Here is a 57,671-nt window from a genome sequence, read left to right as displayed (position 1 = left end):
TATTATTGATTATATTTTTTCAATGCCTGGTAATGTAAAGCAAAGTTTTAACAAGGAAAGACTTTATGAACTTACTAAATATTTAGAAGAGAGAATTGCTACAGAAGGTGGAATTTATATAACTAAGGATACTGGCTTTTTTAAGGGTCAGAGGGGTTTGTAATTTCAAAATTTATAAAAACTAAGCTTTTTTCTTTTGCTTCTTAATTGTAAGATTAAAGCTAGAAATAAATAAGATAATAATTATGGTTTACAATAAAATTAAATATGAAAGGTCGGATATATATGAAAATAAAGAATATTCCTTTCTCACCACCAGACATAACAGATGTAGAGAAAAAACTTGTAATGGAGGTTTTAGATTCAGGTTGGATTACAACGGGACCTAAGACTAAAGAGTTTGAAGATAAGATTGCTAACTATTGTGATGCAAATAATGCTGTAGCGCTTGCAAGTGCAAGTGCAGGTTTAGAACTTATATTAAAGGTTTATAACATTTGCGAGGGTGATGAGGTTATTACAACACCTTACACATACACAGCGACATCAAATGTAATACTTCATAGAGGAGTTAAACCAACATTTGTAGATGTTAAAGAAGATAGTTTTCTAATAGATGAGCAAAAATTAGCTATGGCAATTACACCTAAAACGAAAGCAATAATAACTGTAGATATCGCAGGAGTTCCTGTTGATTATGATGCTATAAGGGCAATTCTTAAGGCTAAAAATAGAGAAGATATTATATTTATATCAGATTCAGCTCACTCTTTCGGTGGAATATATAAGGGTAAAAAAGTTGGAGCACAAGCTGATTTTAATGTCTTTTCATTCCATGCAGTAAAAAATTTAATAACTGCAGAAGGTGGGGCAATTACTTTTAATGATAATAAATTTAAAGGTAATAAAGATTTAGTAAAAGAATTTAAAATAACTTCACTTCAAGGTCAGTCAAAAGATGCTTTGGCTAAGATGAAGGCAGGAGCTTGGAAATATGATATCATCACAGATGGTATGAAATGCAATATGACAGATATAAATGCAGCTATAGGTCTTGGACAACTTGGAAGATATGAAGGAATGATTACACGTCGTAAAGAAATCTTTGCGATATATACTAAAGCTCTTAGCACTAAAGATTGGGCAATTATTCCTTTTACAAAGGATGAAATTAGAGAGACTTCATACCATTTATATACATTAAGGTTAAAAGGATTTAAAGAAGCACAAAGAGATGAATTAATACAAAAGCTTGCAGATATTGGTATAGCTACAAATGTTCATTTTACTCCTTTACCAATGTTTACACTTTATAAAAATCTTGGTTATTCTATAGAGGATTATCCAAATGCATATAATCAGTATGCGAATGAAATAACCCTTCCAGTATACTCAACACTTAAATTAGAGGATGCAGAGTACGTGGTAAACAATGTAATAAAATGCGCAGAAGCAATAATAGCTAAATAATAAAGATTAAAATGGAGGCCATATTATGAAAGTTAAATTTTTTACACCGACAAGAGAATATCAAGAGAAAAAATCAGAATTCGACAATGCTGTTCTAGGATTTATGGAAAGAGGAGTATCAATGCTCGGTAAAGAGGTAACTGACTTTGAAGAATCAGTTAAAGAATTTACTGGAGCTAAATATGCAATTGGTGTTGCATCAGGTACAGATGCCTTGGTAATGGCATCTGACATACTTGGTTTTAAAGAGGGAAAGGAAGTAATAACTTCACCTTTTACTTTCTTAGCTTCTGCATCTTGCATAGCAAAAAATGGTGCAAAACCTGTATTTGTTGATATTGAAGAAGAAACTTTTGGTATAGATGCCAGCAAAATCGAGGAAAAAATAACAAAAGATACTGTAGGAATTCTTCCAATCCATTTGTTTTCACAAATGAGTGATATGGATAAAATTATGGATATAGCTAGTAGGCACAAGTTAAGAGTTCTTGAAGACTCAGCAGAATCTTTTGGTATGAGATGGAAAGGTAATGGAGCTGACTATAAACATGCAGGTACAATAGGCGATTTTGGCGTATTCTCATTTTTCCCAACAAAGACTTTAGGAGCATATGGCGATGCAGGGATGATAGTAACCAATGATGAAAACTTAGCAAACCTTGCTAAGATGTATAGAGTTCATGGAGCGTCTAAAAAATATCATTATGATTTTATTGGATATAATTCAAGACTAGATGCAATTCAAGCATCTATATTACAAGTTAAAATTAAGTATATAAAAGATGCAATTAAAAAAAGAGATCATATTGCAAAATTATATATGAAAAGGTTACAAGAATGCGAGTTTATTAAAATACCTAAAATAATAGGTAATCAGGAATCAGTTTATTATGCATTTAATATATTAGCTGACAAGCGAGATGAGCTTTCGGAATATTTGAAAGCAAATGAAATAGGAACTAGTATTTATTATCCAATCCCACTTCATCTTCAAAAATGTTTTGCGTACCTCGGATACAAAAAAGGAGATTTCCCAATAGCTGAAAAAACATGTGAGAGCATCATTGCACTTCCTATATATCCAGAAATAACTGAGGAAGAAGTAGAATTTGTTTGTCAAACTATTAAGGAATTCTATAAAAAATAAATTATAGTGATGTTAATGTTATGATAGTAGAACCTTTGTTAACATCATCTAAGATGGAAAGTCATAAGGAGAACATTATGGATAACGAAATAAAAGAAATGCTAATAGAAATGCAAAAGGATATTAAGGATATTAGCTTAAGGCTAAAAAATGTTGAAAATAATCAAGCAAATGTGGCAAATGCTGAACATAAAAATTGGCATATGTTAGCAGATAAGTTAGGACAATATGATTTAATATTACATAAAATTTATGGGAAAAAGACTTCTGATAAATAGAAATAGTAAATCATAAAACAATAAATAAAATAGTAGGGAGGACACTAAGAGGTGTCTTCCCTACTATTTTTCTTACATTAGTAAAGCCTATGTATTAATATGGAATAATGCAGGAAATTTAAAATAACAAATAATTATAAATATAATGAACTTTTTAGCGCATTTCTTCGTTAAATGATTGTTAGGGGTGATTATTATTTGAGTGAGGTAGAACTTATTAATAAAGCTAAGAATGGAAATAAGAGCGCATTAAATACCCTTTTAGAAGATAATCTTAATATTTTAAAAGGATATGTTATTAAAATGGTAGGAGACCCCTATTTAGCACAAGATATTATTCAGGATGCATTGCTCAAAGCTGTACTTAATATAAACAAGTTTGAGCCTAAGGCTAAATTTTCTACCTGGTTAATAAAAATAGCTACTAATGTTTACAGGGATTATTTAAGAAAAAACAAAAGGTTTAAGTTATCAGATGAGATTTTAGTTGATAATGGCATGCAATTGGAGGACATTGTAATACAAAATTATGAGTATAAAGAGATAATGAAAATAATCTTAGAGTTACCCTACGAGAAAAGAGTTGTATTTATTTTAAAACACTATTATGGTTATAAGTATGTTGAAATATCAGAAATTATAAACTGTCCCCTTGGGACAGTTCGGTCAAGACTTCATAATGCTGTCAAATATATAATAAAAGAAATTGAGAGAAAGGAGATAATATAAATGAAGGATTCGGGTGGTAATAAAAATTCTTTATCTGATAAGATTAAAAACTCTTTAATTAATGAATTGTACAATGAAGATCAGAAGAATGTAGATAAAGACATAAAGTATAGCGATGAAGCTTTAGAGTTTAAAAACAAGCTAAATTCTGCAGCTATAATAATGAATGTTCTAAATGAAGATATATTTGATTTTAATATAGATACATTAGGAATAATAGAGAAAGGAGAATCTATAAAAGAAAGCAGGAAGGCTAGTAAAGAATTTATTTTGTTTATATTATCATCTTTTATAATTGTTTCTTTATATGCAATAGCAATAATTAAAATCGATTATAGGATATTAATTATATCTCAAATTTTTATAGCAATCATTGCTCCTTGTATAATAATACCTATTTCAGTTACCAGAAGAAAAGAGAGTGAATTTTAGTGGGTATTTCAAAAATGAAATTAATTTTAGTACTAACGATAGCTATTCCTATTGTATTAATGGAAGGGGCTTGGGTATTTCGTGATGCAAGAAAACGTGGAGAGAAATACTATTGGTTTTGGGGAATTTTTGCATCTTTAAATACAAGTAATCTTTTTATTTATTTATTAATAACACGGGTAATATTAAAACATAATAAGGCAAAGCTATGAAATAAATGCTATAATCAAATGAATATGTATTTATTGGGGGCGGTATTTATGACAACTAGCATGTTAAAATTTATTGCATGTATATTAATGCTAATTGATCATATAGGGGCAGTGATTTTCCCAAAGGTTATAATCCTTAGAATGATAGGCAGATTATCATTTCCTATATTTGCTTATTTGATTGCTGTAGGGTATTCTAAAACAAACTCCTTTTATAGGTATTTATATAGGCTTTTGATATTTGCAGCAGCATCTCAATTGCCTTTTTCGGTAGCTTTTAGTGAACAAATTAAAATTAATAGTTTCTTTGACTTTTTAAGCTTCCTCACGGGTAGTCCATATCTGCATTTAAATATTTTCTTTACTTTAGCGATTGGGCTAATTGCAATCCGTATATGGGACAAAGGGGAGTCAAAGTTTTTCAAAATAATAAGTGTTTTAGCATTAGGCCTAATAGCTGAAACTTTTAATACAGATTATGGATTTTATGGAGTTGCTATTATATTATCTTTTTATATTTTTAGAGATAACAAAGTTAAAATACTTATATCGCAAGTTATTGTATACTTAGTATTTAACGCATCAGAAATTTTGCTATATGTGTTTGAAATTCAAGGTAAATCAATGAATCCTAGTTGGTTTATTCAAATATTATCAATTCTATCATTAATTTTTATATTTAAATATAATGGTAAGAAGGGTAAAGATTTAAAATATGCTTTTTATGTATTTTATCCAATGCATTTATTAATATTAGGTGTAATAAAAATAATGCTTGATCTTAATAAAAGCCTATAATACTGATAAATTGTTTAAATATAAATACTACAATTTAGTTTAATAAATTGTAGTATTTATAATCATTTAAAAAAATACATTATAGTACTAAAAAAATTAATTATATCACCATATGTGATAATTAATTTTTAATAGGCAATTCATCTAAGCTTTTTAATACGTAACCTTGCTTCTCCCACTGCGTTATCACATCATCTAATATTTCAGCATTGGTTTTTGATACTGCATGTAGTAACATAATTCCACCATTGTGGGTTCTTTGCATTATACGTTTTTTTGCATCTTCATGTGATGGCTGTTTACCTGCAAGCCAATCCATATAAGCAAAGCTCCAAAATATAGTTTTATATCCATAGTTTTTAGTATATAGGAGGGATAATTCACTATATTTACCCATAGGAGGTCTAAAATACTTGGACATTTTTTTGTGAGTAATACTTTCAAAAGCATCTTCTACATCAGTTAATTCTTTATCAAATTTTTCTTCATCTTTTATAGAGGCCATTGAAAGATGATGATTACTATGGTTACATACTAAGTGCCCTTCGGTTACCATTCGTTTGATTAGATCTGGACTTGAAGTGATATATGGCTTTACTACAAAAAATGCTGCTTTTACATTATGTTTTTTCAAAACATCTAGTATTGGAGCAGTATATCCAGCTTCATAACCTTCATCAAATGTTAGATATAATACTTTTTTTGATGTATCGCCTAAATGAAAACAATCATATTTAGATATAAGTTGACTAGTTTCTTTAGGACCGTCTGGTGGAGTATTATCGTTTTTAGGCTGAAAATACCAACTATATTCTTTAGTACTTACTCCATTATGGTTTTCAGTATTATTAAAGACATTATTAAATAAATTTACTATATCATGTGTTTTTGTATCAACAAATTTATTATATCCAATGGATTCGTTTTTTGCATTTTCACTTGAAATTTTTTTAAGACCTTTACTATAACAAACGCCTGTAAAACTATTAGCTACAATAGTTGAAGAAATAATAAGACTCATCATTTTTCCATTCATATAAATCACCTCTAATTTATTATATTTAGATAAGTTAATAATTTAATATATTACTTATTATGCTCAGTAAATGCGTAAAGATATTCATAAATCCAATGTTGTTATATTGGTAATTTTTCAAATTTTTTGACTAATTTATTTGAAGTTATATTTTATATATAAAGAAGTAAAATTGCAAAATTTTATAAATGAATCAATAAATTTTACTTTAAGGGGGATATTATTGTATAATATCATTATAGCGACAGTGGAGGTGATTAAATGGAACTAGGTTTAAAACAACATAGAATGATTCATAGCAAACCCTCAAGATATAGTTTAATTAGAGGTGCTAAAGGAACAGGTAAAACAACTGCAGCCATTTATAGAAGCCTCTATTTAAAAAATAACTATTGTTTATACGATGATGATAAAGTATTAATGCTTACATCTAATGAAGAGGATATAAATTCTATTAAAAATACATACATAGTAGCACAGGAAGAAACTAGATTCGAGTATTTAAGTATATTTTCTAATGAGAAAATAAAACCCCAAGTGCTTACATTAGAAAGTATTATGTACAAATATTTTTTGAAATACGAAGATAGATATAAATTAAAAAAAGAAATAATTATAGAGAATGATAAGAAAAATATTATGAAAGATTGTATATTGAAAGTTAAGGATAATTATCCAAGATTAAGAATACTACAGATCGATTATACTCAGTTTTTTATAGATGAGGTAAAGTGGGTTAAAAGTTGTAATTACTTGAAAGCCGATTTGTATCTACAAGTAAATAGAACAGGTAGAAAATGTGAAAAAGGCCAAGGTCCACAAAGAATTAATAAAAATTCTACTGCTAGAAAAGCGATATATGAACTTATGATTATGTATAATGAAAAGCTTAATTTGGAAAACTTCGTTGATGACGAAGATGTTAATATATATGCACTGAAAATGTTACAGTCTGTTTCAATGGGCAAGTATACTCATATTATAATTGACAAAAGTGATAATTTAACTAAGGTGCAATTGGAGTTTATTAATGCTCTTTATAAACAAAAATCTTATTCTACTATGACATTTCTTGTTGATATAGATGGGGAATATAATGCTAATTCATGGATGGTAAAAGGCAAAAGAGTTAATATTAGGCCTCTAGACGAAAAAGTAAAATCATATATATTTAAAAATAATTACGAATCTCAAGAAAAACCTATGGAAACCCATGAGGATATAATAGTTAACAATTTGAATGTTGATGATCTAGAGAATTTTCAATATTGTGATATAAGACATGGCAGAGCATATGACTTTATGAGGGATTACAGTAGAATATCTGATATTATAGTAAATGATGAAAAAGGTGACTATGAGTACATAAATGAGGAATTAGTGGAACTTCCTGTATACAGTGATATAGCAGCAGGGGAACCTATACAGATTAATTCCGAAATAGAAGGCAATTTCTACATCCCGAAGTATTGGTTAAAGGGAATTAAGAATCCTTTTATTTTAAAAGTTAAAGGTGATAGTATGATTGGAGCTAACATAGATGATGGGGATTATGTTGTTATAAGGCAGGAACAAGCAGCAAACAATAAGGATATTGTGGCAGTAGATATAGGTGGAAATGCTACTCTAAAGAGACTTTCCATAGGTCGTGATAGAATATTACTAATGCCTGAAAATGAAAAATATAAACCTATTGTTATTGATAGTGAAGATACATATATTATAGGTACAGCTATAGGAATTATAAAACATAAGAATTAATATCTTCGAAAGGGAGTTTTTTTAAGTGAAGACATTTTTTGTTTCAGATATACACGGCTCTTTGTTTTATTTAAAAAAGGCAATAAAAATAATACCCAAGGATATCCTAGGGTATTATTTTCATTAGGTTTGTTAAAAACATTTTATTTTCTAAGGAAAAAGCTAAATTTATCTTTATCTGTAGTATCAATAGATAAATTCCTTTTATGAAGTATATTACCAAATTCTTCGACTTGTCCATCACATATGTTAGCATAATCAGTCTTGCCTTCTTTTACCCAACCCATAAATATGTACGCATGAGAAGGTGTACCGACTTTGTCTGGCATATCTGTAGTGAAACATATATCACCCTTTTTCAACTGCGATACGTCGCGATTCTTTTTCCAATCCATAGATATTAAGGATGCCATCAATTGTTTAACAGTTGTTGTTTCTGCGGAAATAGCATAGGTATTAGATCTTAAAATTTCAGATAAGAGGTATACGTTGATTCCCTTTTTGCTTCCGTGATTTAACGTAATTGCTTTTTTTAAAAGCGAGGTTCTGTTAGCTTCGACATTTAAATATTCATAAACATTAGTAGGGGCAATAATAGGTTTAGTGGAGTCAGCCGCAGCAGTAGTATCAGAACTTTTTGTAACTGGTTTATTTACAACTACATCTGCTTTGGGTTTCATAAATGAAGTGTTCATTAAAATAGAAAATATAATTATAGACACTATAACTATTCCTAGCCCTATAACTACTACGTTATTTTTAAACTCATTTTTGTCTGCAATATCATGCATTTCTTTCATGTATCTTTTACTTTCCGTATCATCTTTCAACTTGTTTGATGCACCATACCCAGTTTTAGAGTTATAATTTTCGGATTTGTCATCATTCGAATACAATTTATTTATACTTTCACTATTATCCTTATTTTCTTCATTTTTTACGTCATCTTTATTCATATTTTTCTGCTCAGAAATATAGGTAGAAATCTTAGTGTTAACCTATATTTTTGCAGCACCTCCCTTTGTATTATATTAATTATATTAAAGCCTTAACTATAAATATTATTCATTTTAATTGATCTAATATATCATATTATTTATACCACCCACTTTTAACACTATAAGTATAACATATGGCGAGGTATTTGGGTGCTATTTGTAAAAGTTCAAAATAATTTAATAATTTATGTAATATATTACATTTTGTTATCCATTTATGTAATATTAGTGTGGTTTAATTTTTTTATATGCATTTTGAAAGATGTATTTGTAGTATAATATACTTAATATTTAATAAGCGAGGGATTGATTATGCCTATAAAAATAATAACAGATAGCACTTCATATATAAATGCTGACCTAAAAGAAAAATATGATATTTCTATAGTTTCGTTAAGTGTTATTTTTAAAAACGAGGAATTTAAAGAGATAAATATTGAAAATGAAACTTTTTATGAAAAACTAGGTAAAAACTTAAGTATTCCAACTTCATCGCAACCACCACTTGCTGAGATGTATAATATTTTAGAAAGCCAAATAAGTGATAATAATGAAGTGGTTTGTATTTTTATGTCATCGGATATGAGTGGAACTTATTCAAATGCATGCCTTGCAAAGAGCATGATTCTTGAAAAGTACCCAAATGCAGTGATAAAAATTATAGATTCGAGATCCAACTCAATGCAACTTGGATTTGCAGTATTGACAGCTGCGAGGGCAGTCTATGAGGAAAAGTCAATAGAGGAAGTAATTAATATAACGCAAGATAACATCAAAAGAAGTAAATTCATGTTTATCCCTGACACTTTAGAATATTTAAAAAAAGGAGGTAGAATAGGAGGTGCAAGTGCATTACTTGGAACTATCTTTCAAATAAAGCCTATTCTTACTGTAATAAATGGGAAAACAGAACTATTTGATAAAGTAAGGACTAAAAAACGTGCGATTCAAACTATGGTTGATAAATTTATTGAGGATATAACAAAACATGGACTAGGAGAGGTAATTATCCATCACATAAATGATGTTGAAGGAGCAATTGAATTTGCAAAAATAGTTGAAAAATGTATAGGAAAAAAAGTGGATATAGCTCCTATCGGACCAGTAATCGGAACTCACGTTGGACCTGGTGCGTTGGGTATTGTATACTATACTGAGTCTGATTTATAAAATTAATTACTTTAAATTAAAAATACATTATAATTATAACATCTAAACATGCATAAAATGGAGAAGAGTTACGTAAAACTCTTAGTATAATTATACATAGAAAAACCTAAATCACGGTTTTTCTATTTCGCATTTTTATTTTTAAAAAAACGTGCTAAATCCTTATTTATTCTATGATCAAAGTGCATTGAAGTGATCTATAAATAATAATAATTATAGCTATGTATTGTTGATATTGAATAAAGTTGCAATTAAATTTTATAATTATACATTGACAAATCGTAAAATTTACATTAAAATAAGAAGAAATTACAAATCAAACAAAGGTACACTTTTAAGTTAGCCCTGTGAGGCTAGGAAGGAGTATAGATAATTATGGCATGTGTTATTTATTCTGTCAATTTTAAATTTAATATTATTAAATATAATGCAGCTGCTGCTTTGTGCAATAAAACTGTAAGTATATTTTTTATTTCATTAATAAATGCGGTTACCATATTAGGAGAGATAACAGAGTGATTATTTTAATAGTTGCTTTGTTATCTTTATTAGTATACTTGGAAGAATATGTACTTTTATGCAATTTAAGGAGGATTTAATATGAAAGGTAAGTTGATTTTAGAAAACGGAATAATCTTTGAAGGTAATTTGTTTGGATATTTAGAGGAAAGTGTTGGAGAAGTGGTTTTTAATACAGGTATGACTGGATATGAAGAAATTTTAACGGATCCATCTTATTATGGCCAAATAGTAACTATGACTTATCCACTTATCGGGAATTACGGAATTAATTTAGAAGATGTAGAGTCAAAATCTCCTAAGGTGAAAGGGTTCATTGTCAGAGAAAAATGCGATTATCCTAGTAACTGGAGATGCGAAATGGATCTTGAAGGATATTTTAAACAAAATAAAATAATAGGACTTGAAGGTATTGATACAAGAGCATTAACAAAAATACTTAGAGAAAATGGAACTATGAAAGGAATCATAGCAACTACAGAACTTACAAAAGATGAAATAGATCAAAAACTTATGAATTTTAGCAATAGTAATGCAGTAATGACGGTTACAACAAAGAAGTGTTATACAATTGAGGGCAGTGGTCAACATGTAGCTATTGTAGATTTTGGAATAAAAGAGAACATACTTAGGTCGTTTAAAAAAAGAAATTGTAAACTAACAATTTTTCCAGCAGATACTATGGCAGAGCAAATATTAAACGTTAACCCGGATTTGGTGTTTTTATCAAATGGACCTGGCGACCCAAAAGATTTACAAGATGTTATTAAAATGATAAAAGAAATTATAGGTAAAAAGCCCATAGTTGGAATATGTCTAGGACATCAACTTCTAGCATTAGCCCTTGGTGGGGAAACGGGGAAACTTAAATTTGGTCATAGAGGATGCAATCATCCAGTTAAAGACATAGAAGAGAATAAGGTTTATATTACATCACAGAACCATGGTTATTATGTAAGCAAACTTCCTGAAAATATGAAAGTTACACACGTTAGTGTAAATGATGGAACCATAGAGGGAATGAGACATAAAACCCTTCCAATATTTAGCGTTCAGTTTCATCCAGAAGCCTGCCCTGGACCAAGGGATATAGATGTGATTTTTGATAAATTTCTTACATTTATATAGAATAATTTAAACAGCCATTTTTATAAGATAAAATACATAAAAAAAAGAGAATAACAGATTATACGGGAGGAATTCATATGCCATTAGATAAGAATATTAAAAAAGTATTAGTAGTTGGATCAGGTCCAATAATAATAGGTCAAGCTGCGGAGTTCGATTACTCTGGAACACAGGCTTGTCAAGCATTAGAAGAGGAAGGCGTAGAAGTTGTACTTGTAAACAGTAATCCAGCAACAATAATGACAGATAAAGAAATTGCTGGCATTGTTTATATAGAGCCTTTAACTATAGAATTTTTAGAAAAGGTTATTGCAAAGGAAAGACCAGATAGCTTACTTGCTGGTATGGGAGGTCAAACAGGATTAAATTTAGCTGTAGAATTAGCAGATAAAGGGATTTTGGATAAATATAATGTAAAAGTAATTGGAACCTCTATAGAAGCAATAAAAAAAGGTGAAGATAGAGAACTTTTTAGAGATTTGATGCAAGAAATTAATCAGCCGGTTGTAGAAAGTGAAATTGCTACAGATGTAGCCACTGGAGTAAAGTTTGCAAGCGAAATAGGTTATCCTGTAATTGTAAGACCTGCATATACTATGGGCGGTAGTGGAGGCGGAATTGCTGAAACTGAGGAGGAACTAATTGAAATTCTAGAGTTAGGATTACAATTAAGTTCTATAGGGCAAGTCCTTTTAGAAAAAAGTATTAAAGGCTGGAAAGAAATAGAGTATGAAGTTATGAGGGATAGCTTAGGTAATTGTATTACCATATGTAATATGGAAAATATAGATCCTGTTGGAATACATACTGGAGATAGTATTGTTGTAGCACCAAGTCAAACACTTTCTGATAAAGAGTACCAAATGCTTAGAAGTGCATCTATAGATATTATAAATAGTGTAGGTATTGAAGGCGGTTGTAATGTTCAACTTGCACTTGATCCAAAAAGCTTTGAGTATGCGGTCATAGAAATTAATCCAAGGGTAAGTAGATCTTCAGCACTAGCTTCAAAGGCTACAGGATATCCCATTGCAAAAGTAGCAACCAAAATAGCGTTAGGATATGCACTAGATGAAATTAAAAATGCGGTAACACAAAAAACTTACGCATGTTTTGAGCCATCACTCGATTATGTAGTTGTTAAAATTCCTAGGTGGCCTTTTGATAAATTTGATGAGGCAAATAGGGTGCTTGGTACAAAGATGATGGCAACTGGCGAAATAATGGCAATTGGGAGTAACTTTGAAGCCGCACTATTAAAAGGGATTAGATCTCTAGAAATTGGGCAATATTCAATGCAATATGATTCATTAGAAGAGAAAAGCTTAAAAGAATTAAAGAAAAGAGTAATGGCTGCTGATGATGAACGAATATTCTATTTAGCTGAGATGCTCCGTCGTGATTATAGAGCCGAAAAACTTTCGGAAATTACAGGAATAGATAATTTCTTTGTAAATAAAATCAAATGGATAGTAGATGAAGAAGAAAAGATAAAAAAATCTACACTAAAGGATATGAATAAAGAATGGTTATACCTACTAAAGAAAAAGGGATTTTCTGATAAAGGAATAGCAGATTTATTAGGCACATGCCCAAATGAAATTTATGAACTTAGAAACACATTGGATATTAAACCTGTATATAAGATGGTAGATACATGCGGTGGAGAATTTGAAGCCTTATCACCATATTATTTTTCAACTTATGATGAATATGATGAGGTTGAAGTGAGTAGTAGGAAAAAGGTTATGGTAATAGGATCAGGTCCTATAAGGATAGGCCAGGGCATTGAGTTCGATTATGCATCTGTTCATAGTGTAATTGCCCTCAAAAAACTGGGAATTGAAACGATTATAGTAAATAATAACCCAGAAACTGTAAGCACGGATTTTAATATTTCAGATAAATTATATTTCGAACCACTAACAGAGGAAGAAGTATTTAATATTGTTGAAAAAGAAAAACCAGATGGAGTTATACTTCAATTTGGAGGTCAAACAGCTATTAAACTTGCTCAGTTCTTAAGTGAAAAAAAGATACCTATATACGGAACTAAACCTGATCAAATAGATGCAGCAGAGGACAGAGAGAAATTTGATGCATTACTAGAAAAATTAAATATAAACAGACCCAAAGGAAAAGCAGTTTGGAATATAAAAGATGGATTATGTGAGGCTGAAAATATAGGATACCCTGTTTTAGTTAGGCCGTCTTATGTATTAGGTGGACAAGGAATGGAAATAACTTATGAGGAAAAGGAACTAAGACATTATTTAAAAAATGCATTTGAAAAGGATAAGAAAAATCCTGTTCTTATTGATAGGTATTTATTAGGTAGAGAAATAGAAGTTGATGCTATCTGTGATGGTGAAGAAATATTAATCCCAGGAATTATGGAACATCTAGAGAGAGCAGGGGTTCATTCTGGAGATAGTATTACAATATATCCAAGCCAAAATATATCAGATGATATAAAAGATAAAATATTAGAATATACAAAAAAAATAGCAATAGGCCTTGAAGTTATAGGTATGGTTAATATTCAATTTATAGAATTCAAAGATGAACTTTATATCATAGAGGTTAATCCAAGGGCTAGCCGTACAGTTCCATATATAAGTAAGGTTAGTAAGGTTCCAATAGTAGATCTTGCTACAAGAGTAATGCTAGGAGAAAAATTAAAGGATTTGGGATATGGATTCGGAATTTACAAGGAGCCTAAATTAGTGTCGGTTAAGGTACCTGTATTTTCGACTCAAAAACTTCCAGAGGTTGAGGTATGTCTTGGACCGGAAATGAGATCAACTGGAGAGGTTTTAGGAATAGGAAGAACTTTTGATGAGGCTTTATATAAAGGTTTTATTGCTTCTGGGATGAATGTAAAAAAAGAAAACGGTGTTATACTTGCAACAATAAACCCACTAGATTATGATGAATTCTTGTATATAGCTAAGGGATTTAGTGAACTTAATTATAAATTTATAGCGACGAAGGGTACAGCTAAGCTATTAAGAGATAATGGAATTGATACCATAGAGGTTAAAAAGATTTCAGATGGAACGCCTAATATAATTGATGTAATTAAAGGCAGGCATGTTGATTTAGTTATAAATACCCCTACAAAAGGAAATGATTCAAAAACAGATGGATTTAGAATTAGAAGAACAGCAATTGAAAGTTCTTTAGGTATATTAACATCTCTGGACACTGCAAAAGCATTAGTAGAGATTATGAAGAAAAATATTAGAAGTGAAGATTTAGAAGTATTCAATATGGCTGATTAACTGTTTTATAAAAAAATAAAAATGCCATTGGCTTATTATAAAGCTAATGGCATTTTTATTTTTTTGTCAAAATCATTAAATGGGCTAGTTTGAAAAAGTTTTCATGATATATCATGCATAATTATCACATATAATGAATAAATATTAGTAAAATACATTGCATTATTATTAAAAGTAATATATAATAAATAAAAGAAAGCCAGTTAAACCAATAAAATAAGTCGGCTGTCAGTAATCAAAGAAAATATAAATAGAATATTCAATATACAATTAAATGTATAAATATTCACAACGTTATTATATAATAAATGGGGGAATGCTAAATTGAAAAAATTCATGTCGATAATATTAATAGTTACTATGGCGAGTGTATTACTTGTCGGTTGTGGGCAGAAACAAGCAAAGGTTAATTCGTTAGAAGCAGTTAAGGCATCAGGTAAACTTACAGTAGGACTAGATGATTCTTATCCTCCAATGGAATTTAGAGATTCTAAAAATAAGTTAGTTGGTTTTGATGTGGATTTAGGAGATGCAGTAGGAAAGAAGTTAGGAGTAAAGACAGAATATATTACTAATGATTTTAATGGAATGGTTTTAGCTCTTGGATCATCAAAATTTAATGTTATAATTTCAGCTATGAGTATTACAGATGCTAGAAAAAAGAGTATAAACTTCTCAGACTCTTATGTGATGGGTGGTCAAGTTGCTATTGTAAAACAAGGAAATACGAAAATAACAAAAATAGATGATTTAAAAGGTAAAATAGTATCTTGTCAGTTAGGTTCTACAGGCGATACCGCAGCAACAGCGATGAAGGGACTTAAGGAAGTTAAAAGGTATGACAAAATTACGGATGCATACCAAGACTTATCAATTGGAAGAGTAGATGCAGTAGTTATGGATGCTCAAGTTGGCCAATATTATGTAGCCAAGAAGCCCGGCCAATTCAAAGTTCTAAATGAACAAATTAGTAAAGAACCTATTGGAATTGGATTTAAAAAACAAGATAAGGAATTACAAGCAGCTGTGCAAAAAGCACTTAATGAACTAAAAGCCGATGGGACCCTTTCTAAGATTTCTCAAAAATGGTTCGGATTTGACGCATATAAGAAATAGATATTAATAATTGTTATTTGCTTTAGGGAAATATTGGGAGGTCAAGAATGGATATAAGTATTTTAAAAGAAATGTTTCCTGTGTTATTACAAGGAAGTTTGCTTACAATAGAACTAACTATAATATCAGTAGTAATCGGAACTTTAATAGGGATAGTTACAGCATTAATGAAACTATCTAAAAATAAATTGCTGGCTTGTGTAGCAGGGTTTTACACCTGGATATTCAGGGGAACGCCTATGCTTCTTCAATTATTTGCTTTTTATTATGTATTACCATTTGTAGGTGTTCAGCTTTCACCCTTTCAAACGGCAATAATAGGACTTAGTTTAAATTCAGGAGCATATATGGCAGAAATAATAAGAGGTGGAATACTATCGGTAGATAAGGGGCAATTTGAAGCTTGCAGATCCTTAGGATTCACTTATATAGATACTATGAAAAGAGTGGTATTACCACAAACTTTCAAGATAATTATTCCATCAGTTGGTAATGAGTTTATAACAATGCTTAAAGATACGTCATTGGTGTCAACCATTACTATGTCGGAAGTTATGAGAAAAGCACAGATTTTATCTGCATCAACATTTAGACCAATGGAATCTTTCTTTATAGCAGGATGTTTGTATCTTTTAATGACAACAATTTTTACTACAGTATTTTCACATTACGAAAAAAAACTGTCAGTATATTAGCAGAGGTGATATAGGATGTATATGATTGAGACTAAAAACTTAACTAAAAAATTTGGTAAACTAACAGTGTTTGAAGGTCTAAATGTAACTGTTGAAAAAGGAGAAGTGTTAGTTATAATAGGTCCTTCTGGTTCAGGAAAAAGCACATTTTTAAGGTGTTTAAATCATCTTGAAGTACCCAATGATGGCGAGGTTTTTATTGAGGGAGAAAAGTTAGATGTTAAAAATAAAAAGCATATGAGAAATACCATTGAAAAAGTAGGTATGGTATTTCAAAACTTTAACTTATTTCATCATATGACTGTAATGCAAAATGTAATCGAAGCTCCAATTACAGTTAAACATGAAGAGAGAGAAGAAGTGCTAAAAAGAGCAAAAATAATTATTGAAAAGGTTGGCCTTAAAGAAAAGGTAGATGAATACCCATCCAAGTTATCAGGAGGTCAAAAACAAAGAGTAGCTATAGCAAGGTCACTCGCTATGAGACCTGACATAATGTTATTTGATGAACCAACATCTTCATTAGACCCAGAACTAGTTGGAGAGGTTCTAGGCGTAATGAAAGATCTTGCAAAAGAAGGCATGACAATGGTTGTTGTAACCCACGAAATGGGATTTGCAAAAGATGTTGCAGACAGAGTAATTTTCATGGACGGAGGAAAAATAGTAGAAGAGGGAACGCCAGAAGAATTGTTTATGGCTCCTAAAGAGCGGCGAACTAGAGAGTTTTTAAATAAAGTACTTTAGGGTAACGCTTATTATTCATAAAATTAATTACAAGTTAGTAAACATGATTATTCACCAAAATAATTAATAGGTTGATATTAGTACAAAATAAACAAAATTGAAAGGGGAAATTAAAATGAAAGAAAAAGTAGTTTTAGCATATTCAGGGGGATTAGATACTTCTATAATAATAGCTTGGCTCAAGGAAAACTATGATATGGATGTTGTAGCAGCATGTATTAATGTTGGACAAGAGGATGATATGAAAGCAATTGAGAAAAAAGCTATGAGTTCAGGAGCTGTGAAAATATATATTGAGAACTTAACAGCTCAGTTCATCAAAGAGTACGTGTTTAAAGGTGTTAAAGCAAATGCTACTTATGAAGGAAAGTATTTATTAGGTACAGCTTATGCAAGACCATTAATAGCTAAAAAACTTGTAGAAATTGCACATAAAGAAGGGGCAAAATATATATGTCACGGATGTACTGGTAAGGGAAATGATCAAGTTAGATTTGAAGTTGCAATAGCAGCTATAGATCCGTCTATTAAGATTATTGCTCCTTGGAGAATTTGGGATATAACGTCAAGAGAAGATGCTATCGATTATGCTAATGCTAGAGGTATAGAAATAAATGTTAGTAAGGAAAAAATATATTCAGTTGATCAAAACTTATGGCATGCAAGTCACGAAGGCGGAGATATTGAAGATTTTAAAAATGATCACAAAAGAGAAATGTACCTTATGGTTACACCTCCAGAACAAGCTCCAGATGAACCTACTCTTGTAGAAATATATTTTGAAAAGGGAATTGCTACAAAAGTTAACGGCGTCAAACTTGAACCAATAGATATCGTTAAGATATTAAATAAAATTGGTGGAGAAAATGGAATAGGTGTTGTAGATTTAGTAGAGAATAGACTTGTTGGAATGAAATCAAGAGGAATATATGAAACACCAGGTGGTACTGTTCTTTATGCAGCTCATAAAGAACTAGAGGAAATAACTATAGATAAAGATACTCTTCACTATAAATACCAAGTATCACAAAAATACGGAGAACTTGTTTATGATGGACTTTGGTTTACTACAATGAGAGAAGCTCTTGATGCATTTGTAGATAAAACTCAAGAAACTGTAACAGGATCTGTTACATTGAAACTTTATAAAGGAAATATTATGGTAGCAAGTAAAGAATCGCCTAATGCACTATACGATGCAAGTATATCTTCATTTGGAGCTAGCGTATTATATGATCATAAAGATGCAGAAGGATTTATTAACTTGTTCGCATTACCAAGTAAAATAAAAGCATATAAACATTTAAATAATTTTAAATAAAAATTACAAAATATACAAAAGGTAAAGTGGGTGACAATATGAAACTTTGGGGCGGAAGATTTTTGAGTAAAGAAAGTAAGCTTATGGAGGACTTTAATAGTTCTCTTAGCTTTGATAAAAAATTGTATTATGAAGATATTATTGGAAGTATTGCTCATGTTAAAATGCTTGCAAAATGCAACATTCTAACAAATGAGGAAAGTAAAACTATAGTTGACGGTTTAAATTCTATAATGTCTGACATCAAAGAAGGTAAATTAAAAATCGAAGGCGATTATGAGGATATTCATAGCTTTATGGAAATAAACCTTATTAAAACCATAGGTGAGGTAGGCAAAAAACTCCATACAGCAAGAAGCAGAAATGATCAAGTTGCAGTAGATATGAGATTATATTCAAAATATAAGGCCTTGGATGTTATTGATAATTTAGATATAATTTTAGAAACAATTAAAATATTAGGGAATGAAAATGCTGTTATAATGCCAGGTTATACACATATGCAAAGAGCTCAGGTAGTGACATTTAAGCAACATATAATGGCATATTACAGTATGCTTAGTCGAGATAAAAAAAGGCTTACTAGTGCTATTGAAATTATGGATGAAAATCCTCTTGGATGTTGTGCTCTTGCTGGAACAACGTATGATACTGACAGAAAATTTACAACAAAAGAGTTAGAGTTTAAAAAGCCTGTAGATAATTTTATGGATGGAGTAAGTGATAGAGATTATTTATTAGAACTTCTATCTGCATTCTCTATAATAATGATGCATTTTAGTAGACTTAGTGAGGAATTAATTTTATGGAGTACTAAAGAATTTAATTTCATTGAAATTAGTGATGAGTTCTCCACAGGTAGTAGTATAATGCCTCAAAAAAGAAACCCAGATGCAGCAGAATTAATAAGAGGAAAAACTGGAAGAGTGTACGGAGATTTAATGAGTCTCCTTACAACTATGAAGGGAATCCCACTTGCCTATAATAAAGATATGCAAGAAGATAAAGAACCTTTCTTTGATGCTGTTGATACAGTATTAAAATGCATAAAAATTATGAATGAAATGTTAGGAACTTTAAAAATCAAAAAAGATAATATGCATAATGCAGTTAAAAGAGGTTTTTTAAATGCTACGGAAGCTGCAGATTATCTTGTTAATAAGGGAATGGCATTTAGAGATGCTCACTCCGTTATAGGAAATATTGTTATTACATGTGAGAAAAAAAATAAGGCAATTGAAGAATTAAATTTAGATGAACTTAAAAGTTTTAGTGATTTATTTGAGAAAGACGTATATGAATTTATAGATTATGAAAACACAATAAGTCGCGGTATAAAAAAAGAAATGTAAAACCTGCTTTATACATGTACCATTATGGATTTAAAATAAAAAACGTACCAAGTGAATTTCTGCTTGTTACGTTTTTTTTATGATATTTTCAAAAGTAAATGGTTTTTGTTATAAATTAAATTCTAAAAATCTTAAGGGCGAAATTTAACAAATACCATTTGATGTAAAACTATCACAAATACGTTTAAAAGTTCTATTATTAAGAGAATTAACTCTCAGAATCCTATGCTTTTTAAAGTCGCTTTCGAAGGTTTGGAGAAAACTCCTAGCACAAGCTTCCCCTGAATTATATAAATCAATTATTTTTTTGCTTTCTATATTAAAATCTGTAGTTTTAATATCAAGAGTATCGATTTTTACTGTTCGTAAAAAATTCATCTCGCTTATATGAATATCATCTTGTGCTTCTAGCATAGTCTCAATTATTGAGCTAGTGAAGTTTAAAATATTTGTAATTTTATGTTCTCGTATTTCTTTATTCCCTCCAAGTTTAAAACCAATGGTTGGCCAGTCTGGTATAGCATTTACATCAAAAATCCAAACTGGGTAATTGCTTAAAACACCACCATCAACAATTAGAGATTTTCTATTGGAATTTTTTTTTAATAACTTTACAGGTTGAAAAAAGTATGGAATAGATATGCTCATTCTAATTGCCAAACTTACCTCGAACTCATCAGGATTTATGCCGTATTCAGCAATATCTTCAGGTAGTATTATCATCTTTCCACGGCTTATGTCCGTTGCTATAATGTGCAGTTTATATTTTCTTTTATACTTTTTATTATTTAAAAGAATACCTTGTTCATCTGGAATTATCAAATCTCCAAAAGTTACTTTCTTTTTACTACGTAGTTTAAGTTTATTTGAAAGAGCATCATCAATCCAGTTTTTTATATAATCACCTTTAAAAAGACCCTTTTTAAAAAGTAAATTGTTAGCATTAGAGAAAAATGGCATGATAGAATAATTTTTATCGGCAATTTTTGTATAATCTAGATCTATCATTAATTTTTTTATCTCATCACTTGAGTAACCAACTGCAACTAGTGCCGCTACAATGGACCCCGCAGAATTCCCACAAATATTTTTCCACTGATATCCCTTTTGCTCAAATGGTTTTAATGCACCGACAAGACCAATACCCTTTACACCACCGCCCTCAAATACAATATCAGCAAATTTTATACTGCTATAAATATTCATATAATACCACCCCTTCATGATTAATATATGAATATGTATATTGCTATGACCTATAATATTAAAATAATGTGTAGCCTTAACCTTGTATTCTATAGGCTATTTTAAATTGAGTTATTGATTGCCTAACATTCCATTGAAAACAAGGAAGGCTTTGGAGAAATTGGAGCTGCTGTGCTTGCAATTTTGATATTTCACCCTCCCCTAAACAATAATAATATGTTAATAAAGTTTTCGCTTCGCACTATACCAATATGGTATTATTTTAAAAAAGTTAATATTTAAAAAAACTGTAAAATTATATTGACTTTATGTATCACACTGATATAATATGAATATAATATATCACAGTGATATATAAAGGAAAGAGGCGAGATTAAATTGGCAAAAACAAATAAAACTAAATATGCTCTTCTTGGAGTGCTTAGTTTAATGTCAGGTTCAGGATATGATATTAAAAAGTTTTGCGATTCTTCAATAAGTTATTTTTGGAATGAAAATTATGGACATATATACCCTGTGTTAAAAACAATGGAACAGGATGAAGTGATAACAAAGCAAGTAGAGCAAACAGAAGGAAGACCAGCCAAAAATGTATATTCTATTACTGAAAAAGGTAGGAAAGAATTGAAAATATGGCTGATGCTTCCAGTAGAGCGCGCACCGGGTAGATCTGAACTGTTGTTAAAGATATTTTTGGCTAGGGACATACCGGTAGAAAATATTATTAAAAAACTTCAACAAATAAAAGAGGAAAGTGAAAAAGAACTTATTAAATATTCAGAAGTTGAGAATGAATTAAAGTCTAACAAGCATAAAATAGATAAAAAAAATCTACTATTATGGATTACTACACTTAGCTATGGGAGATATGGCGCTGAAGCAAATATAAAGTGGTGTGAAGAAACCTTGAAAATTTTAGAAGAAACAAAGGATTTATAAAATTGTATGATAGGAGGATCTTTATGAAAATTTTAGCTTTAAATGGAAGCCCACGAGGGGAGAAAGGAAATACTGAGGTTATTTTAAAACAATTTCTTAAAGGCTGCAAAAAAGCTGGTGCAGAGATAGAAACAGTTTATCTTAAAGATAAAAATATAAAACATTGCAGTGGATGTTTTTCATGCTGGACTAAAACTCCTGGAATATGCATATATAAAGATGATATGGAAGGTTTGTTAGTTAAAGTATCAGAAGCAGACATAATCGTATATGCTACTCCGTTATACTACTTCACCGTTACAGGAATCATGAAAGATTTTATGGATCGTATGCTGCCATTAAATAATAGTGAAATAGTTAAGATTGGTGAAAATTACTCCCATCCAAAACGTGTTAAAAGAGAAATCCCTACCAAATCTATTTTAATTTCAAATTGCGGGTTTCCTAACAGTACTAATTTTTCAGGTTTAGTTGAGACTTTCAAGGTTATGACAAAAGGAAATCTAGCAGGGAGTATTCTATGTGCACAAGGTGGAGTGCTTAAAGCTATTAATACTAATGACATGCTAAAGAATTTGTATATGCCATTTTTCTCAGCATTAGAGAATGCAGGAGAAGAAATAGTTCAACAGGGGTATATAAAAACTGAGACACAAATTATATTAGATAAAAATGTACTTGATCCTGAGACTTATGTAAAAGCCGCAAATAGAGGCTGAAATAATGAAAAGGAGGTTTAATCATGAAACAATCATCTAATAATACAAATAAAAATCAGTCAATATTAAAAAATATATTTAATAAGGAATTTGTCGTAAGTGCTATTATTCCAGTTATAATATTCTCAGCTTTTGATAAATTTAAAATGACTCTTACGGGGGTAATACTATCTGGATTGTGGTGTATAGGTGTAGTTTTAATTGATTTTATTAAAGAGCATAAAATTAATGCTCTTGCAGCCATGGCTGGAATCTTTTCAGCAATTGGATTGATAGGTACTGTAGTTTCAAAAAATCCTACATTTTATTTAGTAGCTCCTATAGTTCAGGATTGGCTATATGCTTTAATCTTCTTTGTTTCTTTATTTTTCGAAAGATCATTAATTCAGATAATAGTGGAACAAAGCTTTTTAAAAAATGTATCTGAGGAGTTTCGAAGAAAGCCGAAATATAAATCAGCTTGGAGGATACTTACTTGTGCTTGGGGAATTTTAAATATAAGTCAAGCAGTTTTAAGGATGATACTATTACATTCCATATCTATGAGTTCATACTATGCAATAAGCATGGCATATTCCAATATTTCAGGACCTTTACTAATAGCATTTTCTATATCATTTCCAAAGTGGTATTGGAAAACGGGAACGAAGAGCTAATTACTTTTGTAAATTAGTGTAGAAATCTCTTGGTAATGTATAGGGGGTTTCTACTTTTTTTCTATAAAATATAAAGGAAAATTGTGAATGTTTGTTGAATTATGTAGAGATACGTTTTATAACAAGTAATGTGTGTTAAGGAGCCGATAAAAATGATAAGGCAGATAGAAAGAGATGAGATTAAAGTGTGTGTAGAAGTAATTAGAAAAAGTTTTGAAACGATAGCACAACAATTTAATCTTACAAAAGAGAATTGCCCTGGAAATGCAAGTTTTATGAAGGCTGAAAAATTATATAAACAGTATGATGAAGGTCGATTAATGTTTGCTTATCTGGATAATGGTATAATTGTAGGTTATTTTTCGCTTATCAAAAATGATGCTGGGAATTTTGAACTGAATAATCTTGCTGTATTGGTAGAATACCGTCATAAAGGTTATGGCAGAGAAATGATTATTTTTGCAATAGATAAAGTCAGAGAAATTGGAAGTAATAAAATTACTATTGGATTAATTGAAGAAAATACAAAATTAAGGAATTGGTACAGTAGTTTAGGATTTATACATACAGGTAAAAGAAAGTATAAGCATTTACCTTTCACAGTAGGCTTTATGAAATGGGTTCAATGATATTACTTAATAAATATACAATTGCACTGTTCAGATTTTCATTTAGCGGACATTGATTGAATCAAATGTTTTCAACTTGCAGCAGAATTATGATCTCCCTACTCTTAAAATAGAGAGTAGGGAGATTCTTTTGATAATAATTTATGATTTACTTGGGGTTCACTAAAAATAAATAAAATTCTATTCGAAAGGATATACGAACCCCCATTGATTTCTTATTTCACTTAGTAAGTGAGTAACGTCAACTGTTAACGCAAGTTGATCATCACCAGTATTATTTGTAATATATTCTTGCATATCTATTACTTCATAGTTAAGAGCTTTTGTTGTTTCTCCTAAATTAAGTTCTTCTGTTCTACCATCTTCCGAGTAAAAAATGGTAGCTTTATCAGCCCTTGGATAATTGTTTACTTCAATATATCCTAATTCACCTGCGACTACACCTCTTTTGGGTTGTTTCGCTCTCATAGTTAAAGCCATAACTGCCATTTGATCGCAATCATTTTTCATAATAATACCAGATTGCTCATCTACTCCGGTTTCAAAATATTTTGCTGTAGTAAGAATTACATTTGGTTTGCTCTCCATAAAGTATCTTGCAAATGAGGTTGCATAAACACCAATATCTAATAATGCTCCACCTGCTAATTCCTTACTGAAAAAACGATTGTTTACATCATATTCTTTACAGCTTCCGAAGTTAACCTGCACCATTTTTACTTTACCAATAGCTCCTGATTTAACAATTTCTCTTAGTTTTTTGTACAATGGCATATGGAACATGGTCATGCCTTCTATGATTACCAAGTTTTTTTCTTTAGCAATAGCAACGACTTCATCTAACTGTTTTGCATTTACTGTAATTGCTTTTTCGCAAAAAACATGTTTCCCATTTTTTATTGATTTTAATATGTATTCATAATGTAGATTATGTGGTGTAGCAATATATACGATATCAATTTTGGGATCCTTAATCATCTCGTCATAGTCATTATAAATATTTGCTATATGAAATTCATCTGCAAATGCCTTTAATTTTTCTACGTTAGGGTTACATACTCCATAAATCTCGCCATTTACTTCATTTAAAGCAGTTGCCATTTCTCTAGCGATATTACCTGTTCCTAAAATAGCCCAATTATATTTTTTCATTTTATTTCCTTCTTTCTATATTTTATCATCAGCAGTAGACAGTTCGTACCTACTGATGTTTTGATATACGTGATCTTTACCTACTGTTAAGAATAAATACAAGATTTCAATAACCATAGAGGCAGATACTCTAGAAAAACAATACTCATCCATAAATAATTTTTCTCTTGTTGCTGTTGTAATATGATAGTCGCTAGCCTTGGCAATTGGTGACAAATCATTATTAGTAATAGCGATTGTAGTTGCTCCCTGCTGATTAGCTACATCAATTATAGTCATTAGCCTTTTAGAAGCTCCAGAATTAGATATTACAATTACTATATCATTTTTTGTTAAATTATAAGTATATGCCAATTGAGTTTCCCAGATAGTATTTGATACTGCCAAAATTCCAATTTGGTTAAACTTGAAAGTTCCATCTAGAGCAACCGGAATAGTATTACCAACTGCTACGAATTGAACAGATTTTGCATTTTTGAGTAAATCTAATATTTCTTTGAATTTTTTCTCATTTATCATAGAAATGGTCTGCCTAAGTTCTTCAATCTTATTAGCTAAGATATTCTGCAAAGACTGGCTAATATTATGTTCGTCAATATCATTGGATACCGGGATAGCTCCCTCTTTTGATTCAACAATCTCTTTTGCAAGACTTATTTTCAAATGATGAAACCCTTTCATATTGCATTTTTTACAAAATCTAGAGATAGTAGCTTCGCTGGCACCACTTGCTGCCGCTAACTCTGCGATGGTCATTTCTATAACTTTTTCTTGGTTGTTCATAATATAATTTGCAATCTTTTTTTCTGCTTCGAAAAAATTGTCGTATCCAGAAAAAATTATATCTAGCGCCGTTTTTTTATTCTCCATATTTATCTCCTTTGCAATATTAAGTAAAATATTAGTGCTACTTATCCTACATGATTTAATTTTCTATTTCTACACTCACTATACTGTGACGATTTAATTTTGTCAATAATATTATCAAGAAACTATATTCCTTGGAATATCGATTTAGATACTAGTTAGTTTAAGGGTAATTAGGCATTATTATTGTTCAATTTGATTATGGCAGTAGGAAAATACTTTATAGATATGATTCAAATCCACCGTATCCAATAGTATTGACAAAGAGATAAGATTATATTAATATAATAATACAATCCAAGAAATAAAATTTCTTATAAAAATAAAGCGTCAAATTATATTTTATAACTGAAAAAGGAGAAAAATGAAATTGATTAATGACGATTTAAAGAAAGACTGTGCTAAAGAAGCTCTGAAATATATAAAAAGTAACACAATAATAGGCCTAGGTGGAGGAAGTACTATCTCTTACTTGATAGATTATATAAGAGAAGATAAAGGACTCAAGGTTAAGGTGGTTACACCGTCTGTCAAAACAAAAATGTTATGCATAAAAAATGGTCTAGAGGTTCTACATACTTGCTGTGTGGATAAAATAGCTGTGGCTTTTGATGGATGTGACGAAGTTGATGAAGAATTAAATGCATTGAAAAGTGGTGGAGGAATACATACTAAAGAAAAGTTAATTGCTAGTATGTCTCAGGACTATATACTTCTTGTAGATGATACTAAAATTGTAAATACATTAACATTTAAACATCCTGTTGTACTTGAAATTCTGCAAGACTCATTAAAATATGTTGAAAAAGTTGTTAAGGAATTAGGCGGAAAGCCAACTATTAGAAATAGTTCTGCAAAAGATGGATTTACAATAAGTGATAATGGAAACTTGTTAATGGATGTATTTTTTGAAAATGTTAAGGATATTTACAATCTTGAAAATAGTTTAAAAAATATTTGTGGAGTAATTGATACCTCTCTATTTACTAATGTAGTTACTAAAGTCATAATTGTTGGTAAAGATGGTACTAGGATTATTTCTAAAAAAGAGGTATAGAATGTTAATTACTTTTTTTATTATTTATGGTACAAAATATTGCCATACGACATAATATATAACAGTGTTAACATAATTAAATTGGAGGCAATTTTATAATGGAAGATAAGACTTTAGTTTGTAGTAATTGTGGTAAAGAATTCATATTTACCGAAGGTGAACAAGAATTTTACAAAGAAAAAGGATTCGAAAATGAACCTAAAAGATGTCCTGATTGCAGAAAAGCAAGAAAAGTACAAAGAAGTAAGCAGAAAATAGTATAGGATTTATTACTAGTCCCATGGGCTTATTTATATAATAGACATTTATAATGCTTATTATATAAATAAGCTCTATTTTTGTAAAAGCAAATATGTGAAAAACATACATTTTATTGGTTAACAAAAATTCAATATACCGAAAAAAATATATATAATTATGTAAACAATATTAGCAATGTGGCATACCTTATAGTGATTAATAAATCTTCTGAATTTAAGGGGGTGATTAAATAAATGTGTACTACAAATTCTTATAAATGTTTAGATTGTGATAACCACTGCAACGATAGACCTGATAGATCAATAGCTACAATAGAAACCTCATATCCAGGTCTACAGAATATAGTTTCAAATAATCCAATATTATTAGGTTCAACAGTTGATAGAACAAAAACAGGCAGGAGTATACAATTGAAAGGAAATAGTTTAGTTTTCAGTGTACCAGGTCTATATTTAGTAACGTATAGCACATCTGCAGTATGGACCACGCTTCCCTATGGAACCAATGAGGCGATAATCCAATTAAAACTCAATCAAACGCTATTAGATGGTTCAGAAACTAGAGTTCAAGTGTTAACACCACAGCCTGTGGAAAACCAAAAATCAAATTTAGCTAAGACAGTTCTTGTTCCCGTAACTGCTAGAAACTCATCATTAACTTTAATAAGTACAAGCTCTCGAATTATGGGATTCATAGACACAACAGTAACTGTTGTAAAAGTAGGATAATAGAAACGTAATGTAAAGGAACCGATCTTTTAGATAACGGCTCCTTTTTTGTTAAGTTTAATTTTAAGTGGTTTTGTATTTTATTTTTTAACTAATTTAAATTTAAGTCAATAAACATTATTAGATCCTTTATGAAAGAACCATTTATTAAAAATATATTTTCTAAATTGTTTGTTTTGCAGATGTAACTGTTATTTCTAAAACTCTATTTAGAAAAGAAAATTTTTCTTTCATCATATCAAAGTCCGCACCTGATTTAACAAATTTTGCAGATCCTTCGATTAAGAAACCAGTTCCTAATGACCTATATCCCATAACTTCTTTACTGCCTATTGTAACTTTAATTTTATCATTTTCTTCTATGTTTTTTTGAGTTTTTATCATTCCAGCAGCAGGTATTAATAACCTACCATCTTCAGTAGCATTAATATAAGAATTCCAAGTATTGGCTACGTGTGATTCATTGTTACTACAAGTAACGAGAGATACAACTCCCTCATGGGAAATAACATCAAGCAATTTTTCATTCAACATTAATTTTTCCTCCTTTAATTTTACTAAGTGATGCATAATATAGATAATACAGATACGTATTGTCTACCTTTATTATATAGTGACAAATTTTAAAAGTCAACAATAATTAAATAAAGTTTATTGACTACTAAAAAATAATAAAGTAATATGAGACGATTATCTTTTTATTTAGGAGGCGGGATTACAATGCAATTTTCCATAGGCGTAGAGTATGCATTACATTGTTTATTATATATGATAGATATTCCAGCAGGGACAGCAGTTGGAATTAAAGACTTAGCAGCATTTCAAGGAGTATCAGAAACTTATTTATCAAAGGTATATACGAAATTAAGAAAAGCAGGTATTGTAAGATCAATTATAGGTGTTAATGGTGGATATGAGTTAGTACGTGATCCTGAAAGTATAACATTTTGGGACATAGTTCAGGCAGTAGAAGGAAACAGTCCGTTATTTCAGTGTGCAGAAATTAGGCAAAACGAGGTTTTGCTAGATAAAAAAAATTTGCCTGATGCATATACAAAATGTCCTTGCTTGATAAAAGTTGTCATGCTAGAAGCGGAAGAACAGATGAGAATGTATTTAAACAATAAGACTTTAGGTTGGTTACATAATCAAGTGAGCAATAAAATACCACCAGAGCACAAAAGAGAAACAGTTGAATGGTTTAATAAACTTAAATCAAGGTAAAGTACCTATTCAAAAAACGAACTCTGCTTATATGGATGTGATCTGTAAAATTCTACAAAGGTATTTATATCCCTTTGTAGAATTTTAATTTTATAGAGAAGGATGTATGCATCACTAATATCTATTTGGGGGTAACAAAATGAAAACACTAAAAGTGATTGTTGTTCCATATGATTCTAATTGGAATAATGAATTTATAAAAATAAAGTTGTATTTAGAAAAAACACTTGAAAACAATATTATTGCAATTGAGCATGTAGGAAGCACTTCGGTAGAAGGGTTATTCGCTAAACCAGTTATAGATATTGATGTTATTATTGAAAACTATGATAAATTTGATGATGTTAAATCTTGTCTTAAAAAATTAGGATATTATCATGAAGGCGATTTAGGAATAAAAAATAGAGAAGCATTTTCTTATACCGAAAAGCATGAGTTTATGACTCATCATTTATATGTTTGCCCACGAAATTCAGTGGAGTTAAAAAGGCACATTACTTTTAGAAATTATTTGAGAACACACAAGGAAGACAGGGAAAAATATAGTGCAATTAAATTACAATCAGCACTAAGGTATCCTACAGATATTGATAATTATTGCGAAACTAAAAGTCCTTGTATTGCTGAAATTTATAAGAAATGTGGCTTATGAGTATTAACTCTACTAACAGTTAAATATCGTGAAAACCCAATGTAATGAGTTATATTCACTTTGGGTCTATTATATATTCGTTAAAATTTCATATTGATTTGTTAAATTTAATGTATTATAAATTAGCATTAATATATTCACTATAAAAATTATGTATAAAACAATAATTAGCTACGTAAATTAGCAAAATTTTTTTAGTAATCTAGGGTTAGTTTTTTTTTGCAAAATATAAAAGAAATTTATGAATATTTGTTGAATTATGTAAATAAATTGTCATATAATAAGTAATTGAGTAGTCTAGGGAATATAGGTTTTATAAATAGCTCACAATAATAGAATATGTACAATATATTGAAACAATGAGTTCCTATATTTTGATGGCAAGAATAAACTCTACCCATATATAATGAACACAGTATGAGTGCCAATGGAATTATAAATTCCATCAGAAGAGCAGATGGATATGTCGTCAAGAATTAAATGGTTATCAAAATTACCAATGTATCTATAGCAAGTTATTCAGAAAATGACCTTTATAAATTATTTGATTATTTTGAAGATATAAGAAAAAAACATGGTGCAATCAATATTCAAAAAGAATGCAGTTTATTTATCTCAATTAAATAGTTATATAGTGAGCACATTTTAGTTCAATATTTGAATTAATTGGGAATTTAGGCTATTAGTTTAATGACATGATATAAATATAAAGAAAATCAAGTTATTAATTACCAAAATTATCGACTAAAGGTGGCTTAAACGGTGTTATTTATAACAATATTTGTCTTAGCAATACTAATAATTAGCATTATATGCTTAGCTATTAGTAAGAAGGTACACATACTCAAAAAATGAGGAATATTAGGTAAAAGTGTAAGAAGTGTGTAAATTCATACAACATGTCGAAGGATTATAAAAGTAAATATTTATGCTAATCTTGATACAAACTTTAGTATATAATCTTTAAAAAAATTAACGGAATATCATATAGAATAACTGATGAAGATTTAATATTAACCTATTTTGATGTCCTTAATGAACTCAGGGTTATTGATATCTTTTAAATGGAGGAATGCGGGTGTGAAAAAATGGATTATTAGATTATTACTATTGGTGTTGTTTTCTTTTCCTTATGTATACTTTTCAATGTATCAGGATTTAATAAATAGTTCAATGATTGGCTATGGCTTAATGATAGTAGTTTTAATTTTTTTAATTTTTATTTGTAAGAAAACACATAATTTGCCTGTAGGTGCATTGGGGAACATTATATCATTTATAGCATCCTATTTAATGGTAATTTATTCAACAGATGAAAAGTGGAGTTATTATTTTAAGCCTTTTACATCTGTTGGATTGCTGATATTCGTTAGTATAGCAATCATAATTCTACAGGTAGTGCTTGTAGGCATAATTAAAAGTAGAAAGTTAAACGACATGGAAAATGGGCATAACCTTTAGCTTGTATTAATATACACCTTTCATATTAGACGTGACAAATTTACATCTTTCTTTCGAAAAGTGTGGTTCTTATGGGATTATTAATTGTTATTATAATTATTCCAATACTTATAACTATAGTTATTCTAGATAAATGTACAAAAAACAACACCTCATGGCAAATAATGTTGAATATAAAAGCTATGACGAAAAAAGCAAGAAAGGAAGTGCATTATGATTAACATTTATGATTGGTTTGGCTATGAATTGCCGATAAATGAACGTTATCGGCTAATAAAAGAAGCTGGATTTGATGGCGTTTTATTATGGTGGAGTAATGACTTTGGTCGGAATGATTACCGCAACGGGCCACAAATTGCAATGGAAGCAGGTCTTTTTATAGAAAATATCCACACACCAGTCCAAAATGAGAACAACCTCTGGCTTGACAATCTTGACGGTGAAGCCTTGACTGATTGCCATTTGCAATGTGTTGCAGATTGCGCCGAATTTGAAATTCCGACAATGGTGGTGCACCTGCCTAATGAAGACAATCCATATAACGCATTGGGACTGGATAGAATCAAAAGAATCACTGAAAAAGCTGAACAGCTTGGTGTCAATGTTGCACTGGAGAATTTACGCAACCTTGCCAATTTGGCATATGTGCTGGAGCAAGTGGATTCCCTGCGTATCGGATTCTGTTATGACTGCGGACATCACTACCACTACTATCCCGGCTATGATTTATTATCCATGTACGGTTCCCGGGTGATGGCACTACATTTACATGATAATAACTGAAGTCATGCCCAACACGGTTTACCCTTTGACGGCACGATTGATTGGTCCACAGCCATGAAAAAAATCGCGAAAACGTGTTATTCTGGTGCGACTGCAATAGAGCCTATGAATTGGGATTATGAGGATTTACCTGCTAAAGAATTTTCACATAAAGCATTTGAGCGAGCAAAAAGGCTGGAAGCATTAAAAATTTATAATCCATGAAAACAGAAATAATCTATATAGTACTTAATCCTGTTGCAATAATAAAATATTGTTGATTTAAGAAAGGTGAGATGTTAAAACTATCAGTAAAGAATTCTAAAAGGGGAGAAATATAATGGTTTGTGCAAATATTATTTCCAGACCAAAATGAGGAGATGATTTTGTGAGTATTTTTTTACTAAGACATGGAGAAACAGATTGGAATACTATAGATAGGTGTCAAGGACACACAGATATCCCACTAAATGAAACAGGGAAAAAGAAGATTGAACAAGTTGCTTTTATGTTCAAAAGAAGTATCGGTGATATTAATTATATTGTATCTAGCCCTCTATCTCGTGCCAGTGAGAGTGCATTGATTTTTTCAAATAGTATTGGTTACAAGGGAGCAATAATAATTGATGAATTATTTATCGAGAGATTTTTTGGTTTAGCGGAAGGTTTGTTAGGAGAAGAGATTAAATTTAAGTTTCCCAATTTAGACGTCCCTGAAATGGAACCCGAAAAGAATGTTTTTTCAAGAGCAATACAAGGCTTAAATTACTACGATAGCATATACTCTGATGTAAATATATTAATTGTAACACATGGTGCTGTGTTAAAGACATTAGTAGATAATCAACCAACTTACTGTGGAGCGGACATCAACGTAGTAAAATCTGTCCCAGGCGGACTATTTAAATTAGATTTACGAAATGGAGAATATCAGATTAAAGAAATTAAGACTCTATAAGGTGAAACTATGGAAACATTAATAAATGAAAGGTTAATATTAAGACAATAGTTTAATTAAGTAAATATATTAATGGTTTAATAGGATATTATAAGTACCGGAGGGTGTTAAATGAATAATTTTCATGAAAATTATCAGCTGCTTTTATTGTCAAAGGAATATTTGAGAGAAATATATAACTGGAATATTGCAGAAAAACATTTTGAACAATTTACATGTCGACCATTAAGATCACAAAAATCATATAATGAATACGTTAATAAAATGATGGATTCGATTGATAGTATAAAAGAAAAAACTTATATATTAGTAAAAAGAGATAATAATAGTGTCCCTTTGGGTAAAATTAAATTATTTGATTATAAGCCAAGAAATCATAGTGCTGAATTCGGCTATTATTTACCTAACCATAATAGAAACAAGGGGTTAGAAAGTATTATATTAGAACAGTTTATAGACCTCTCATTTGCCGATAGTGATTATAATTTAAACAAACTATACGCTACTACAGCCTCAAATAATATTCCTTCAATAAGACTTTTGGAGAAGTATAAATTTAGATTAGAGGGAAGGTTAAGAGAACATATTATTGACATGTTCCCACGAACGGTCATTTCTGAAAAACCACCTGAAAACCCATTGATATGTTTTCGCGAACAGAAGGGGTCAAAATTTGCACCAGACATCAATACCATCCTCTCGAGCCACGTGGAGTGTGTTGTATTGATGTCTCACAAATAACAATATATGTAGTATTGAACGCTGCCCCGGGATACAAAATATAGGAAGTGGATATGTTCCCACGGAAAGGGAGAGTGCTTTCTGCAGAACTGATAACGCGGAAAAGTGTTAGTTTTCCGCTGAAAAACGGTATTAAATCGTGTGTGACAATAGTTCTGTACACTCGCATGTGATCTTCAGTAGCCCGATGATAAGAAAAACAATAATGGATTCCGAAAGGTTTGACGCGATAAGTCATTCCCAGCGGAATCCATTTTTATTAGTTTTGACAATAGTGGTGACCACTGGAAAATGTCATAGTCGAGGCTACAGGCCTGCTTTTTGGCTTGAAGATTAACAACTTCCAGTTTGTAGATTTAGATGATATAGATTTTTTAAGTATAAACAATATAGTTATTTAAGAAAACATAAGATCAAATTTAATAATTATTGTCATATGTTTTTAGTATGCCACACCCGGCATACTAAATAGGAAACAATCAATCGATTTCCTTCTGTTTCCATCCTTATTTGTCACATATAATTAAATAGCGCACTACGCACTAGTTTACACTATCAAAAAAAGCGATATCTTGGTCTAATACCTAAATATCGCTATTATTTAATATGTAATTGTAAGATTTTTATAGATTATGCATCAATACCAGCAAAATATCCTTCAGTTACAGCATCAATGAATTTACGAGGTTTGCTAGCGTCACCTACAACAACCACATCATATCCAGCTTCATATAATGCATCAGCTAAGTCTTTACCAACTGATTTTTGACCTACTGCTAATACGATTAAATCAGCATCAACAGATTCTTCACGTACTTCATAATTTTCTTCAATAGCAATGGATGCAGAGTGACTTTGTCCCAATACATCAGATGCACGATCTACTTCATCTTTTATTTTACGTAAGTAAGCTACTTTTCCATCGGTAATTGATTGAACTGTAACGTCTGTTATAACATTTACTTGTTTCTTAGCAAAATCAATATACATTTCCATAGTGTGGAATGGCTCTAAACCTTGAGCAATTTGACTTTGCATTTCTAAAATAGTGACATTGTTGTTATTTTCAGCTAACAGTTCAGCTACTTCACATCCTACAATACCACCACCAATGATAGTGACATTTTTACCTTCTGGTACATTTTCTACATTCTTTAAAATATCCCAGCTACTTACAGTGTTTTCAACACCTGGAATAGGTACAGATTTAATAGCTTCTGATCCTGTTGCTAAGATAACTTTATCTGGATTAAGTGCAGAAATACTTTCCAAAGTTGCTTCTGTATTTAGTTTAACAGTAACATTTTTTCTTTCTAACTCACCAACATACCAATCACGTGCTTCTTTTATCGCGTCTTTGTGTGGAGGTACGCATGCTAAATTAAATTGACCGCCTAATACAGATGATTTTTCAATTAATGTAACATTATGATTGACAGATGCAGCTGCACAAGCTGCTTCCATTCCTCCAGGACCAGCACCAACGACAACGATATTCTTTGGTACTTCTACTTTTGGTACATAACCAATATCGTGTTCTCTACTTCTTCTTGGATTTAATACACAACTGACTCCTACTCCCCTAAATAATCGTCCAGTACATCCATCAAAACATGATAAACACGGTCTAATTTCTTCAGGTGTATTATTTTTAACTTTGTTTGCCCATTCTGGATCACAAATAAGTGTACGACCCATAATAATAAAGTCTGCGTTTCCATCTTCTAATACTTTATTAGCGAATTCCGGATGACGAATTTTACCAACAGCTCCCACTGGGACATTAACTGCTTTTTTGATTCTAGCAGCAAAAGGTACACGGGCTCCTTCTACGTAATTTGATGTTTCCATTATTAATGTTGTATTATCTGTTAATCCACCACTAACATCAAAATAATCACAACCAGCCGCTTCAAGTCTACGTGCGATTTCATCAATATCATTATCTGTTAAAGCTCCGTCAATCCATTCATGACCTGGAATACGAGCACCGATGATAAAATTTGGTCCACATACTCTACGAATTTCTTCTACAATTTCACGAGCAAAACGTAATCGATTTTCGAAATTTCCACCATATTCATCTGTTCTTTTATTTGTTGCTGGTGATAAGAATTGGTTAATTAAATAACCATGTGCACCATGTAGAGCAACTCCATCGCATCCCGCTAATTGAGCATATAAGGAAGCATTCACAAATTTTAATACAATTGCCTTTACTTCTTCTGTTGTTAATTCTTCTTGAGGCCCTAATAAGCGGTGACTCATGATTAATTGGTGATTTACATCTACATCTGATACACATTTAGGTGTTACACCAGTAATAGATGCATCTGTTTGCGCCCCTGCGTGGTGTAATTGAGGGATTAATAATCCACCATAGCGGTGTATTTTTTCGGCTAATCGACCCCAATCCTTAACATTGACTTGCTGGTCCATTCTCGCAATCAACTTTTCTGGTTTACCAACTGGATAGTCAACACAGATAACACCTGGTGTAACAACTGCTGTTCCTCCTTTTGCATACTCAGCATAGTAATCAATAAATTGTTCACCAATCGTTCCATCTGGATTTGCCATACCTTCTCCCATTGGTGCTAAAAATACTCTATTTCTTAGAGTTCTTTTACCAACCTTGATAGGTTTCATAATTAAATCGTTTCTAGCCATAATTTATACCCCCATTACTTTATTTGTTATGTTATAATAATAACAATCAATAGTTTAAAATAAAATTTACAATTTATTGTGACCGTTCCAATTTTGGACGATTTCATTAAATCGTAAACTTCTATGGGAGATTGTCTATGAAACAACTAATCAAGAAAGCTATTGCAAATGAGTTTTTTGTGCTTTGCCAAACAAAACCGATAAAGAAAATTACCGTGACAGAAATCGCAAAAGCTGCTGATATTTCAAAACAAACATTTTATCATTATTTCAAAGACAAAGATGATGTATTGAATTATTTATTTGACTTAATCGCATTAGATCCATTATTCTTTGATATTACTAAAGATAATTTTGTGACCATTATTTCTAATTTCTACTATAAAATGTTTTTAAACAAATTCTATTATAAAGTCGCATCAAATTATGAAACACAAAATAGTATTATGAAAAACTTTATAGAAAAAACCGAAACTTTCTATAAAAACTATGTACTTCAAAAACATGGAGAAGATTATTTGACAAAAGATATACTTAATGCCATTACCTTTTATTCATATGGGATTGTCCATCTTGTTAAACAGTGGATTGATAATGACATGAATGAGTCTACTGATGAAATTGCCATTACTTGTTATTACTGTATGCCTCAACTGCTAAAAGATTTATTATAAAAAAAGGTCATAGATTCGTTTGAATTTTTGAACTTATTTTTTTACTACCATTTTTTGATAGTATTCTAATAGACATCAATATAACTTGACGTTTTAATAAAGTGGATTCAAAGTAAATCAGTTTAAAGTCAAATTCCAGTTCGGCGTGATTATACAGGTTGATATATCGTATTTTCTCATCGAATCCTAAATTATATATCAAATCCTAAATCGTACATCAGCTCCTCGATATTCACGGTTTCCTTCGTGACTTTCTTGCCGCTGTATTTCGTGGATCTACGAGTTGTTGTACCATGGGGATTGACGATAACGTTGCTCCTCAGAGATTGCTGCGCCTGAACTGCATTAAATGCATCACAAGAGATAATGGCCGTATGTGTGGTGACACACAATTACGGTTCTTAGATGGGAAAGGAGCCGTAAGGCTCCCTACCTACTCGACATTTAGTGAGGGGAAAGACTATATGACATTTTTAGGTATGATAATCACCCTAATTATTGGTATTTTAATGCTGATTATTGGAGGTGTTTTTAAATGGAAATGGTTAATGTTAATTTCAATTATTCCGTTAGGCATAGCATTAATTTAAGTTATCATAATTATATTAATGTAGTCTTAACTTGCATTGCTAAACAACTGTAAAATATTATGTATTACCATCAGCCGAAATCACGTGTTTAGGAATACCACTGTAATTCCGAACAGGTAGTATGCAGTATACTGTTATAAACAGGTCTAGGTATATTTATGTTAAATTGACCTCGTGATATAATGTAGTATATACACTTGTTTATGTTTCCGGAAATATCTGGTTCTACAAGCTTCTAATCACTATAAAAGCAATTAAGCCTATGTTTTGATGAAGTAAAGTGAAGTTAGATCAGACAATAGTATGATATGTAACGTATGTACTTACTAATATAACGAAGTAGAAACAAGCAAATGGGTAGAAAGAAAATTTTTAGAGAAAATTTACTACTAAAATATAGTCAAGAGGAGATTAAATGGATGAAAAAGAATAGTACATATGGCATCAAGTTTGATGAGAACGGGAATATTGCCAAATAAAAAAATATTTTAGAACGTCAATCAACAATCGTATATGAGATTTACCATATCCTACATGATGAAAATTTCTCAAATGAAACTCGATATAAATTAGTTAGCGAGTTAGTTCGTGATTGGACTTCACTACGTGCAGTAAATGGTAAATCCAGAAATATACCTCTTTGGTCAGAAAATGCCTTTGCTAAGTATGAAGAGATAGCAAAGGAGAAAGGTGGTGCTCTTGATGCAATCATTGAAGAGCTTAAGAAACACGTTATACATGAGCATATTTTGCCAGTTAAATCATGTGTGAAGTTTTTCGATACTTTCGGTCCATATTTGCCGGATGAAGAGTTTGTTAAAGAGGTAATGTACAATAAATTATATGCAGCAGTTGTTACGAAAGATGAAAACATAATATTAAATGATAGATATAAGGATTCAATGCCGGATAGTTTTTATGAAACAAACAATATATTTGATCGTTACGCTGAAGTAGAAATCCCATTAAAACGTATCGTATGGAAAGAAAAAGCCAGAGGTATCAAATTAACAAAAGTTATAGACCAAGAATTAACCCCATTAGAAAATGAATTTAAAATTATCTTTGATGATAATACAGATGTTGCCACTAATGGAATACTAGACGCATTCAAGCTGAGATAGCTTTAAGATTCACCAAAAGAATTTAATCTTCGCCCCGTTATATAAAATAAGTGACAAATAATTATAAAAATGACTTACACCTTTGAAGTAATCTAATTTGACTGTTACTTAATTCCCATTATTCAAATATTGTAACGCACCAAATATTAAAAAAAGAAATATAAAAGCTATTAGTCAACTTCCCATTATTCTTATAATTAGAACTTAACAGAAGCAAAATCAAGTAATAAAAAATAAATCTATTAGAGCTTTATAAACAAGGTAGAAAGCTTGAAATAGCTGACCAAGAAAAGATGTCCTTCTTGTGGTTCAATGGATAGGTGAAGATACTATATGGTATGCCAGTTGAATTTGAAAACAGAGAAACGCTTAGACAAAATTCTGTAATTGATATGCGCTCATTTGGCGCCTATAACCAGAAAGCTGGGACATAGTCATATTGATACAAGTATGACGTTATATCTTATGTATAGCCTTTCTAAAGGGCTTAAATATAATGATATAATGAATAACTTTATTAAGTGGAGAAATGCAGGTGATTATACTCCATATGAAGGGGTATTTTATGTTGGAAATGCAACAAGAAAAACAACAAGAAAAGCATTGACTAGATATGCAGATGGAACATCACCATTAGCATGTGGTGTCCTAGCTGATAGTTCAATAACGGCTGTTATAGGCAAGCGTGATGATTTTGCTACTCAACTTAACATAGCTCTCTCAAGAATATGAATTAAATTTTAATAAGTAATTTATACTTCCTACCCATAAAAACTATAAGAGTTTATAATAAATTCTTATAGTTTTTTAATTGTTCTAAAAAACATCTAAATTACATTATTAAAACAATATATGAATTAATTGTATACTTTTTAGCCCTATAATCGTTTTAGTAATAGAGGGGCTTCTGAAATGGTTATTTCAACATGTATTTTGCTTTAGGTTAGGGGGATAAAATGAAAAATGATTTAATAAGCAAAATATTTATGGATAAGATGAATATTATACATTGTTATTTAATAAAGCTAGGTTGCAATCAGGAGGATGCAGAGGATATAACACAAGATACTTTTTATAAAGCATTAAAATATATTGATGGAATAGATGTTTCCCAAATATCATCATGGCTTTTTAGAGTTGCAATTAATAGATATTATGATCTATGTAGAGCCAAAAAAAGACATGTACATGTAATTATAGATGAAGAAATATTTAAATCAGATAACAATTTATGTGAAGACTATATTATAGATCTGGAGAGAAAAGGGGATGTACTAAAAATACTTAATTCATTAAATAATATTCAAAAAAATTTATTAATTCTAAAATATAATATGGACTTATCCTATAAAGAAATATCTAATGTCTTAGATATAAATGAAAGTACAGTGAAAACATATTTATTTAGAGCAAGAGAGCAATTTAAAAACAAGTGGGGTGTTATGTATAATGAATGATGAAGAAAAATTAAAAGAGTTATTTGAAGATAAAGGTCCGTCTAATTTTGATAAGGTTATAAAAAAGGCAAAATTTTTCTCTATCATAAGAGGGATTATAACAAGTATATTAGTATTTACAGTAGTAAGTTTCGTCGGTTTAGTCTTTAATGCTACAACTTTAAACAAATTAGGAAATGATAAAAAGGCTGAGCTAGAAAATTATTACAGAATAGCCCACCCTAATTCATATATTGGAAGTGACCAAATGGATGATGGCTTATTGACTGGTGAACTTGATTATGTTACTTATAGATTTTTAGGGAACAAACCTATTGTTGATGGTAACAACAAAGAATCTTATACTTATCTACCGCTAATAAATGGTCTTTATGGTGATATTAGTGGACTGCTATATGAGGCTAGTGGAGATTCAGAACAATCCTTATATGAATCTAAAAGATATAACAAGGTTGGCAAAAATGTAATGCAATTTTACCATCCTAATGTAAAATATACTAAATATAGAGATGATTTAGCAATGATTAATAAAATTGAAGAAGATAAAATTATGGAAATATCGTTATCATTTGATAAATCTTATAGTATTTCTGAGGTGAAAAGGATGATACCACAAAACATAACATTGAATTGGTATTGGGTGGATACGTATACGAAAAGTGAAGTTACTGAATTGAGTTCTCATATTGAAAAAATATCAAATGAAGAGGAGATACCAGTAAATAAAAGAGAAAAACACATAAGTCCTAATATTATACTATATGAGGATGATGTATATGGTATTAAATCAATAGATGAGGCAGGAAAAAATAAAGAAACACCTGAAAAAGACTTTATTGATACAATTTCTTATGGAAAAACAAAGAAAGGAAAAAATCAGCAACTCTATGAAACGTTATTTAGTAAGTTAAGTAAAGATAAAGTTAAAATTACGAAAGATAATATAAAAATTTTAGGAGTTGTAGTTACAGGTGATAAAGATTCTTTAAAACTTCTTAAAAATAAAACTTTTATTAAGGCTTCCAGCCTTGGAGCAGTGGGGGATAAATACTAATTATCGATGTCAACTGCTTGTATAATTTATAATTGAGAGGAGTTAAAAAATGAAAACCTTTTTAATATTTGATTTTAAAAGAGCATTTTTTTCTAAGAAAACTTTAATATCAAGTCTAATAGTTTTAGCATTACTATTAATACCATGTTATAGTGAGATTAAGTTTCACGCATCTAGTGTGGATGGTATTAATTTTTTTATAAGAATTGGTTGGTTTAGTTATCTTCCTTTTATTGCTCCATTACTTGCTAGTATTCCATTTACTAATTCTTATATTATAGATAAGAAAAAGGATATTTTTAGCAAACTTTTTACAATAATAGAACCAAAAGTGTATTTCACTAGTCGTTTGATAGTAAATGCCTTAGTTAGTGGGTTTGTATTTTTAATAACTAAAACTATATTACTTATATTCTTAATCAGTGCTTATGGCATTAACAATATTCATACAGATGTAACAGGGGCATTTAGTCCTATTTATAATAAGTCTAAAATTGCTTATATTATTATTTCACTCCTTATAACCTTTGTTAGTGCAGCTTCATTTTCAACATTTATTTTAGGAATATCAACGTTAACAAAAAGTAAATTTTTGATACTATTATTACCTTTGTTTTATGTTGTAGTTACAGCGGTTATATTACCAAACACTGGTTTAGTTGAGCAATTAAATGTTATGACATTATTTCAAATTGATATATACAGTAAAATTACAGGCACAGGGATTATATTGTATGACTTAATATTATTTTCAATAGGTAGTTTCTTATTTTATTGCTTTGGGTATAAAAAAATGAATAAGCTTATATAAGAAGTATTTATTGTTTACATCCTTGGTTAACTTAACAAAAAATATCTTGTCAAAATACTTGACAAGATATTTTTTGTTAAGTATAATTGTAAATATAAGGATACATAGGAGGCGTTAATTATGAAAATTACAACTGGGCAAGCTGCTCGAGGGGACAACTTTTTTAAAAGGCCTATTTTAATAAATAAATTATGGAGAAAAATTGATTCAGATAGCAGCATTATAATTTCAGCTCCAAGAAGAGTAGGAAAGACATCTTTAATGAGGTATATAGAAGATAACCCAAAGGAGAAGTACTATGTAGTTTATGTAATTACGGAGTCAGTGTATGACGAGAATAAGTATTATAAGGAAATTGTAAAAGCAATTTTAAATTGTGATTCAATAAGAAAAAGAGATAAGGTAATAAATTCAATAAAGGACATAGCTAAAAACATTTTTAAAAGTATAGATGAAGTTGGTATAGACTCCGTTAAATTTAGCAAAAATATTGAAGATAATTATTATGATAAATTTATAGAAATAATGAGAACCATTGATTTAGAAGGGCACAAATTGATTATAATGATAGATGAATTTGCTCAAACAATAGAAAACATTCAACAAAAAGAAGGCACCGCATATGCAGTTCATCTCCTTCAGAGTAATAGAGTTTTAAGACAAAATAGTGATATAAATAATAAATTTCAATTTATATATACAGGTTCCATAAGCCTTGAGGGTATTGCAAGACGAATGGATTCTTCAAAGTTTATAAATGACCTAGATATAGTAAAAGTCACTCCACTAAGTAAATCAGAGGGTAAAAATCTTATAACTGAGTTACTTAAAGGACTGGATTTTACTATGGACGAGGATACTATAAATCATATGCTTAATGAGATTAAGTGGTTAATTCCTTTTTATATTCAACTTGCTATGGATAAAATCCAGGATATCTACGATGAAGATAATTTATGCGTCATACATAATAAATCAGTAGATATTGCAATAAAACGTATGATAGAAGAAAATAATAAATTTAGTAGTTGGCATGAGAGGCTTGTGGTGTACAAAAACAATGATTATAAGTTCATTATGGAAACATTAGATCTAATATCTATATCAGAGGCTAAAAAGATAACTTATAATGAAACACACAATTTAGCTGTAAAATATAATCTTTGTGAAACATATAAAGATCTCTTAAATACTCTTATAGATGATGGATATATAAATAATGATGATGAGGAGAAATTTTATACATTTACTTCTCCAATATTAAGAATGTGGTGGTGTAAAAAAAATGCAAACTAGTAATGTAAGTTTTTATAACCCCAATAATTTAACAGAGAAAGACCTAATTGATAGTTTTGTAATAAGAAAAAAAGAATTTCAAAAAATCATAAATGATATAAAAGGTTCAGATATGAAATATCCAGAGCAGCATTATATGATAGAGGCTCAAAGAGGGTATGGTAAAACAACTTTACTTAAAAGGATATACTTTGAAATCAAAAGGGATACAGAATTAAAAAAAAGGCTTATTCCTGTTATATTACCAGAGGAGCAATATAATGTACGTAGATTATTTAAGCTTTGGGAGGTCGTAGCACAAGATCTTGAACTAGAAAGTTATGAATTTATAGGCCTTCATGAGCAAATGGATAAACATGCAAAGGAAGAAAACTACGAAGATATATGTTTTAAACTAATAGAGCAAAGACTTAAGGAAAAAAATAAAAAGTTAATACTTTTAATAGATAATACTGAGGGTATTTTGAAGAAGTTTAAACTTATTGAGCAGCAAAAACTTAGAGAAATTTTATTAACGTCTGCTGAAATTCGTTTTATTGGAGCATCCGCAGATGTTTTAGAATTCACCTTTGATTATGAAAAACCTTTTTATGACTTCTTTAAGTTAATAAAATTAAAAGGATTAACTTCAGAAGAAACTAACGAACTTTTTGAAAAATTAGGAGAAATATTTAATAAGAAAGATATGAAGGAACTAATCAAAAGTAATAAAGGTAAAATAGAAGCCTTAAGGCGTTTAACTGGTGGGGTTCCTAGAATAATGTCATTACTTTTCAGTAATGTATGTTGTGATAGGGGACTAGCCTTTAAAGACATAGCTACATTATCGGATAAAGTAACACCTCTTTATAAACACGTAATGGATAATTTATCTCCAGTGCAGCAAGAAATTGTTGATGTTATAGCGTTAAGCTGGGAGGCCATAACTACAAAAGAAATTGCAGACAAAATAAGAATGCAAAGCAAAGAAGTGTCAGCTCAGCTAAATCAATTAGAAAAGAATGGTGTAATAAATAAAATACCTGTAAATAAGAAAAATTATATGTATCAAATTAAGGATCGATTCTTTAACATATGGTATCTAATAAGATTTGGAGGAGAAAAAGAAAAACAGCAGGTGTTATGGCTTGTAGATTTTTTAGAAATCTGGTGTAGTAGAGAACTTTTAATTAATAAAAGTAAAAACAAAGAACAAGATTTAAATTTTGATAAAAAGGACTTAGATAGAGATTGTAACGATTTTAGCAGTATCTATGAATCATCAAAAACCTTACTTTTGAAGGATAAAATCGAAGAATCCATTAAAAAGGCTCCTTTGTTTTTACAAGTAGCTAATAATACAGATAAATATAATAAGTTTATTAATGAGTATTTTATATTACTAATGGCTAAAAAACAATATAACTCATTATTAAATCTATTTAATGAAAAGGAATTTATGCTAAAGGATAAGTATAAGCCTACTTATTATGCTTTAATGTACTTTATAAAAAATCAAAATGAAAAATTTGATATTGAGTATAAAAAAGTAGGGGAGGAATTAAAAGAAACTGTTGAAGAAATTATTGAAGAAGTTAAGAATAATGAAGAATAAAAACTAAATAAGGAGAATAAGTATGGAAAAGAAAACCGCTTTGGTAGTTGGAGCTACAGGACTTGTTGGGGGTAGTTTAGTTAATGTGTTATTAGAAGCCCCTGAGTATGAAAAGGTAATAGTTTGGGTTAGAAAATCTACGGGAATAAATAATAAAAAGCTTGAAGAAAAAATAATCAATTTCGAATTGCTTGACACCTATAAGCTTGAAGACACGGTTAATCATATATTTTGCTGCCTTGGAACAACGATAAAAAAGGCTAAGAGTAAGGAAGCTTTTAAAAAAGTTGATTTGGAATATATAGTTTCTTTAGCACTGAAAGTGAAGGAAAATGATGTATCCCAATTTCTTGTAATTTCAGCAATGGGATCTGATATAAAGTCCACTGTTTTCTATAATAAAGTTAAAGGTCAAATGGAAGCTGCACTTAGTAACTTAGGTTTAAGAGGCCTTAAAATTTTTAGACCGTCTTTACTTTTAGGAGATAGAACAGAATTTAGATTTGGTGAAAAAGCAGCAGAAGTTGTTTCAAAATGTATGCCATTTATATTTAACGGTGCTTTTAAAAAATATAAGCCTGTATACGGAAATACTGTGGCAAAAGCTATGTATAAAGTTGCACTAGAAGAAAAATCAGGAATAGAAGCTTTTAATTCTGAGATAATTCAAATAAAGGGCGCAATATGAATAAAATAGTGTAGATGTATGTTATTATTAATGAGGTAAATTAAAATACATAATACAAAGGGGACATGGATCATGTTAGACATAACAAAAAAATATCTTCAAAAGAAGTATAAAATAAATTCAAAAACGATAGGACTCTATGATATAGCAATAAAAGATGTGCAAGGGGAGTTTAAGAAGCTTGATGAAGTAAGGGAATATAACCAGCTTAAGGTTTTGACTGCACTTCAAGATGAGAGAATTAGCGAATCTCATTTTACAAACTCTTCTGGGTACGGTTATGGTGATATAGGACGAGATTCATTAGATAAAGTATATGCAAGAATTTTTAATTGCGAGAGTGCACTAGTTAGACCACATTTCGTTAATGGAACACACGCAATTGGGGCGGCATTGTTTGGTAATTTAAGACCTAATGATACAATGCTCTCTGTATGTGGAACGCCTTATGATACACTACATAACATAATTGGTATAACTAATAAGAAAGATATAGGATCATTAAAAGATTTTGGCGTAAAGTATAAACAATTAGAATTAAATAATTCTAAGGTTGATATAGAGCTAATGAAAAAAACAATGATTGAAGATAAATCAATAAGACTCGTTCATATTCAAAGATCTACTGGATATGGATGGAGAAAAGCTTTATTAATTTGTGAGATAGAAGAAATTATAAAAGCAGCAAAATCTATAAATCCAAATGTAATTTGTTTTGTAGACAATTGTTATGGAGAATTTATTGAAACTACAGAGCCTACAGATGTTGGCGCAGACTTAGTTGCGGGTTCTCTAATAAAAAATATTGGTGGCGGAATTGCACCAACGGGTGGATACATTGCAGGTAAAGAAGAATATGTAGTGCAAGCTTCATATAGACTAACAATTCCAGGCATAGGTGGAGAATGTGGTTCTACATTTGGAGTAATGCGTTCTTTATTTCAAGGATTGTTTTTAGCTCCACACGTAACTATGGAAGCGTTGAAGGGTGCTATTTTCTGTGCAAGGATTATGGAACTTGCAGGGTTTGATGTTCTTCCTAAATATACTGATAAAAGAAGTGATATAATTCAAGCTATTAAATTTGGAAATAAGGAAATGCTAATTAATTTTATTAAGGGTATACAAGCAGGCTCTCCAATTGATTCATTTGCTCAGTGTGAGCCATGGGATATGCCAGGATATGAAGATAAGGTTATAATGGCAGCAGGGGCCTTTATTCAAGGGTCATCTATAGAATTATCTGCAGATGCTCCAATAAGAGAGCCTTATATAGCATATTTACAGGGCGGATTAACATTTGATCATGCTAAAATTGGAATATTAATAGCTCTTTCAAAAGTTATATAAATTTGGAATAAATATACTTGTAATTATTTTATAAGTATATTTATTTTAGTTAATTTAGTAGAAAACAAAAGATACTGTAATGATTATATCATTACAGTATCTTTTATTTCCTTTAAAGGGATAATTAATACTTTCTATAAATGCCGACGAGTATACCTAAAATTGAACAGTCATCTAATATGATAGGGGACATGGATGAATTCTCAGGCTGAAGCCTTATATGTCCTTTTTCCCTAAAAAATCTTTTAATAGTTGCTTCATTATCAATAAGTGCTACAACTATATCGCCGTTTTTAGCTGAATTAACTTTCTCGATTATAGCAAGATCACCATCTAATATTCCGGCTTCAATCATGCTACTACCAGAAACTTTAAGCATAAATAACTCATTATTAGTTTTTGTAAAATTTAAAGGTATAGTAAATGTATCTTCAACATTCTCAACCGCAAGGATTGGTACCCCAGCTGTAATTTTTCCTATAATAGGTATATCTATAAGTTCTTTTCTTATAACAGCATCCTTTAATAATTCTATTGCACGAGGTTTAGCAGGGTCCCTACGTATATATCCTTTTTTTTCTAATCTTTCTAAATGACCATGAACAGTTGAGGTGGATTTCAATCCTACAGCTACACATATTTCTCTCACTGAGGGTGGATATCCTTTTAATTGAACTTGATCTTTTATAAAGTTATATATTTCACTCTGTTTATCTTTTTTTGGAGTTAACATGTAAACACCTCTCATTCATGGTAGAATTATACCATATAAGTTCAAAAACATCAAACGAATGTTCTATTTTGGGACATAAGTATAAAAATTTATAAGTATTTGATTAATGATACCTTATTTGTTATAATAGTCTATTATAATAGTATTAGAAATAAATGTAGCGGGGTGTTGTATGTCTAAAAACTGTATATTTAATAATAAGAAAATTTGTAATGACTGTGGTGATTGTGAAGTCTGCGAATTAAATTCAAATAAGAAATGTGACAATTGCGGAAAATGTTTAGAACTTGAAGGTTTTGATGTTAAAGCTATAAAAATTGACGAGGTCTTTGAGGATGCTGGAACTGGAAAGTTAGATGATGATATTTATAATGTGGATAAAATTGATGAATCTGATTTAGAGGAAGAGACTATAGAAAATAATAATGAGGAAGTCTCTAAAGAAGATGAAGCATCAAAAATTGAAACTTATGAAGCGTTTTTGGCTGAGGAAGAGAAAGCTAAACTGAATAAAGATAAATACATACCTGAAAATAATGAAGTTTGGGAATTTATAGATGATATAGATGGGGCAAAGGAGTTACTTGAGGATGAAGAAGATAACTCAGAATTTCTTCAAGAGGAATTTCCAGGGCTTATAAGACTAAAGAAGGTATAAGAAGTATAGAGTAAGAAGTCAAAGGAGTATATATTATCACGGATGTGATAGTACATACTCCTTTTATTATTCATCAGAAAGGGGATTCGACTTAACAGCATTTCTTAGTTTTTCATCGTCAGCATGAGTATATATCTGAGTGGTAGAAATATTTTCATGTCCTAATATGTCTTGCAAACTTCTAATATCTACGTTTCCATATTTATACATGAGAGTGGCTGAAGTATGTCTTAATTTATGAGGAGTATATTTATTTTTATTGAGCCCAGCATCTCCTATATGCTTTTTAACAATTCTTTCTACAGTTCTTTTATTAATTCTTCCAAACTTTCCACTGATAAAGAGGGCATCCTTATCCTCAGCATGAATTTTATCTATGTTCATATTTCTAATAGGTAAATATTTATAGATTGCTCTAAGTGATGCTTTATTTAAATAAATTGTTCGCTCTTTATTTCCTTTTCCAATTACAGATAATGTATCTTCTTTCATATCGGATAAATTTATACTACAAAGTTCTGACAATCTGAGACCACAATTTAAGAATAATGTAATAATACTATGATCCCGAATAGAATGTTTATCTCGAGAGATTGTAGCCTCGAGTAAGTCCTTACTTTCATTTAATGTTAAAAAAACCGGGCTTCTTTTTCCAATCTTAGGGGACTCTAAATCTATTGTTGGGTCTACAGTTAGTACTTTAGCCTTAGTAGTTAAATATTTAAATAGGGACTTTATGGATGCAATTTTTCTAGCCTTAGCATAATTGCCATTAGCCCTATATTTACCAAGATAAGAGATAAAGGCGTATAAATCCTGTAATGTAAGAGTTTTTAATGTATCTAAGGTTAAATCGCTAATTACAATGTCTTCAAGCTTTAGATTTTTATCTGAAGGAATTAAACCTTTATACATTTTTAGAAACTTTAAAAGTAAGGACAAATCGGCAGTATACGCAACTATAGTATTAATAGAACAGCCTTTAATAGTAGATAAATAATTAAAATAATCATTTAGAAACGATGGTAGTTCATTGTTATAAATACCATTTATATCTGATTTCATAGTAACCTCCAAAATACGTAATAATGTCGTGAAACTTACATTTCACGACATTATTATACTACAAAAGAGGGGGTAAAATCATGTTTATTTTGAAATATAATTAAATTTATTTTTTTATCTATGGTTTTTACTATTGTATTAATAGTGATTTACTTTTAATTTTATAAAATTAAAAAGCTATCAGTTTTATATTCCTGATAGCTTTTTACAATTAAACTCTATATTCTTATACGTTTATTGAAGTTTCAACGCCAATTGCATCTTTATTAGCTGCGAGTATTGGAGTTACATATTCAGCTATAAAGTCTACTACTTGACTTGGAGCTCTTCCAACAAATTTAATTGGATCAATTACAGCTATAATCTCTTCTTTTGACATCTTAAAGATTGGATCATTTATAATTCTCTCTATAAGATCATTATTTAGACCTTCTTCTTTAACACGTTTTGCTGCATCCATAGAATGAACTCTAATGTGTTCATGAAGATCTTGTCTGTCTCCGCCCTTTTTAACTGCTTCCATAAGGATATTTTCTGTAGCCATAAATGGTAGCTCGTGGTTTACATGAGAAGTAATTACCTTTTCATATACAACCATGTTCCCTGCTATATTCATATATAAATTTAATACTCCATCAAGTGCAAGAAAAGCTTCAGCCACAGATATTCTCTTATTAGCTGAATCATCAAGTGTTCTCTCAAACCATTGTGTTGCAGCTGTTATAGCAGGATTTAATGAATCTACTATAATATATCTAGCTAAAGAACTGATTCGCTCAGAACGCATAGGATTTCTTTTGTATGCCATTGCAGAAGATCCAATTTGTTTTTTCTCAAATGGTTCTTCTACTTCTTTCATACTTTGAAGTATTCTTAAATCATTACTAAATTTATAAGCACTTTGAGCTATTTCTGAAAGTGTATTTAGTATTATAGAATCTACTTTTCTAGAATAAGTTTGACCAGTAACTGGATATGTATCATCAAATCCCATTTTGTTTGCTACATATTTGTCTAAGTCTTTAACCTTCTTCTCATCATTTTCAAATAAGTTCATAAAGCTAGCTTGAGTTCCGGTAGTTCCCTTTACTCCAAGTAACTTAATATTATCAATTACGAAGTCCAAATTTTCTAGATCCATTACTAAATCTTGAATCCATAGTGTTGCTCTTTTACCTACTGTAGTTAATTGTGCTGGTTGTAAATGTGTGTAACCTAAAGTAGGAATATCTTTATATTTTAATGCAAATGTTGAAGATTTACTAATTACATTAACTAATTTCTTCTTAATTAATAATAAAGCCTTTTTCATGATGATAAGGTCTGTGTTATCACCTACATAACAGCTAGTAGCTCCTAAATGGATTATCCCCTTTGCAGTTGGACATTGTACACCATATGCATATACATGGCTCATTACATCATGTCTTATTTCTTTTTCTTTTTCCTCAGCCACTTCATAATTTACATTATCAACATTGGCTTTAAGCTCATCAATTTGATCCTGTGTTATATTAAGTCCTAATAATTTTTCACCTTCAGCTAATGCTACCCAAAGCTTTCTCCAAGTTTTAAATTTCATATCATCTGAGAATAAAAAACTCATTTCTTTTGATGCGTATCTACTATTTAATGGTGTATTATAAGTATTTCTCATATTTTGCCTCCACACGTACGTATTAAGATATAAAACGATTATCATTCATATTATAACATACAATATTATAAAAAGTAATGTAAATGTTCGTATATACTAACTATAAAATCTAAATAAAGTTTGAAATTATAAATTCATCTCCCCTCATATTAATAATACTCTAAAGAAGTCATTAAATAGTTCTAAAATATTATATTTCTAATATAATTTAAACAACTAGAAATAATTATAATAGTGTGGAGGTAATTATGTATAAGCTTAATAATATAGACAAACTTTCATTTATATTAGTATTGATCGGTGCATTAAACTGGGGACTTTTGGGGTTATTAAATTTTAATCTAGTTAGCGCCATCTTTGGAGCTATTCCATTTCTTGCTAGATTTATATACATCTTAGTAGGACTATCTGCTGTTAATATTATCGTGTTTATATTCAGAAATAAAAAAACATACTAATATTATTGGTAGTAAAAATACTCCATAGCTATTATGGAGTATTTTTTATTGTTTTAGTCAAATATTTATACTGTTCTCCCCTTCTATTAAACTTTCAACCTCAACTGAAATTTGAGTTAAATAATTTTCATATCCTTTTACTGTTATTTCATCTAAAAGAAATTCTTCATAAGAATATTTTTTTATATCAAAATTAGAGGTTTTTAAAAATTGAAGTATTTTATTATATGTTTTGTCGATATTGTTATAGTCCCCTTTATGATACGCTATACAATAGATACCCTTTGGTTTAGTAAAAGTAAATGGAACATCATCTTTAGAATTTAACTTTGTATATAAATATGAATAATTTTTAGCTACTCCCTTTAATATATTATCCTTACTTATCATGATGCAACTAGAATATCCAGAGTTAATATGGTTTAAAGTGCAATAGTTCATATGCTCGGACAGTGTTTTAAAATATTCATTATCGCTCACATTTTCTATTGAATTGCTTAGAAGAAGATACTCCTCATCAAAAAATTCTAAATGGATTTTAGAATAATCTATTTTACACGCATATTCTGTTATAGAAATTTTTGTTTCCATGAGTTTACGTATTCTTTTTAGGTTTTCTATCTCAATATCAATATCTAGTATTTTATTTTTAAATAACTTAACTAATGCATTTGGGCTCCTATTGTCGAGATAAGATTTAATCTCCTTCAAAGGCATATTTATCTCTTTTAAATTAGTAATAACATCAAAAAGATCAAATTGTTGTTGAGAATAATATCTATATCCATTATCATCTCTTATTTCTGGTGAAAAAATGCCTATATCATCGTAATGAAAAAGAGTTTGTTTCTTTACATTACATAACTTCGCAAAATCTCCAGTAGTGAAATATTTATTAAACTTTTCATTCATAGATTGTTTCTCCTCTTGACTATACGGTAACCATATACTTTATTATAATATTATTGCAATAATAATTCAAGGGTACTTAAAAAGGAGTGAACAGAAGGAATGAAACTAATATTAAAATACATAAGAAAATATAAACTACTTCTAGTGCTGAATATAATATCAATTTTTGGATTTGCATTAGTGGAACTCGGAATTCCAACAATAATGGCTAAAGTTATTGACATAGGGATAGCTAATAAGGATATAGCATATATCAGACATATGGGGATTGTAATTGTTGTAATATCTATAGTTGGGTCTATGGGTTCAATATTATTAGGGTACAGTTCTTCAAAAATTTCTACTAGTATGATTAGAGATATAAGAAATGATATTTTTAGAAAATCTCAGGAATTTTCACATAGTGAATATGATAAGTTTGGAATATCATCAATGATAACTCGAACAACCAATGATGTTTTTCAATTGCAACAGTTTACAAATACCCTGTTAAGAACAGCATTACTTACACCTGTTATGTTTATTGTAAGTTTAGTGATGATTCTTAGAACCAGCTTACAGTTATCCGCAGTATTAGCAATAACTGTACCATTCATTGTGGGTGGAGTAGTTATTATAGCTAAAAAATCTTATCCGATTTCAGAAAAGCAGCAGAAAAAATTAGATGGATTAAATAGAATTTCAAGAGAAAATTTAACTGGAACTAGAGTAATCAGAGCATTTGGTAACGATGATCATGAACACCAAAGATTTGAAAAGATAAATAATGATTATGCCAGTGTATCTAAAAAGTTATATAAACTTATGTCAATTCCTCAACCAGCTTTCTTTATCTTGTTGAATTTCGCTGTGTTAGTTATTTTTTGGGTTTCTAGCAAAATGATAAATTTAGGAACATTGCAAGTTGGACAATTGGTAGCATTTATAGAATATTTATTCCATGCAATGTTCTCTATTATTCTTTTTTCAATGGTGTTTATCATGTATCCCAAAGCACAAATTTCAGCCAATAGAATTCAAGAGATATTAAATGAAGAACCTATTATTAAAAATCCCATAGATGGTATTAAAGATACAGATATTAAAGGTACTATAGAATTTAATAATGTTACCTTTACATATCCAGATGGAGAAATTCCAGTGTTAAGGGACATATCATTTACAGCAGTAAAAGGAGAAACAGTAGCATTTATAGGAAGTACAGGCAGCGGTAAAAGTACTTTAATTAATTTAATTCCAAGATTTTATGATGTTACAAAAGGTAGCATAAAAATAGATGGAGTAGATGTGAGAGCTTATGATTTAAAGGCATTACGTGGAAAAATGGGATTTATACCTCAAAAGACATTGCTATTTGCTGGCAGTATAGGCACTAACATTAAATTTGGCAAAAATGATGCAGATAAAGAAGAAGTTGAACATTCTGCAAAGGTAGCTCAGGCTTATGATTTTATTAATAGTAAACCTAAAAAATTTGAGGAACTAATAAGCGAAAGCGGATCTAATGTGTCGGGAGGTCAAAAACAAAGGTTATCTATTGCAAGAGCATTAGTTAGAAAACCTGAAATTTATATTTTTGATGATAGTTTTTCCGCCCTAGATTTTAAAACAGATGCAATGCTTAGAAAAAGATTAAAGGACGAAACTAGAGATTCCATAGTTTTAATAGTTGCACAGAGGATGGGATCTATACTTGATGCTAATAAAATAATAGTATTAAATGAAGGAGAAATAGTAGGAATCGGGACTCATAAAGAATTACTAAAAACCTGTGAAATCTACCATGAAATTGCATCATCTCAACTTACAAAGGAGGAACTGGCACAATGAAAAAGTTAAAGTATTCTATAAGAAAAATTTCGCCCTTCTTAAAGCCATATAGGAAACCATTTATTGCCGCAATTTTATTTATAGTAATCGCTGCAATTTTTACTACTATTGCTCCAAGAATAGAAGGATTAATTACAACTAGTCTTGCCAAGGATGTTATGAATATAGCGAAAGGTACAAATGGAACTTTCGTTAATTTTAATTATATTTTAAGGGTCTTAGTAATATTAGCTTTTATCTATGTATTTGGAGCATTATCCACTTATTTAGCAAGTCTATTATTAGCTAATGCTATTCAAAATACTATGAAAGATTTAAGAAATGCCGTTCAAGGTAAAATCAGAAAATTACCTATAAGTTATTTTGATAAAAATAGCTATGGTAATGTACTGAGCCGTATAACAAATGATGTAGATACTATTTCTAATGCACTGCAACAGAGTTTTAGTCAAGTTATAAATACAATATTGGCACTAACTTTAGCCAGTGTTATGATGTTTACAATTAACATAAAACTTGCATTGTTAGTTATACTTATAGTGCCAATAAGCTATTTAATATCAAAATTTATAGTTAGTAAATCTCAAAACCTATTTAATAAACAGCAAAATGTTTTGGGGAAATTGAACGGTAAGGTGCAAGAAATATATACTGGTTTTAATGAAATAAAATTATATGGAAAGCAAGAAGATGCTATAAAAGATTTTGAAAATATTAATGAAGAACTTTTTAATACTGGATTCAAAGCACAATTCATATCAAGTATAATGTCTCCCCTAGTTTCATTAGTAACTTATTTGGCAGTTGCAGTCATTGGAATTCTTGGTGCGATATATGTTATAAGTGGAATAATGACAGTTGGTAATCTTCAAGCTTTTATGCGTTATATTTGGCAAATAAATCAACCAATTTCTGAGGTGACGCAATTATCTTCTGCAATACAATCAGCCTTTGCAGCAATTGAACGTGTATTTGAAATATTAGATGAAAAGGAAGAGATTCCAGATAAAGTGAATTTTATAAAACTTGAGAATCCACGTGGCAATGTAACTTTTGAACATGTGAAATTTGGATATAATAAAGATGAGGTTCTAATTGAGGACTTAAATGCAGAGATAAAAAGTGGTCAGATGGTTGCTATAGTTGGTCCAACAGGAGCAGGTAAAACCACATTAGTGAATTTATTAATGAGATTTTACGATATTCAAGGTGGATCTATAAAAATAGATGGAGTTGATACTAGAGATATGAAACGTGAGGATTTACGTTCTATATTCGGTATGGTTCTTCAGGATACTTGGTTATATAATGGAACAATTCATGATAATATTGAGTATGGTAGATTTGGAGCTAGCAATAATGAAATTATTGAAGCAGCTAAAATAGCTAACGTACATCACTTTATTAAAACCCTTCCAGATGGATACGACATGTACCTGAATGAAGAGGCTTCTAACATATCCCAGGGAGAAAAACAACTTTTGACTATAGCAAGAGCTATAATATCAAATCCAGCAATATTAATATTAGATGAAGCAACTAGTTCAGTTGACACTAGATTAGAAATATTACTTCAAAAAGCTATGAGGAATATAATGAAAGGACGAACTAGCTTTGTTATTGCACATAGACTTTCAACTATTCGTAACGCAGATTTAATATTGGTTATAGATCAAGGAAATATTATAGAGCAAGGAACCCATAATGAATTAATGAAAAAAAATGGTTTCTATGAAAAACTCTATAATAGTCAATTTGGGAATCAGGTAGCAAATTAAAATCATAACTTCTAAAACAGCCAGGTATATATCTTAATTATGCAATAAAGTAATCACCTTTTTAATATTCTACAACCTTGCCAATTTTTCTAAATTTATAATATCTTTTGGTAAGTAGGGATTCTACAGGCTCCTGTATTAATCTACCAATTGCTTCCTCTAAGTTGCGTTTAATACTAATTGACATCTCATTTACATTAGTATGTGCGCCACCTAGAGGTTCTTTTATAATTCTATCTATTATTTCGTAATTTATCAAATCCTGAGCTGTTATTTTCATTGCACTCGCTGCTTCACTCGCAAGACTTGCATCTTTATATAATATACTAGCAAAACCTTCCGGGGATAAAATAGAGTAAATTGCATGTTCGAGCATCCAAACTTCATCCGCTACCGCCATTGCTAAAGCTCCACCACTTCCACCTTCACCAATGACTATTGAAATTATTGGTGTTTTTAAAGTTGACATATACATAAGATTTCTAGCTATTGCTTCACCTTGACCTCTTTCTTCTGCCCCTAATCCACAATATGCTCCTGGAGTATCAACAAAACAAATAACAGGTCTTTTAAATTTTTCTGCCTGTTTCATAAGTCTTAAAGCTTTTCTATATCCTTCAGGATTTGGCATACCAAAATTTCTCTTTATGTTTTCTTTTGTGTTATTTCCCTTTTGCTGCGCTATAACAGTTACAGGTATACCATTAAACTCTGCGATTCCACCTACAATTGCGGCATCGTCTCCATAATATCTATCGCCATGTAACTCAATAAATGAATCAAAAATTCTATTTATATAATCAAGAGCAGTCGGACGTTCCACTAGCCTTGCAATACTTACTTTATCCCAAGCAGTTAAATTTTTATAGGCTTCCTTTTGCACATTATAGAGCTTTATTTCCATCTGTCTTATTTCTTTATCTAAATCCATATTTTGATCTTTTGCTAAATTTTTCAGCTCATCTATTTTACTTTTAAGTTCATACATGTTCTTTTCAAAAGGTAAAGTTACCATAAAATTTCACTCCTTATGTATTACTTTTGTCTTTCTGTCGGTGCTATAAATG

At 30.1% G+C, this 57,671-nt stretch carries 62 protein-coding genes (1 of these 62 running past the window's edge); 50 read left to right on the top strand and 12 right to left on the bottom strand.

Annotated features, from left to right (window positions below; translation table 11 throughout):
* From KPL44_RS18810 to KPL44_RS18775, 8 genes are all read left to right on the top strand, one after another.
* Nucleotides 1-163, top strand: partial view of a MerR family transcriptional regulator gene (locus tag KPL44_RS18810; protein ID WP_216253252.1) — the 3' end only. Its footprint begins 1,040 nt before the window's first position; the window shows 163 of its 1,203 coding nt (coding positions 1,041-1,203); the start codon falls outside the window, past its left edge; its stop codon occupies nucleotides 161-163.
* A gap of 128 nt (nucleotides 164-291) precedes the next feature.
* Nucleotides 292-1,470 (top strand): DegT/DnrJ/EryC1/StrS family aminotransferase, encoded by a 1,179-nt coding sequence (locus tag KPL44_RS18805; protein ID WP_216253275.1) that lies wholly within the window; start codon nucleotides 292-294, stop codon nucleotides 1,468-1,470.
* A gap of 25 nt (nucleotides 1,471-1,495) precedes the next feature.
* Entirely contained in the window at nucleotides 1,496-2,617 is a 1,122-nt protein-coding gene (locus KPL44_RS18800) for a DegT/DnrJ/EryC1/StrS family aminotransferase (RefSeq protein WP_216253250.1), read from the top strand.
* A gap of 77 nt (nucleotides 2,618-2,694) precedes the next feature.
* Nucleotides 2,695-2,895, top strand: coding sequence for a hypothetical protein (locus tag KPL44_RS18795; protein ID WP_216253248.1), 201 nt, complete (start codon nucleotides 2,695-2,697; stop codon nucleotides 2,893-2,895).
* Between the two features lie 198 nt (nucleotides 2,896-3,093).
* Nucleotides 3,094-3,624: an RNA polymerase sigma factor SigY gene (gene sigY / locus KPL44_RS18790; RefSeq protein ID WP_216253245.1), complete on the top strand. Its 531-nt coding sequence runs from the start codon at nucleotides 3,094-3,096 to the stop codon at nucleotides 3,622-3,624.
* Nucleotides 3,625-4,056 carry a hypothetical protein gene (locus KPL44_RS18785; protein ID WP_216253243.1) on the top strand — a complete coding sequence of 144 codons (432 nt, stop codon included), beginning with the start codon at nucleotides 3,625-3,627 and terminating at the stop codon, nucleotides 4,054-4,056. It begins immediately after the preceding gene.
* A gap of 14 nt (nucleotides 4,057-4,070) precedes the next feature.
* A complete protein-coding gene (locus tag KPL44_RS18780; protein WP_216253241.1) occupies nucleotides 4,071-4,268 on the top strand; it encodes a hypothetical protein in 198 nt (65 codons plus the stop codon).
* A gap of 48 nt (nucleotides 4,269-4,316) precedes the next feature.
* Nucleotides 4,317-5,066 (top strand): TraX family protein, encoded by a 750-nt coding sequence (locus KPL44_RS18775; protein WP_216253239.1) that lies wholly within the window; start codon nucleotides 4,317-4,319, stop codon nucleotides 5,064-5,066.
* A gap of 121 nt (nucleotides 5,067-5,187) precedes the next feature.
* Here KPL44_RS18775 and pdaA read toward each other — a convergent pair whose 3' ends face one another.
* Nucleotides 5,188-6,102: a delta-lactam-biosynthetic de-N-acetylase gene (gene pdaA, locus KPL44_RS18770; protein ID WP_216253237.1), complete on the bottom strand. Its 915-nt coding sequence runs from the start codon at nucleotides 6,100-6,102 to the stop codon at nucleotides 5,188-5,190.
* A gap of 261 nt (nucleotides 6,103-6,363) precedes the next feature.
* Here pdaA and KPL44_RS18765 point away from each other — a divergent pair, with 261 nt between their 5' ends.
* The gene (locus tag KPL44_RS18765) at nucleotides 6,364-7,863 is read left to right on the top strand and encodes a S24 family peptidase (protein ID WP_216253236.1); all 1,500 of its coding nucleotides are present in this window, start codon (nucleotides 6,364-6,366) and stop codon (nucleotides 7,861-7,863) included.
* 143 nt (nucleotides 7,864-8,006) lie between these two features.
* On the opposite strand, the gene KPL44_RS18760 is transcribed toward KPL44_RS18765, so the two are convergent.
* The gene (locus KPL44_RS18760) at nucleotides 8,007-8,819 is read right to left on the bottom strand and encodes a hypothetical protein (protein WP_216253234.1); all 813 of its coding nucleotides are present in this window, start codon (nucleotides 8,817-8,819) and stop codon (nucleotides 8,007-8,009) included.
* A 354-nt stretch (nucleotides 8,820-9,173) separates the two neighbouring features.
* Here KPL44_RS18760 and KPL44_RS18755 point away from each other — a divergent pair, with 354 nt between their 5' ends.
* From KPL44_RS18755 to argH, 9 genes are all read left to right on the top strand, one after another.
* The gene (locus KPL44_RS18755; RefSeq protein WP_216253233.1) at nucleotides 9,174-10,031 is read left to right on the top strand and encodes a DegV family protein; all 858 of its coding nucleotides are present in this window, start codon (nucleotides 9,174-9,176) and stop codon (nucleotides 10,029-10,031) included.
* 375 nt (nucleotides 10,032-10,406) lie between these two features.
* Nucleotides 10,407-10,550 (top strand): hypothetical protein, encoded by a 144-nt coding sequence (locus tag KPL44_RS18750; protein ID WP_216253232.1) that lies wholly within the window; start codon nucleotides 10,407-10,409, stop codon nucleotides 10,548-10,550.
* 81 nt (nucleotides 10,551-10,631) lie between these two features.
* A complete protein-coding gene (locus tag KPL44_RS18745; RefSeq protein ID WP_216253230.1) occupies nucleotides 10,632-11,678 on the top strand; it encodes a carbamoyl phosphate synthase small subunit in 1,047 nt (348 codons plus the stop codon).
* A 77-nt stretch (nucleotides 11,679-11,755) separates the two neighbouring features.
* Nucleotides 11,756-14,962 (top strand): carbamoyl-phosphate synthase large subunit, encoded by a 3,207-nt coding sequence (carB, locus tag KPL44_RS18740; protein WP_216253228.1) that lies wholly within the window; start codon nucleotides 11,756-11,758, stop codon nucleotides 14,960-14,962.
* Nucleotides 14,963-15,286: 324 nt separating this feature from the next.
* Nucleotides 15,287-16,078, top strand: a complete 792-nt coding sequence (locus KPL44_RS18735) for an ABC transporter substrate-binding protein (protein WP_216108560.1) — start codon at nucleotides 15,287-15,289, stop codon at nucleotides 16,076-16,078.
* A 47-nt stretch (nucleotides 16,079-16,125) separates the two neighbouring features.
* Complete coding sequence (locus KPL44_RS18730) at nucleotides 16,126-16,773, top strand: amino acid ABC transporter permease (protein ID WP_071612811.1); 648 nt, start codon at nucleotides 16,126-16,128, stop codon at nucleotides 16,771-16,773.
* Between the two features lie 15 nt (nucleotides 16,774-16,788).
* Nucleotides 16,789-17,520, top strand: a complete 732-nt coding sequence (locus KPL44_RS18725; RefSeq protein ID WP_301182981.1) for an amino acid ABC transporter ATP-binding protein — start codon at nucleotides 16,789-16,791, stop codon at nucleotides 17,518-17,520.
* A 115-nt stretch (nucleotides 17,521-17,635) separates the two neighbouring features.
* Nucleotides 17,636-18,841, top strand: coding sequence for an argininosuccinate synthase (locus tag KPL44_RS18720; protein WP_216253217.1), 1,206 nt, complete (start codon nucleotides 17,636-17,638; stop codon nucleotides 18,839-18,841).
* A gap of 38 nt (nucleotides 18,842-18,879) precedes the next feature.
* Nucleotides 18,880-20,193 (top strand): argininosuccinate lyase, encoded by a 1,314-nt coding sequence (argH, locus tag KPL44_RS18715; RefSeq protein ID WP_216253271.1) that lies wholly within the window; start codon nucleotides 18,880-18,882, stop codon nucleotides 20,191-20,193.
* A 144-nt stretch (nucleotides 20,194-20,337) separates the two neighbouring features.
* Here the strand turns inward: argH and KPL44_RS18710 are convergent, their stop codons facing one another.
* The gene (locus tag KPL44_RS18710) at nucleotides 20,338-21,399 is read right to left on the bottom strand and encodes a patatin-like phospholipase family protein (RefSeq protein WP_216253215.1); all 1,062 of its coding nucleotides are present in this window, start codon (nucleotides 21,397-21,399) and stop codon (nucleotides 20,338-20,340) included.
* Between the two features lie 378 nt (nucleotides 21,400-21,777).
* Between KPL44_RS18710 and KPL44_RS18705 the strand changes: the two genes are divergently transcribed.
* The 4 genes from KPL44_RS18705 to KPL44_RS18690 all read left to right on the top strand — a co-directional run bounded on the left by KPL44_RS18705 (nucleotide 21,778) and on the right by KPL44_RS18690 (nucleotide 24,342).
* Nucleotides 21,778-22,338 carry a PadR family transcriptional regulator gene (locus KPL44_RS18705; protein WP_216253213.1) on the top strand — a complete coding sequence of 187 codons (561 nt, stop codon included), beginning with the start codon at nucleotides 21,778-21,780 and terminating at the stop codon, nucleotides 22,336-22,338.
* Nucleotides 22,339-22,361: 23 nt separating this feature from the next.
* Nucleotides 22,362-23,057, top strand: a complete 696-nt coding sequence (locus KPL44_RS18700) for a flavodoxin family protein (RefSeq protein ID WP_216253211.1) — start codon at nucleotides 22,362-22,364, stop codon at nucleotides 23,055-23,057.
* A gap of 23 nt (nucleotides 23,058-23,080) precedes the next feature.
* Entirely contained in the window at nucleotides 23,081-23,713 is a 633-nt protein-coding gene (locus KPL44_RS18695) for a septation protein IspZ (protein WP_216253210.1), read from the top strand.
* A 152-nt stretch (nucleotides 23,714-23,865) separates the two neighbouring features.
* Complete coding sequence (locus tag KPL44_RS18690) at nucleotides 23,866-24,342, top strand: GNAT family N-acetyltransferase (RefSeq protein WP_216253207.1); 477 nt, start codon at nucleotides 23,866-23,868, stop codon at nucleotides 24,340-24,342.
* Between the two features lie 180 nt (nucleotides 24,343-24,522).
* Here the strand turns inward: KPL44_RS18690 and KPL44_RS18685 are convergent, their stop codons facing one another.
* Both KPL44_RS18685 and KPL44_RS18680 read right to left on the bottom strand, forming a co-directional pair.
* Nucleotides 24,523-25,494, bottom strand: coding sequence for a Gfo/Idh/MocA family protein (locus KPL44_RS18685; RefSeq protein ID WP_216253204.1), 972 nt, complete (start codon nucleotides 25,492-25,494; stop codon nucleotides 24,523-24,525).
* Nucleotides 25,495-25,509: 15 nt separating this feature from the next.
* Nucleotides 25,510-26,364 carry a MurR/RpiR family transcriptional regulator gene (locus KPL44_RS18680; RefSeq protein ID WP_216253202.1) on the bottom strand — a complete coding sequence of 285 codons (855 nt, stop codon included), beginning with the start codon at nucleotides 26,362-26,364 and terminating at the stop codon, nucleotides 25,510-25,512.
* A gap of 367 nt (nucleotides 26,365-26,731) precedes the next feature.
* Here KPL44_RS18680 and rpiA point away from each other — a divergent pair, with 367 nt between their 5' ends.
* From rpiA to KPL44_RS18665, 3 genes are all read left to right on the top strand, one after another.
* The gene (rpiA, locus tag KPL44_RS18675; RefSeq protein WP_216253200.1) at nucleotides 26,732-27,418 is read left to right on the top strand and encodes a ribose 5-phosphate isomerase A; all 687 of its coding nucleotides are present in this window, start codon (nucleotides 26,732-26,734) and stop codon (nucleotides 27,416-27,418) included.
* A 98-nt stretch (nucleotides 27,419-27,516) separates the two neighbouring features.
* Complete coding sequence (locus KPL44_RS18670) at nucleotides 27,517-27,681, top strand: zinc-ribbon domain-containing protein (RefSeq protein ID WP_216253198.1); 165 nt, start codon at nucleotides 27,517-27,519, stop codon at nucleotides 27,679-27,681.
* A gap of 231 nt (nucleotides 27,682-27,912) precedes the next feature.
* Entirely contained in the window at nucleotides 27,913-28,407 is a 495-nt protein-coding gene (locus KPL44_RS18665) for a hypothetical protein (protein ID WP_216253197.1), read from the top strand.
* Nucleotides 28,408-28,569: 162 nt separating this feature from the next.
* Here the strand turns inward: KPL44_RS18665 and KPL44_RS18660 are convergent, their stop codons facing one another.
* A complete protein-coding gene (locus tag KPL44_RS18660) occupies nucleotides 28,570-28,941 on the bottom strand; it encodes a pyridoxamine 5'-phosphate oxidase family protein (protein ID WP_216253194.1) in 372 nt (123 codons plus the stop codon).
* A gap of 186 nt (nucleotides 28,942-29,127) precedes the next feature.
* Between KPL44_RS18660 and KPL44_RS18655 the strand changes: the two genes are divergently transcribed.
* From KPL44_RS18655 to KPL44_RS18620, 9 genes are all read left to right on the top strand, one after another.
* A complete protein-coding gene (locus KPL44_RS18655) occupies nucleotides 29,128-29,631 on the top strand; it encodes an RrF2 family transcriptional regulator (RefSeq protein ID WP_216253192.1) in 504 nt (167 codons plus the stop codon).
* A 139-nt stretch (nucleotides 29,632-29,770) separates the two neighbouring features.
* Nucleotides 29,771-30,283, top strand: a complete 513-nt coding sequence (locus KPL44_RS18650) for a GrpB family protein (RefSeq protein WP_216253190.1) — start codon at nucleotides 29,771-29,773, stop codon at nucleotides 30,281-30,283.
* Between the two features lie 480 nt (nucleotides 30,284-30,763).
* Entirely contained in the window at nucleotides 30,764-30,910 is a 147-nt protein-coding gene (locus KPL44_RS18645) for a hypothetical protein (protein WP_216253188.1), read from the top strand.
* Between the two features lie 453 nt (nucleotides 30,911-31,363).
* The gene (locus tag KPL44_RS18640) at nucleotides 31,364-31,744 is read left to right on the top strand and encodes a hypothetical protein (RefSeq protein ID WP_216253186.1); all 381 of its coding nucleotides are present in this window, start codon (nucleotides 31,364-31,366) and stop codon (nucleotides 31,742-31,744) included.
* Between the two features lie 71 nt (nucleotides 31,745-31,815).
* Nucleotides 31,816-31,965 (top strand): hypothetical protein, encoded by a 150-nt coding sequence (locus KPL44_RS18635; RefSeq protein ID WP_216253184.1) that lies wholly within the window; start codon nucleotides 31,816-31,818, stop codon nucleotides 31,963-31,965.
* Nucleotides 31,958-32,527 carry a sugar phosphate isomerase/epimerase family protein gene (locus tag KPL44_RS18630; RefSeq protein WP_253201851.1) on the top strand — a complete coding sequence of 190 codons (570 nt, stop codon included), beginning with the start codon at nucleotides 31,958-31,960 and terminating at the stop codon, nucleotides 32,525-32,527. The genes KPL44_RS18635 and KPL44_RS18630 overlap by 8 nt, the downstream gene beginning before the upstream one ends.
* Before the next feature lie 54 nt (nucleotides 32,528-32,581).
* Nucleotides 32,582-32,731 (top strand): hypothetical protein, encoded by a 150-nt coding sequence (locus tag KPL44_RS25465; protein ID WP_253201850.1) that lies wholly within the window; start codon nucleotides 32,582-32,584, stop codon nucleotides 32,729-32,731.
* A 163-nt stretch (nucleotides 32,732-32,894) separates the two neighbouring features.
* Entirely contained in the window at nucleotides 32,895-33,464 is a 570-nt protein-coding gene (locus tag KPL44_RS18625; protein WP_216253182.1) for a histidine phosphatase family protein, read from the top strand.
* A gap of 111 nt (nucleotides 33,465-33,575) precedes the next feature.
* Nucleotides 33,576-34,205, top strand: a complete 630-nt coding sequence (locus KPL44_RS18620; RefSeq protein WP_216253180.1) for a GNAT family N-acetyltransferase — start codon at nucleotides 33,576-33,578, stop codon at nucleotides 34,203-34,205.
* Nucleotides 34,206-34,835: 630 nt separating this feature from the next.
* Here KPL44_RS18620 and KPL44_RS18615 read toward each other — a convergent pair.
* Nucleotides 34,836-36,875: an oxidoreductase gene (locus tag KPL44_RS18615; RefSeq protein ID WP_216253178.1), complete on the bottom strand. Its 2,040-nt coding sequence runs from the start codon at nucleotides 36,873-36,875 to the stop codon at nucleotides 34,836-34,838.
* Between the two features lie 137 nt (nucleotides 36,876-37,012).
* Between KPL44_RS18615 and KPL44_RS18610 the strand changes: the two genes are divergently transcribed.
* The 12 genes from KPL44_RS18610 (at nucleotide 37,013) to KPL44_RS18565 (ending at nucleotide 47,513) form a co-directional block, all read left to right on the top strand.
* Entirely contained in the window at nucleotides 37,013-37,549 is a 537-nt protein-coding gene (locus KPL44_RS18610; RefSeq protein ID WP_216253177.1) for a TetR/AcrR family transcriptional regulator, read from the top strand.
* A 464-nt stretch (nucleotides 37,550-38,013) separates the two neighbouring features.
* Nucleotides 38,014-38,139 carry a hypothetical protein gene (locus KPL44_RS25880; RefSeq protein ID WP_301182979.1) on the top strand — a complete coding sequence of 42 codons (126 nt, stop codon included), beginning with the start codon at nucleotides 38,014-38,016 and terminating at the stop codon, nucleotides 38,137-38,139.
* 353 nt (nucleotides 38,140-38,492) lie between these two features.
* Complete coding sequence (locus KPL44_RS25875) at nucleotides 38,493-38,618, top strand: hypothetical protein (RefSeq protein WP_301182978.1); 126 nt, start codon at nucleotides 38,493-38,495, stop codon at nucleotides 38,616-38,618.
* Between the two features lie 288 nt (nucleotides 38,619-38,906).
* Nucleotides 38,907-39,263, top strand: coding sequence for a hypothetical protein (locus tag KPL44_RS18605; protein WP_216253176.1), 357 nt, complete (start codon nucleotides 38,907-38,909; stop codon nucleotides 39,261-39,263).
* 450 nt (nucleotides 39,264-39,713) lie between these two features.
* A complete protein-coding gene (locus tag KPL44_RS18600) occupies nucleotides 39,714-39,995 on the top strand; it encodes a hypothetical protein (RefSeq protein WP_331702798.1) in 282 nt (93 codons plus the stop codon).
* A 224-nt stretch (nucleotides 39,996-40,219) separates the two neighbouring features.
* A complete protein-coding gene (locus tag KPL44_RS18595; protein ID WP_216253174.1) occupies nucleotides 40,220-40,720 on the top strand; it encodes an RNA polymerase sigma factor in 501 nt (166 codons plus the stop codon).
* Entirely contained in the window at nucleotides 40,713-41,774 is a 1,062-nt protein-coding gene (locus KPL44_RS18590; protein WP_216253173.1) for an anti sigma factor C-terminal domain-containing protein, read from the top strand. The genes KPL44_RS18595 and KPL44_RS18590 overlap by 8 nt, the downstream gene beginning before the upstream one ends.
* A 49-nt stretch (nucleotides 41,775-41,823) precedes the next feature.
* Entirely contained in the window at nucleotides 41,824-42,585 is a 762-nt protein-coding gene (locus KPL44_RS18585) for a hypothetical protein (RefSeq protein ID WP_216253172.1), read from the top strand.
* 120 nt (nucleotides 42,586-42,705) lie between these two features.
* Nucleotides 42,706-43,881 carry an ATP-binding protein gene (locus tag KPL44_RS18580; protein WP_216253170.1) on the top strand — a complete coding sequence of 392 codons (1,176 nt, stop codon included), beginning with the start codon at nucleotides 42,706-42,708 and terminating at the stop codon, nucleotides 43,879-43,881.
* A complete protein-coding gene (locus KPL44_RS18575; RefSeq protein WP_216253168.1) occupies nucleotides 43,871-45,475 on the top strand; it encodes a hypothetical protein in 1,605 nt (534 codons plus the stop codon). Before KPL44_RS18580 ends, KPL44_RS18575 begins: the two co-directional genes overlap by 11 nt.
* A 22-nt stretch (nucleotides 45,476-45,497) precedes the next feature.
* Nucleotides 45,498-46,163, top strand: coding sequence for an NAD-dependent epimerase/dehydratase family protein (locus KPL44_RS18570; RefSeq protein ID WP_216253166.1), 666 nt, complete (start codon nucleotides 45,498-45,500; stop codon nucleotides 46,161-46,163).
* A gap of 72 nt (nucleotides 46,164-46,235) precedes the next feature.
* The gene (locus KPL44_RS18565) at nucleotides 46,236-47,513 is read left to right on the top strand and encodes a methionine gamma-lyase family protein (protein WP_216253164.1); all 1,278 of its coding nucleotides are present in this window, start codon (nucleotides 46,236-46,238) and stop codon (nucleotides 47,511-47,513) included.
* Nucleotides 47,514-47,637: 124 nt separating this feature from the next.
* On the opposite strand, the gene lexA is transcribed toward KPL44_RS18565, so the two are convergent.
* The gene (gene lexA, locus KPL44_RS18560; protein WP_216126669.1) at nucleotides 47,638-48,246 is read right to left on the bottom strand and encodes a transcriptional repressor LexA; all 609 of its coding nucleotides are present in this window, start codon (nucleotides 48,244-48,246) and stop codon (nucleotides 47,638-47,640) included.
* A 172-nt stretch (nucleotides 48,247-48,418) separates the two neighbouring features.
* Here lexA and KPL44_RS18555 point away from each other — a divergent pair, with 172 nt between their 5' ends.
* Nucleotides 48,419-48,904, top strand: coding sequence for a hypothetical protein (locus tag KPL44_RS18555; RefSeq protein ID WP_216253162.1), 486 nt, complete (start codon nucleotides 48,419-48,421; stop codon nucleotides 48,902-48,904).
* A 66-nt stretch (nucleotides 48,905-48,970) separates the two neighbouring features.
* Here KPL44_RS18555 and KPL44_RS18550 read toward each other — a convergent pair whose 3' ends face one another.
* Both KPL44_RS18550 and purB read right to left on the bottom strand, forming a co-directional pair.
* A complete protein-coding gene (locus tag KPL44_RS18550) occupies nucleotides 48,971-49,969 on the bottom strand; it encodes a tyrosine recombinase XerC (RefSeq protein WP_216253160.1) in 999 nt (332 codons plus the stop codon).
* 226 nt (nucleotides 49,970-50,195) lie between these two features.
* Complete coding sequence (gene purB / locus KPL44_RS18545) at nucleotides 50,196-51,626, bottom strand: adenylosuccinate lyase (RefSeq protein WP_216253158.1); 1,431 nt, start codon at nucleotides 51,624-51,626, stop codon at nucleotides 50,196-50,198.
* Nucleotides 51,627-51,874: 248 nt separating this feature from the next.
* Between purB and KPL44_RS18540 the strand changes: the two genes are divergently transcribed.
* Nucleotides 51,875-52,084 carry a DUF378 domain-containing protein gene (locus KPL44_RS18540; RefSeq protein ID WP_216253157.1) on the top strand — a complete coding sequence of 70 codons (210 nt, stop codon included), beginning with the start codon at nucleotides 51,875-51,877 and terminating at the stop codon, nucleotides 52,082-52,084.
* A 57-nt stretch (nucleotides 52,085-52,141) separates the two neighbouring features.
* Here KPL44_RS18540 and KPL44_RS18535 read toward each other — a convergent pair whose 3' ends face one another.
* A complete protein-coding gene (locus KPL44_RS18535; RefSeq protein ID WP_216253155.1) occupies nucleotides 52,142-52,996 on the bottom strand; it encodes a MerR family transcriptional regulator in 855 nt (284 codons plus the stop codon).
* Nucleotides 52,997-53,095: 99 nt separating this feature from the next.
* Here KPL44_RS18535 and KPL44_RS18530 point away from each other — a divergent pair, with 99 nt between their 5' ends.
* Both KPL44_RS18530 and KPL44_RS18525 read left to right on the top strand, forming a co-directional pair.
* Nucleotides 53,096-54,826 (top strand): ABC transporter ATP-binding protein, encoded by a 1,731-nt coding sequence (locus KPL44_RS18530; protein ID WP_216253153.1) that lies wholly within the window; start codon nucleotides 53,096-53,098, stop codon nucleotides 54,824-54,826.
* Nucleotides 54,823-56,604, top strand: coding sequence for an ABC transporter ATP-binding protein (locus KPL44_RS18525; protein WP_216253152.1), 1,782 nt, complete (start codon nucleotides 54,823-54,825; stop codon nucleotides 56,602-56,604). The genes KPL44_RS18530 and KPL44_RS18525 overlap by 4 nt, the downstream gene beginning before the upstream one ends.
* Nucleotides 56,605-56,665: 61 nt before the next feature.
* On the opposite strand, the gene KPL44_RS18520 is transcribed toward KPL44_RS18525, so the two are convergent.
* Nucleotides 56,666-57,619: an acetyl-CoA carboxylase carboxyltransferase subunit alpha gene (locus tag KPL44_RS18520; protein WP_216253150.1), complete on the bottom strand. Its 954-nt coding sequence runs from the start codon at nucleotides 57,617-57,619 to the stop codon at nucleotides 56,666-56,668.
* Between the last annotated feature and the right edge of the window lie 52 nt (nucleotides 57,620-57,671).

This window comes from Clostridium sp. DSM 17811 (assembly GCF_018861905.1).
GTDB classification, from domain to species: domain Bacteria; phylum Bacillota; class Clostridia; order Clostridiales; family Clostridiaceae; genus Clostridium_AD; species Clostridium_AD frigoriphilum.
Note: the sequence above shows the minus strand (reverse complement) of the source record. Positions and strands in the feature narration are given on the sequence as shown.

What these genes read in the sequence shown, in the direction of transcription:
- KPL44_RS18800 (WP_216253250.1), top strand. Translation starts at nt 1,496, where the DNA reads ATGAAAGTTAAATTTTTTACACCGACAAGAGAATATCAAGAGAAAAAA.
- KPL44_RS18795 (WP_216253248.1), top strand. Translation starts at nt 2,695, where the DNA reads ATGGATAACGAAATAAAAGAAATGCTAATAGAAATGCAAAAGGATATT.
- KPL44_RS18785 (WP_216253243.1), top strand. Translation starts at nt 3,625, where the DNA reads ATGAAGGATTCGGGTGGTAATAAAAATTCTTTATCTGATAAGATTAAA.
- KPL44_RS18780 (WP_216253241.1), top strand. Translation starts at nt 4,071, where the DNA reads ATGAAATTAATTTTAGTACTAACGATAGCTATTCCTATTGTATTAATG.
- KPL44_RS18775 (WP_216253239.1), top strand. Translation starts at nt 4,317, where the DNA reads ATGACAACTAGCATGTTAAAATTTATTGCATGTATATTAATGCTAATT.
- pdaA (WP_216253237.1), bottom strand. Translation starts at nt 6,102, where the DNA reads ATGAATGGAAAAATGATGAGTCTTATTATTTCTTCAACTATTGTAGCT.
- KPL44_RS18765 (WP_216253236.1), top strand. Translation starts at nt 6,364, where the DNA reads ATGGAACTAGGTTTAAAACAACATAGAATGATTCATAGCAAACCCTCA.
- KPL44_RS18760 (WP_216253234.1), bottom strand. Translation starts at nt 8,819, where the DNA reads ATGAATAAAGATGACGTAAAAAATGAAGAAAATAAGGATAATAGTGAA.
- KPL44_RS18755 (WP_216253233.1), top strand. Translation starts at nt 9,174, where the DNA reads ATGCCTATAAAAATAATAACAGATAGCACTTCATATATAAATGCTGAC.
- KPL44_RS18750 (WP_216253232.1), top strand. Translation starts at nt 10,407, where the DNA reads ATGGCATGTGTTATTTATTCTGTCAATTTTAAATTTAATATTATTAAA.
- KPL44_RS18745 (WP_216253230.1), top strand. Translation starts at nt 10,632, where the DNA reads ATGAAAGGTAAGTTGATTTTAGAAAACGGAATAATCTTTGAAGGTAAT.
- carB (WP_216253228.1), top strand. Translation starts at nt 11,756, where the DNA reads ATGCCATTAGATAAGAATATTAAAAAAGTATTAGTAGTTGGATCAGGT.
- KPL44_RS18730 (WP_071612811.1), top strand. Translation starts at nt 16,126, where the DNA reads ATGGATATAAGTATTTTAAAAGAAATGTTTCCTGTGTTATTACAAGGA.
- KPL44_RS18725 (WP_301182981.1), top strand. Translation starts at nt 16,789, where the DNA reads ATGTATATGATTGAGACTAAAAACTTAACTAAAAAATTTGGTAAACTA.
- KPL44_RS18720 (WP_216253217.1), top strand. Translation starts at nt 17,636, where the DNA reads ATGAAAGAAAAAGTAGTTTTAGCATATTCAGGGGGATTAGATACTTCT.
- argH (WP_216253271.1), top strand. Translation starts at nt 18,880, where the DNA reads ATGAAACTTTGGGGCGGAAGATTTTTGAGTAAAGAAAGTAAGCTTATG.
- KPL44_RS18710 (WP_216253215.1), bottom strand. Translation starts at nt 21,399, where the DNA reads ATGAATATTTATAGCAGTATAAAATTTGCTGATATTGTATTTGAGGGC.
- KPL44_RS18700 (WP_216253211.1), top strand. Translation starts at nt 22,362, where the DNA reads ATGAAAATTTTAGCTTTAAATGGAAGCCCACGAGGGGAGAAAGGAAAT.
- KPL44_RS18695 (WP_216253210.1), top strand. Translation starts at nt 23,081, where the DNA reads ATGAAACAATCATCTAATAATACAAATAAAAATCAGTCAATATTAAAA.
- KPL44_RS18690 (WP_216253207.1), top strand. Translation starts at nt 23,866, where the DNA reads ATGATAAGGCAGATAGAAAGAGATGAGATTAAAGTGTGTGTAGAAGTA.
- KPL44_RS18685 (WP_216253204.1), bottom strand. Translation starts at nt 25,494, where the DNA reads ATGAAAAAATATAATTGGGCTATTTTAGGAACAGGTAATATCGCTAGA.
- KPL44_RS18680 (WP_216253202.1), bottom strand. Translation starts at nt 26,364, where the DNA reads ATGGAGAATAAAAAAACGGCGCTAGATATAATTTTTTCTGGATACGAC.
- KPL44_RS18670 (WP_216253198.1), top strand. Translation starts at nt 27,517, where the DNA reads ATGGAAGATAAGACTTTAGTTTGTAGTAATTGTGGTAAAGAATTCATA.
- KPL44_RS18665 (WP_216253197.1), top strand. Translation starts at nt 27,913, where the DNA reads ATGTGTACTACAAATTCTTATAAATGTTTAGATTGTGATAACCACTGC.
- KPL44_RS18660 (WP_216253194.1), bottom strand. Translation starts at nt 28,941, where the DNA reads ATGTTGAATGAAAAATTGCTTGATGTTATTTCCCATGAGGGAGTTGTA.
- KPL44_RS18655 (WP_216253192.1), top strand. Translation starts at nt 29,128, where the DNA reads ATGCAATTTTCCATAGGCGTAGAGTATGCATTACATTGTTTATTATAT.
- KPL44_RS18650 (WP_216253190.1), top strand. Translation starts at nt 29,771, where the DNA reads ATGAAAACACTAAAAGTGATTGTTGTTCCATATGATTCTAATTGGAAT.
- KPL44_RS18645 (WP_216253188.1), top strand. Translation starts at nt 30,764, where the DNA reads ATGGTTATCAAAATTACCAATGTATCTATAGCAAGTTATTCAGAAAAT.
- KPL44_RS18635 (WP_216253184.1), top strand. Translation starts at nt 31,816, where the DNA reads ATGGGATTATTAATTGTTATTATAATTATTCCAATACTTATAACTATA.
- KPL44_RS18630 (WP_253201851.1), top strand. Translation starts at nt 31,958, where the DNA reads ATGATTAACATTTATGATTGGTTTGGCTATGAATTGCCGATAAATGAA.
- KPL44_RS25465 (WP_253201850.1), top strand. Translation starts at nt 32,582, where the DNA reads ATGAAAAAAATCGCGAAAACGTGTTATTCTGGTGCGACTGCAATAGAG.
- KPL44_RS18620 (WP_216253180.1), top strand. Translation starts at nt 33,576, where the DNA reads ATGAATAATTTTCATGAAAATTATCAGCTGCTTTTATTGTCAAAGGAA.
- KPL44_RS18615 (WP_216253178.1), bottom strand. Translation starts at nt 36,875, where the DNA reads ATGGCTAGAAACGATTTAATTATGAAACCTATCAAGGTTGGTAAAAGA.
- KPL44_RS18610 (WP_216253177.1), top strand. Translation starts at nt 37,013, where the DNA reads ATGAAACAACTAATCAAGAAAGCTATTGCAAATGAGTTTTTTGTGCTT.
- KPL44_RS25880 (WP_301182979.1), top strand. Translation starts at nt 38,014, where the DNA reads ATGACATTTTTAGGTATGATAATCACCCTAATTATTGGTATTTTAATG.
- KPL44_RS25875 (WP_301182978.1), top strand. Translation starts at nt 38,493, where the DNA reads ATGGGTAGAAAGAAAATTTTTAGAGAAAATTTACTACTAAAATATAGT.
- KPL44_RS18600 (WP_331702798.1), top strand. Translation starts at nt 39,714, where the DNA reads ATGACGTTATATCTTATGTATAGCCTTTCTAAAGGGCTTAAATATAAT.
- KPL44_RS18595 (WP_216253174.1), top strand. Translation starts at nt 40,220, where the DNA reads ATGAAAAATGATTTAATAAGCAAAATATTTATGGATAAGATGAATATT.
- KPL44_RS18590 (WP_216253173.1), top strand. Translation starts at nt 40,713, where the DNA reads ATGAATGATGAAGAAAAATTAAAAGAGTTATTTGAAGATAAAGGTCCG.
- KPL44_RS18585 (WP_216253172.1), top strand. Translation starts at nt 41,824, where the DNA reads ATGAAAACCTTTTTAATATTTGATTTTAAAAGAGCATTTTTTTCTAAG.
- KPL44_RS18580 (WP_216253170.1), top strand. Translation starts at nt 42,706, where the DNA reads ATGAAAATTACAACTGGGCAAGCTGCTCGAGGGGACAACTTTTTTAAA.
- KPL44_RS18575 (WP_216253168.1), top strand. Translation starts at nt 43,871, where the DNA reads ATGCAAACTAGTAATGTAAGTTTTTATAACCCCAATAATTTAACAGAG.
- KPL44_RS18570 (WP_216253166.1), top strand. Translation starts at nt 45,498, where the DNA reads ATGGAAAAGAAAACCGCTTTGGTAGTTGGAGCTACAGGACTTGTTGGG.
- KPL44_RS18565 (WP_216253164.1), top strand. Translation starts at nt 46,236, where the DNA reads ATGTTAGACATAACAAAAAAATATCTTCAAAAGAAGTATAAAATAAAT.
- lexA (WP_216126669.1), bottom strand. Translation starts at nt 48,246, where the DNA reads ATGTTAACTCCAAAAAAAGATAAACAGAGTGAAATATATAACTTTATA.
- KPL44_RS18555 (WP_216253162.1), top strand. Translation starts at nt 48,419, where the DNA reads ATGTCTAAAAACTGTATATTTAATAATAAGAAAATTTGTAATGACTGT.
- KPL44_RS18550 (WP_216253160.1), bottom strand. Translation starts at nt 49,969, where the DNA reads ATGAAATCAGATATAAATGGTATTTATAACAATGAACTACCATCGTTT.
- purB (WP_216253158.1), bottom strand. Translation starts at nt 51,626, where the DNA reads ATGAGAAATACTTATAATACACCATTAAATAGTAGATACGCATCAAAA.
- KPL44_RS18540 (WP_216253157.1), top strand. Translation starts at nt 51,875, where the DNA reads ATGTATAAGCTTAATAATATAGACAAACTTTCATTTATATTAGTATTG.
- KPL44_RS18535 (WP_216253155.1), bottom strand. Translation starts at nt 52,996, where the DNA reads ATGAATGAAAAGTTTAATAAATATTTCACTACTGGAGATTTTGCGAAG.
- KPL44_RS18530 (WP_216253153.1), top strand. Translation starts at nt 53,096, where the DNA reads ATGAAACTAATATTAAAATACATAAGAAAATATAAACTACTTCTAGTG.
- KPL44_RS18525 (WP_216253152.1), top strand. Translation starts at nt 54,823, where the DNA reads ATGAAAAAGTTAAAGTATTCTATAAGAAAAATTTCGCCCTTCTTAAAG.
- KPL44_RS18520 (WP_216253150.1), bottom strand. Translation starts at nt 57,619, where the DNA reads ATGGTAACTTTACCTTTTGAAAAGAACATGTATGAACTTAAAAGTAAA.